At 65.6% G+C, this 55,791-nt stretch carries 52 protein-coding genes (2 of these 52 cut by a window edge); 25 read left to right on the forward strand and 27 right to left on the reverse strand.

What is annotated here, in order from left to right; all coding sequences use genetic code 11:
* On the forward strand, nt 1–727 hold the 3' end of the coding sequence (locus LK539_RS19950) for a response regulator (protein WP_227802808.1). The gene continues 977 nt to the left of window position 1, outside the view; only the last 727 of its 1,704 coding nucleotides appear in the window; its start codon lies beyond the left edge, outside the window; it ends in the stop codon at nt 725–727.
* On the opposite strand, the gene LK539_RS19955 is transcribed toward LK539_RS19950, so the two are convergent.
* Nucleotides 724–3,969 (reverse strand): patatin-like phospholipase family protein, encoded by a 3,246-nt coding sequence (locus LK539_RS19955; protein ID WP_227802809.1) that lies wholly within the window; start codon nt 3,967–3,969, stop codon nt 724–726. The genes LK539_RS19950 and LK539_RS19955 overlap by 4 nt on opposite strands.
* Before the next feature lie 149 nt (nt 3,970–4,118).
* Between LK539_RS19955 and LK539_RS19960 the strand changes: the two genes are divergently transcribed.
* A complete protein-coding gene (locus tag LK539_RS19960; protein WP_227802810.1) occupies nt 4,119–4,787 on the forward strand; it encodes an energy transducer TonB in 669 nt (222 codons plus the stop codon).
* A 2-nt stretch (nt 4,788–4,789) separates the two neighbouring features.
* Here LK539_RS19960 and LK539_RS19965 read toward each other — a convergent pair whose 3' ends face one another.
* On the reverse strand, nt 4,790–5,101 hold the full coding sequence (locus tag LK539_RS19965) for a hypothetical protein (protein WP_227802811.1): 312 nt from the start codon (nt 5,099–5,101) through the stop codon (nt 4,790–4,792).
* 105 nt (nt 5,102–5,206) lie between these two features.
* Here LK539_RS19965 and LK539_RS19970 point away from each other — a divergent pair, with 105 nt between their 5' ends.
* The gene (locus LK539_RS19970; protein WP_227802812.1) at nt 5,207–5,725 is read left to right on the forward strand and encodes a hypothetical protein; all 519 of its coding nucleotides are present in this window, start codon (nt 5,207–5,209) and stop codon (nt 5,723–5,725) included.
* Between the two features lie 8 nt (nt 5,726–5,733).
* Here LK539_RS19970 and LK539_RS19975 read toward each other — a convergent pair whose 3' ends face one another.
* Entirely contained in the window at nt 5,734–6,132 is a 399-nt protein-coding gene (locus tag LK539_RS19975; RefSeq protein WP_227802813.1) for a GFA family protein, read from the reverse strand.
* Nucleotides 6,133–6,137: 5 nt separating this feature from the next.
* Entirely contained in the window at nt 6,138–6,833 is a 696-nt protein-coding gene (locus tag LK539_RS19980) for a PhaM family polyhydroxyalkanoate granule multifunctional regulatory protein (RefSeq protein WP_227802814.1), read from the reverse strand.
* A gap of 101 nt (nt 6,834–6,934) precedes the next feature.
* Between LK539_RS19980 and LK539_RS19985 the strand changes: the two genes are divergently transcribed.
* From LK539_RS19985 to LK539_RS20005, 5 genes are all read left to right on the forward strand, one after another.
* Nucleotides 6,935–8,029, forward strand: a complete 1,095-nt coding sequence (locus LK539_RS19985) for a DUF3108 domain-containing protein (protein ID WP_227802815.1) — start codon at nt 6,935–6,937, stop codon at nt 8,027–8,029.
* A 1-nt stretch (nt 8,030) separates the two neighbouring features.
* A complete protein-coding gene (locus LK539_RS19990) occupies nt 8,031–8,780 on the forward strand; it encodes a DUF3108 domain-containing protein (RefSeq protein ID WP_227802816.1) in 750 nt (249 codons plus the stop codon).
* A gap of 166 nt (nt 8,781–8,946) precedes the next feature.
* Nucleotides 8,947–10,317, forward strand: coding sequence for a hypothetical protein (locus tag LK539_RS19995; protein WP_227802817.1), 1,371 nt, complete (start codon nt 8,947–8,949; stop codon nt 10,315–10,317).
* Nucleotides 10,310–11,032, forward strand: a complete 723-nt coding sequence (locus tag LK539_RS20000) for a hypothetical protein (protein ID WP_227802818.1) — start codon at nt 10,310–10,312, stop codon at nt 11,030–11,032. The genes LK539_RS19995 and LK539_RS20000 overlap by 8 nt, the downstream gene beginning before the upstream one ends.
* A gap of 9 nt (nt 11,033–11,041) precedes the next feature.
* Nucleotides 11,042–13,864 carry an ATP-binding protein gene (locus LK539_RS20005; RefSeq protein WP_227802819.1) on the forward strand — a complete coding sequence of 941 codons (2,823 nt, stop codon included), beginning with the start codon at nt 11,042–11,044 and terminating at the stop codon, nt 13,862–13,864.
* 32 nt (nt 13,865–13,896) lie between these two features.
* On the opposite strand, the gene LK539_RS20010 is transcribed toward LK539_RS20005, so the two are convergent.
* The gene (locus LK539_RS20010) at nt 13,897–14,925 is read right to left on the reverse strand and encodes a S41 family peptidase (protein WP_227802820.1); all 1,029 of its coding nucleotides are present in this window, start codon (nt 14,923–14,925) and stop codon (nt 13,897–13,899) included.
* Between the two features lie 198 nt (nt 14,926–15,123).
* Nucleotides 15,124–15,960 (reverse strand): alpha/beta fold hydrolase, encoded by an 837-nt coding sequence (locus tag LK539_RS20015; protein ID WP_227802821.1) that lies wholly within the window; start codon nt 15,958–15,960, stop codon nt 15,124–15,126.
* 360 nt (nt 15,961–16,320) lie between these two features.
* On the opposite strand from LK539_RS20015, the gene LK539_RS20020 reads away from it, so the two are divergent.
* Nucleotides 16,321–16,746 (forward strand): hypothetical protein, encoded by a 426-nt coding sequence (locus LK539_RS20020; RefSeq protein WP_227802822.1) that lies wholly within the window; start codon nt 16,321–16,323, stop codon nt 16,744–16,746.
* 68 nt (nt 16,747–16,814) lie between these two features.
* The gene (locus LK539_RS20025; protein ID WP_227802823.1) at nt 16,815–17,171 is read left to right on the forward strand and encodes a hypothetical protein; all 357 of its coding nucleotides are present in this window, start codon (nt 16,815–16,817) and stop codon (nt 17,169–17,171) included.
* Between the two features lie 1,497 nt (nt 17,172–18,668).
* On the opposite strand, the gene LK539_RS20030 is transcribed toward LK539_RS20025, so the two are convergent.
* A complete protein-coding gene (locus tag LK539_RS20030) occupies nt 18,669–19,190 on the reverse strand; it encodes a hypothetical protein (protein WP_227802824.1) in 522 nt (173 codons plus the stop codon).
* Between the two features lie 122 nt (nt 19,191–19,312).
* On the opposite strand from LK539_RS20030, the gene LK539_RS20035 reads away from it, so the two are divergent.
* Nucleotides 19,313–19,498: a hypothetical protein gene (locus LK539_RS20035; protein WP_227802825.1), complete on the forward strand. Its 186-nt coding sequence runs from the start codon at nt 19,313–19,315 to the stop codon at nt 19,496–19,498.
* A gap of 40 nt (nt 19,499–19,538) precedes the next feature.
* Here LK539_RS20035 and LK539_RS20040 read toward each other — a convergent pair whose 3' ends face one another.
* Nucleotides 19,539–23,981 (reverse strand): translocation/assembly module TamB domain-containing protein, encoded by a 4,443-nt coding sequence (locus LK539_RS20040; protein WP_227802826.1) that lies wholly within the window; start codon nt 23,979–23,981, stop codon nt 19,539–19,541.
* On the reverse strand, nt 23,981–25,831 hold the full coding sequence (locus LK539_RS20045) for an autotransporter assembly complex family protein (protein ID WP_227802827.1): 1,851 nt from the start codon (nt 25,829–25,831) through the stop codon (nt 23,981–23,983). Before LK539_RS20045 ends, LK539_RS20040 begins: the two co-directional genes overlap by 1 nt.
* Before the next feature lie 148 nt (nt 25,832–25,979).
* On the opposite strand from LK539_RS20045, the gene queC reads away from it, so the two are divergent.
* Nucleotides 25,980–26,690: a 7-cyano-7-deazaguanine synthase QueC gene (queC, locus tag LK539_RS20050; protein WP_227802828.1), complete on the forward strand. Its 711-nt coding sequence runs from the start codon at nt 25,980–25,982 to the stop codon at nt 26,688–26,690.
* A 4-nt stretch (nt 26,691–26,694) separates the two neighbouring features.
* Here the strand turns inward: queC and LK539_RS20055 are convergent, their stop codons facing one another.
* Entirely contained in the window at nt 26,695–27,216 is a 522-nt protein-coding gene (locus LK539_RS20055; protein WP_227802829.1) for a hypothetical protein, read from the reverse strand.
* A 154-nt stretch (nt 27,217–27,370) separates the two neighbouring features.
* On the opposite strand from LK539_RS20055, the gene LK539_RS20060 reads away from it, so the two are divergent.
* Together LK539_RS20060 and LK539_RS20065 are read left to right on the forward strand one after the other, a co-directional pair.
* Complete coding sequence (locus LK539_RS20060; protein WP_227802830.1) at nt 27,371–27,832, forward strand: hypothetical protein; 462 nt, start codon at nt 27,371–27,373, stop codon at nt 27,830–27,832.
* Nucleotides 27,829–28,125: a hypothetical protein gene (locus tag LK539_RS20065; protein ID WP_227802831.1), complete on the forward strand. Its 297-nt coding sequence runs from the start codon at nt 27,829–27,831 to the stop codon at nt 28,123–28,125. Before LK539_RS20060 ends, LK539_RS20065 begins: the two co-directional genes overlap by 4 nt.
* A 5-nt stretch (nt 28,126–28,130) precedes the next feature.
* Here LK539_RS20065 and LK539_RS20070 read toward each other — a convergent pair whose 3' ends face one another.
* Nucleotides 28,131–28,529, reverse strand: coding sequence for a RidA family protein (locus tag LK539_RS20070; RefSeq protein WP_227802832.1), 399 nt, complete (start codon nt 28,527–28,529; stop codon nt 28,131–28,133).
* A 115-nt stretch (nt 28,530–28,644) separates the two neighbouring features.
* On the opposite strand from LK539_RS20070, the gene LK539_RS20075 reads away from it, so the two are divergent.
* A complete protein-coding gene (locus tag LK539_RS20075; protein ID WP_227802833.1) occupies nt 28,645–29,553 on the forward strand; it encodes a LysR substrate-binding domain-containing protein in 909 nt (302 codons plus the stop codon).
* Here the strand turns inward: LK539_RS20075 and LK539_RS20080 are convergent.
* Nucleotides 29,550–32,192, reverse strand: coding sequence for an EAL domain-containing protein (locus tag LK539_RS20080; protein WP_227802834.1), 2,643 nt, complete (start codon nt 32,190–32,192; stop codon nt 29,550–29,552). The two genes, LK539_RS20075 and LK539_RS20080, sit on opposite strands and share 4 nt — an antisense overlap.
* Nucleotides 32,193–32,303: 111 nt before the next feature.
* Nucleotides 32,304–32,681, reverse strand: a complete 378-nt coding sequence (locus LK539_RS20085; protein ID WP_227802835.1) for a hypothetical protein — start codon at nt 32,679–32,681, stop codon at nt 32,304–32,306.
* Between the two features lie 262 nt (nt 32,682–32,943).
* Between LK539_RS20085 and LK539_RS20090 the strand changes: the two genes are divergently transcribed.
* The 3 genes from LK539_RS20090 (at nt 32,944) to LK539_RS20100 (ending at nt 35,810) form a co-directional block, all read left to right on the forward strand.
* The gene (locus LK539_RS20090; RefSeq protein WP_227802836.1) at nt 32,944–33,174 is read left to right on the forward strand and encodes a hypothetical protein; all 231 of its coding nucleotides are present in this window, start codon (nt 32,944–32,946) and stop codon (nt 33,172–33,174) included.
* A gap of 90 nt (nt 33,175–33,264) precedes the next feature.
* Complete coding sequence (locus tag LK539_RS20095) at nt 33,265–33,768, forward strand: hypothetical protein (RefSeq protein WP_227802837.1); 504 nt, start codon at nt 33,265–33,267, stop codon at nt 33,766–33,768.
* 104 nt (nt 33,769–33,872) lie between these two features.
* Nucleotides 33,873–35,810, forward strand: coding sequence for a GAF domain-containing sensor histidine kinase (locus LK539_RS20100; RefSeq protein WP_227802838.1), 1,938 nt, complete (start codon nt 33,873–33,875; stop codon nt 35,808–35,810).
* Nucleotides 35,811–35,980: 170 nt separating this feature from the next.
* On the opposite strand, the gene LK539_RS20105 is transcribed toward LK539_RS20100, so the two are convergent.
* On the reverse strand, nt 35,981–37,486 hold the full coding sequence (locus tag LK539_RS20105; RefSeq protein WP_227802839.1) for an HD domain-containing phosphohydrolase: 1,506 nt from the start codon (nt 37,484–37,486) through the stop codon (nt 35,981–35,983).
* A gap of 193 nt (nt 37,487–37,679) precedes the next feature.
* The gene (locus LK539_RS20110; RefSeq protein ID WP_227802840.1) at nt 37,680–38,420 is read right to left on the reverse strand and encodes a DNA-formamidopyrimidine glycosylase family protein; all 741 of its coding nucleotides are present in this window, start codon (nt 38,418–38,420) and stop codon (nt 37,680–37,682) included.
* Between the two features lie 160 nt (nt 38,421–38,580).
* Between LK539_RS20110 and LK539_RS20115 the strand changes: the two genes are divergently transcribed.
* Nucleotides 38,581–39,069 (forward strand): DUF3016 domain-containing protein, encoded by a 489-nt coding sequence (locus LK539_RS20115; RefSeq protein ID WP_227802841.1) that lies wholly within the window; start codon nt 38,581–38,583, stop codon nt 39,067–39,069.
* Between the two features lie 71 nt (nt 39,070–39,140).
* Here the strand turns inward: LK539_RS20115 and LK539_RS20120 are convergent, their stop codons facing one another.
* The 3 genes from LK539_RS20120 to LK539_RS20130 are packed head-to-tail and all read right to left on the reverse strand — an operon-like array spanning nt 39,141 to nt 41,413.
* Entirely contained in the window at nt 39,141–40,277 is a 1,137-nt protein-coding gene (locus LK539_RS20120; RefSeq protein ID WP_227802842.1) for a hypothetical protein, read from the reverse strand.
* 31 nt (nt 40,278–40,308) lie between these two features.
* Nucleotides 40,309–40,815: a hypothetical protein gene (locus tag LK539_RS20125; protein ID WP_227802843.1), complete on the reverse strand. Its 507-nt coding sequence runs from the start codon at nt 40,813–40,815 to the stop codon at nt 40,309–40,311.
* Between the two features lie 16 nt (nt 40,816–40,831).
* Nucleotides 40,832–41,413: an RNA polymerase sigma factor gene (locus LK539_RS20130; RefSeq protein ID WP_227802844.1), complete on the reverse strand. Its 582-nt coding sequence runs from the start codon at nt 41,411–41,413 to the stop codon at nt 40,832–40,834.
* A gap of 168 nt (nt 41,414–41,581) precedes the next feature.
* Between LK539_RS20130 and LK539_RS20135 the strand changes: the two genes are divergently transcribed.
* On the forward strand, nt 41,582–41,959 hold the full coding sequence (locus tag LK539_RS20135; RefSeq protein WP_227802845.1) for a hypothetical protein: 378 nt from the start codon (nt 41,582–41,584) through the stop codon (nt 41,957–41,959).
* Between the two features lie 9 nt (nt 41,960–41,968).
* Here the strand turns inward: LK539_RS20135 and LK539_RS20140 are convergent, their stop codons facing one another.
* Both LK539_RS20140 and LK539_RS20145 read right to left on the reverse strand, forming a co-directional pair.
* Nucleotides 41,969–42,412, reverse strand: a complete 444-nt coding sequence (locus tag LK539_RS20140) for a thioesterase family protein (protein WP_227802846.1) — start codon at nt 42,410–42,412, stop codon at nt 41,969–41,971.
* 15 nt (nt 42,413–42,427) lie between these two features.
* Nucleotides 42,428–43,894 (reverse strand): sorbosone dehydrogenase family protein, encoded by a 1,467-nt coding sequence (locus LK539_RS20145; RefSeq protein ID WP_227802847.1) that lies wholly within the window; start codon nt 43,892–43,894, stop codon nt 42,428–42,430.
* A gap of 150 nt (nt 43,895–44,044) precedes the next feature.
* Here LK539_RS20145 and LK539_RS20150 point away from each other — a divergent pair, with 150 nt between their 5' ends.
* A complete protein-coding gene (locus tag LK539_RS20150) occupies nt 44,045–44,512 on the forward strand; it encodes a CBS domain-containing protein (RefSeq protein ID WP_227802848.1) in 468 nt (155 codons plus the stop codon).
* Between the two features lie 9 nt (nt 44,513–44,521).
* Here the strand turns inward: LK539_RS20150 and LK539_RS20155 are convergent, their stop codons facing one another.
* Nucleotides 44,522–45,835: a M20/M25/M40 family metallo-hydrolase gene (locus LK539_RS20155; RefSeq protein WP_227802849.1), complete on the reverse strand. Its 1,314-nt coding sequence runs from the start codon at nt 45,833–45,835 to the stop codon at nt 44,522–44,524.
* A gap of 129 nt (nt 45,836–45,964) precedes the next feature.
* On the opposite strand from LK539_RS20155, the gene LK539_RS20160 reads away from it, so the two are divergent.
* A complete protein-coding gene (locus tag LK539_RS20160) occupies nt 45,965–46,504 on the forward strand; it encodes a hypothetical protein (protein WP_227802850.1) in 540 nt (179 codons plus the stop codon).
* 15 nt (nt 46,505–46,519) lie between these two features.
* On the opposite strand, the gene LK539_RS20165 is transcribed toward LK539_RS20160, so the two are convergent.
* From LK539_RS20165 to LK539_RS20180, 4 genes are all read right to left on the reverse strand, one after another.
* On the reverse strand, nt 46,520–46,942 hold the full coding sequence (locus LK539_RS20165; RefSeq protein ID WP_227802851.1) for a hypothetical protein: 423 nt from the start codon (nt 46,940–46,942) through the stop codon (nt 46,520–46,522).
* 70 nt (nt 46,943–47,012) lie between these two features.
* Nucleotides 47,013–47,309, reverse strand: coding sequence for a hypothetical protein (locus tag LK539_RS20170; protein WP_227802852.1), 297 nt, complete (start codon nt 47,307–47,309; stop codon nt 47,013–47,015).
* Nucleotides 47,306–48,103 carry a hypothetical protein gene (locus LK539_RS20175; protein ID WP_227802853.1) on the reverse strand — a complete coding sequence of 266 codons (798 nt, stop codon included), beginning with the start codon at nt 48,101–48,103 and terminating at the stop codon, nt 47,306–47,308. The genes LK539_RS20170 and LK539_RS20175 overlap by 4 nt, the downstream gene beginning before the upstream one ends.
* Nucleotides 48,104–48,107: 4 nt before the next feature.
* The gene (locus LK539_RS20180) at nt 48,108–48,647 is read right to left on the reverse strand and encodes a DUF882 domain-containing protein (protein ID WP_227802854.1); all 540 of its coding nucleotides are present in this window, start codon (nt 48,645–48,647) and stop codon (nt 48,108–48,110) included.
* A gap of 159 nt (nt 48,648–48,806) precedes the next feature.
* On the opposite strand from LK539_RS20180, the gene LK539_RS20185 reads away from it, so the two are divergent.
* Both LK539_RS20185 and LK539_RS20190 read left to right on the forward strand, forming a co-directional pair.
* Nucleotides 48,807–49,946, forward strand: a complete 1,140-nt coding sequence (locus LK539_RS20185; RefSeq protein WP_227802855.1) for a PQQ-dependent sugar dehydrogenase — start codon at nt 48,807–48,809, stop codon at nt 49,944–49,946.
* 299 nt (nt 49,947–50,245) lie between these two features.
* Nucleotides 50,246–53,026, forward strand: coding sequence for a pitrilysin family protein (locus tag LK539_RS20190; protein WP_227802856.1), 2,781 nt, complete (start codon nt 50,246–50,248; stop codon nt 53,024–53,026).
* A 99-nt stretch (nt 53,027–53,125) separates the two neighbouring features.
* On the opposite strand, the gene LK539_RS20195 is transcribed toward LK539_RS20190, so the two are convergent.
* Entirely contained in the window at nt 53,126–54,190 is a 1,065-nt protein-coding gene (locus tag LK539_RS20195; RefSeq protein WP_227802857.1) for a serine hydrolase, read from the reverse strand.
* An 88-nt stretch (nt 54,191–54,278) separates the two neighbouring features.
* Here LK539_RS20195 and LK539_RS20200 point away from each other — a divergent pair, with 88 nt between their 5' ends.
* Nucleotides 54,279–54,869: an isochorismatase family protein gene (locus tag LK539_RS20200; RefSeq protein WP_227802858.1), complete on the forward strand. Its 591-nt coding sequence runs from the start codon at nt 54,279–54,281 to the stop codon at nt 54,867–54,869.
* A gap of 6 nt (nt 54,870–54,875) precedes the next feature.
* On the opposite strand, the gene LK539_RS20205 is transcribed toward LK539_RS20200, so the two are convergent.
* Nucleotides 54,876–55,791 carry the 3' portion of an LLM class flavin-dependent oxidoreductase gene (locus LK539_RS20205; protein ID WP_227802859.1) on the reverse strand. It continues 71 nt past the right edge of the window, so only the last 916 of its 987 coding nucleotides appear in the window; the start codon falls outside the window, past its right edge; the stop codon is at nt 54,876–54,878.

A 55,791-nucleotide genomic window follows, 5' to 3' on the forward strand; every position in this document is an offset into this window, starting at 1 on the left:
GTGCGGCCTGAAGAACGACCCGAAGGAAGCACTGCAACTCTTGATCACGGCGCAGCGCGAGTTCGGCGCCGAGCACCCGGACCTGGAACTGCGCACTAAGATCACCGAAGGCCTGGTCTACCACGAGAGCGGCGACTACCGCCGCGCGCGCAAGGCTGGCGACGAACTGGAAGCGCTGCTGCAGGCGACGGGCGAGCGGCCGGACGTCGCCACCTGCATCGAGATGGCGACCCTGCTGTTCGCGGTCGGCGTCAAGGAAGCGCCGGTCGACCTGCTGTGCTACGTGATCCGCAACAACCACGACAACACCCTGCTGCACGACGAGGTGCAGGCGATCTTCGAGAAGGCGCGTATGGGCGAGGAGGGCGAAAAACTGATCCGCGGCGCGCGCAAGGAAGCGATCGACCTGATGAACCAGGGCGTGCTGCTGTGGAAGACCAACAAGCTGGCCGAAGCGGTCGAATGGATGCGCAATGCACGCGCGGCGCTGCCGCACAACGTGCGCATCCTGTTCAACTCGGCGCAGATCCTGATCTCGCACATGCAGCAGCGCGGCTACAGCCTGGCCCTGCACGACGAGGCGCACGGCGTGCTGTCCCATGTCGACCGCCTCCAGCCGGGCCAGCAGCGCTTCGCGCAGCTGATGGAGCAGTTGTTGCTGCTGGCGCCGAAACCGGAAGCACCTGCAGAGACGGAAGCGGAAGCGGACGCCGCGCCGGCCGGCTAGCGGCATTCCCCTCGAACGTCGGTGCATGGCGTGCCCGCCTGCAGCCCGTTTTCTTCTCCATGCCGGCGCCGCAGTTCCGCGCACAGCACGCCCACATCGAGCCCGCCGTCGCGCTTGCGGGCGGCGTCCGTGGCGCCGCCCAGCGCGCATTCACCGATGTACTGGCCGAGCGCCCGGTAGCTCTCGAACTGGGTCTCGTCGAACCACTGGTCGACCGAGCTTTCGTGCGGATAGGCGGGATGCACCTTGCGGTAGTTGAGCAGGTCAGCGTTCTCGCGTCCGACGATGGCTGGTTTGATGTACAGGAAGGTGCCGTCCACGCCGCCTTGGTCGACCTGGCTGTAGCGCACCGTGCCCACCGCGCAGCTGGCGCCGCACAGGCCTTCGCTGCCCTGCTGGGCCATCTTCGAGACGTCGAGGTCGATGCGCACGTGCAGGTCGGTGGCGCACTTGCGAATCGCATTGCCCAGGTCGGCGAATGAGAGCATGCCGTCGCTGGCCACGTCCACCGCGATGATCAGGCGGCAGCGGCGCCGCACCAGTTCGTAGATGCCGAGGTTGTCGAAGTGCCCGCCGTCGGACAGGTACACGTAGGTGGCGTCGGCATTGGTCAGCCCGAACAGCTCGGCCAGGAGGCTGAACAGCCCGACCGGCGGCGATGACTGCTGCCAGGCCGGCTTGCGCGGATTCGGGCACCAGCGCCCCAGGCGCACGTTAAACATCGTCATCAGGAAGTTCAGCGGCGGCGAGGAGTGCGCGCCCATGTTCGGGCTGGCCGCCGCGCCCGAGACCGCGATCGCCATCCCGAGCCGCACCCCGGCATCGTCGTCGGCGCCGGCGCCGGAGCGCGAGCCGTAGCTGTCGGTGGGGCGGTAGCAGCCACGCGCGGCGTCCAGGCTGGCGGCGCTGCCGACCGTGCTGCCTGTCGATCCCGGCGGCAGCTCGAAACCGCAGTAGCGCGGCGTGAAGGTGAACGAGGCGGCCTTGCGGGTGCGCCAGGCCAGCTCCTCGCCGCCGACCAGGTTGAGCGAGGTGTTGATGATGTGGCAGGGACGCTGCTGCTTCAGGTCCGCCAGCAGCGGGTCGTCGCCGGGGTCGAAGCCGGTGAAGGGATGGGGCTTGCGCGCGCGGCTGCTGGCGCCGAAGTAGGCGCGCACCAAGCGGTTCCGGTACAGCATGTAGAGCGAAAACTTGTTGATGTCCACGCGCCAGCCGAGCAGCAGGGCGGCGCCCAGGAAGAGCGCGAAGGCCCAGGCCAGATGGCGGCCCTCGGTGGCGAGGGTGGCGCCGGCGTGGGCGCCGTAGACGCAGGTGAAGCTGATGGGCGTGGGACAGGCTACCAGCGGCGGCGCCACGATCGCCTGCACCAGCGCGCTCAGGAGCGCAAACACGCCGGCCGTGAACACGTAGGGCGCCAGGCGCGCCAGCAGGTCGAGGCGCGAGTCGGTCGCGTGGATCGCGGCGCCGGTGCGGCTGCCGCTGCCGGCCTTCAGCCCGAACCACGTCATGGCCAGCCAGCCGAGGGCGGTCGTGATATGCGACCACGGGTTGTAGGTCAGCCAGGCCCAGTGCAGCAGCGGCGCCAGGAAGAAGGCGACGCCGAACATGGTGACCCAGGCCAGCGCGAAGATCCAGGCCCAGGCGCCCTGGCGGCTCCACCACTCGCGGCTGGCGTCGCTGTACATGCGGCCGATCAGGCCGATCATCAGGGTCATGGTGCCGGCGAACAGCGCCATCATCAGCGGCATGCCGAAGGTGGTAAGGGCAATCGCGTTGTTCAGCACCGGATGCTCCCTGGGATTGGGCAGCAGCGACAGGCCTCCCAGGAGCAGCACGGTGCCGATGGTGAGGGCCCCGAGGGCGCACAGCAGGTGCGACACGCCTTCGAGCAGCTCGATCCGGGTGAGGTCCGTCGACGGCGGGCGCGGCTGCAGGCGCTGCACTACCCACAGCGCGATCGCCACCAGCACCAGCACCGCGGACAGGGACAGCAGGCCGTTCACCACGTGTTCGCCGGTCTCGCGCGCCATCAGGTGCAGCATCAGCTCCGGCGCGAAGGCGCGCGCCGCCGCGCACAGGACGGCCAGCACGGCGATGAAGGCGGCGCTGCAGAGGGTGTAGCCGACGCGCCGGTAGATGCTGGTGCGGTCGTGCGCCACGTACCAGCCGCAGGCCCACACCACGAAGTAGACGAAGCCCGGCGCCAGCAGCCAGTGCGCGCGGCCCTGCAGCTGGGCCGGCAGCATGCCCAGTTCCCAGAACGGCACTTCGCCGCCGTGGCGCCACAGGCCCAGGCTGCCGAAGAAACCGGCCAGCAGCAGCGGCAGGTTGATCCACCACAGCACCGCGCCCTGCGACAGCGGGAAGCGGCGCTGCCCGCGCGAGCCGGAGGGCTTGCTGGAAACGGAGAGGGCGATGCAGAACACGGCGAACAGGAACAGCATCACGCCCGTCATCCAGGCCAGGTCGGCATACACGGCCCAGGGACCGCCGGGATCGACGATGCGGTGCACGGCCCATACGGCGGCGCGCGGCAGCAGCAGCAGGGCGCACAGCCAGGCCACCAGCATGGTGAGGTTCAGGCCCGTGTTGCGGATGTAGGTGCCGATCAGGGTCCAGGTATCGGCGCTGAACATGCCGCCGCGCGGCGACAGGTAGTTGGTGTACAGGCGCAGGAAGCGGATCGCCGGCGCTTCCGCGCTGCCGCTCGCATTGGCCCCCTTTTGCGCCAGCATGTCCTCGACCCCGCGCACGTCGCCGCCCTGTTCGTGGATGCACTTGGACAGCCAGCCGCCGATGAAGCCGCCGCCGGAGACGGTGGACAGGTAATCGAGGTGGCGCAGCAGCCCGTGCGCCGCCATCGCCTGCAGCACCCCCAGCCCGAAAGTGGCGCTGCGCACGCCGCCGCCCGACAGGGCCAGGCCCACCAGCTCGGCCTTGTGGGCGCGCGACGAGAGCTTGGCGCCGGGCGGCGCATCCGGGTCGGGGTGCAGCAGCTCGAGTTCGTCGCGAAAGACGTCATGGAAGGTGGCGCCGCTGACCTTGTCCAGGCGCGCCAGCGTGGGCTCGTCCAGCACGCCGCGGCCGGCGATGCCCTGGCTGCGACGGAATTCGACGATGGCCTCGGCCAGTTCCCCCAGGGTGCAGGCATGCGCCGGGGGGCGGCAACCGGCCGCCTCGAGTTTGCGGCGCAGGTCGGCGATGTGCGCCGGCGCCAGGCTGGCAGGGTCGAAAGTGGACACGGGCATTCCTGCTGAAAACGGGCGGGGCGGGAAGCAGCCCCGTTGAGCCAGTTCAGCACGCCAGTTGAGCGAGCGCTAGCGATTACATCAATGATCTGTGGCTGTTTTTGTCTGGTAATCTTGCTCCATCGACGTTCACGGAGGGCGATATGCTGGAATCGACGGGATGGGCGGGCCGGCGGTGTGCAAAGGCCCTGGCTGGGCTGGTGCTGGCGGGAATGTCAGGATGGGCTGCCGGCGGTGACAAGATCAAGCCTGTCACCCCGGCCGCCGGCGCACCAGGCATGATCAGGTACGAAAGCTGCGCGCGTCCGGTCTATCCGGAAGAAGAGTTCAAGCAGAATCATGAAGGTACGGTCACATTGCGCTTCCTGATCGGTGCGGACGGCCGGGTCAAGGACTCGCGGATGGTGAAGTCCTCCGGTTATCCTGCGCTGGACGAGGCGGCCAGAGCCGGCCTTGTCAAATGCCGCTTCCATCCTCCCATGGCGGATGGCAAGCCAGTGGATGCCTGGACCCATATTCAATACGTTTGGACGACAAAGGCAAACACGGAAAGGAAGCGCGAGATGAGCACGAGCGAGATGCGCTACGAGGCGATCGGCCGCTACATCTACGGGGCCGCGCGCTTCGGCGGCGATATGGACGCCGTGGAGCGCTGGATAGCGGACGATCTCGGCGTCGCACGCCCCCAGCCTGGCGACAGCGAAGCTATGAATGGCCTCTGGACCGCTTTCCTCGACAAATACCCGACGCCTGAAGCGCTGCAGGAAAACCATGCGCGCTTTATGGAGGCTCTCAAGAATCGCCCTGACTGATTTCAAGGCACGTAGATTTGCGCGGTCGCCCCCTTGAGCCCGGCCTGCGGCAGGAACTGGTCCGAAATCGTCAGGATCGCATGCAGGTTATTCCTGAGCTTGTCGAGTTCGATCGCTCCTGGCTGCAGCGCCGTCTGCAGCAAGTGGATCGCCATGTCAGCCAGTAGCAAACGCTGCTTGTCCAGCCAGGGCTCGCCGGGCCCGGCTGATTTTGTCGCAGGATGACGCCTGTAGTGCTCCTCGACTTCACGGTGCAATTCCCAGCCGGTCTTGATCAGGCGCACTCGCGTTTGCTCATCCATCGGGTTCTCCATTCTTTATTCCTAGTAATTGCAAGCTGTTAATTATCTCGTACATACGGTAGAGTGCATTCGCACGATCAGGCAAGCTTCTCTTAACGCTGTCCCTACCGGTGTTTCATGAAATTTAAACCTTCGTTCTTCTTCTGGCTTGTCCTTGTTTTCTTCATCACCAACCTCATCCATGAAAGCGCGCACTGGCTGATGGGAACCGCTTTGGGTCTCGACATGCAGTTTGGCCTGAATATCGTGCGCAGCCGCTCGCCGGCCGAGCCGTGGCAAAAGATGCTCTGCGACGTGGCAGGGCCAATCGTGACGATCGTGCAGGCCGTGATCGCCTATCTCATCGTTCAGCGCAAGGCTTCGACGCTGGCATTCGCCTTCCTGTACACGGCGGCGTTCTCGCGCGCGGTCGCAGGCCTGGTCAGCTTCCTGCATCCGAACGACGAGGCGCGCGTCAGCATGTACTTTGGTCTCGGCAAATGGACCCTGCCGATCCTGGTAGCCGGCGGGCTGATCGTCCTGGTAGTGAAAGCAAGCAGGCGCCTCCAGCTGAAATGGAAGGATCAATTGCTTTGCTATGTGGTCGCTTCACTGGCAGTGTCGGCCATCGTCGGACTGGACCGGTTCGTGCTGTAAGCGCCTGTTCATCGGCTCCGGTCGTTGCCGTCCGCCGGTTCGCGGTTGTAGCGATAATGCTTTTCAAGCGGAAACGGCGGCAGCCAGGACTCGCGCCGGATGATCCAGTTTTCGTAGCTCGGCACCAGTTGATCCGGCGCGTCGAGGGCGCCCAGGTGCACTTCGATTTCATCCTCGCTCTGTGCAAAGACCGAGGAACCGCAGCGCGGGCAGAAGTGGCGGTTGGCGTAGGAGCGGGTCTCGCCGCTGACCGTTACAGCATCCTGCGGAAAGATCGCCGCGGCATAGAACAGCGCGCCGTGGTGCTTGCGGCAATCGAGGCAGTGGCACAGGCCGACCCGGTAGGGCCGGCCGGTGGCGACGAGACGCACATCGCCGCACAGGCAGCCGCCGGTGAAATCCGCCATCTGCTTCAGCGCTTGTCCGGATTCACGCGCGGATTGCGTCCGACCCGCTTGGATGCCGGCCCGGGCTGGGCCGCGCCGCCGGACACGTCCAGCGGCGAGCCGCCGGCGACCTTCGGCTCGGCAGGCGCTTCCTTGTGCATGCCGTCGCCGGCGCCATCCGATGCTTCCGGCGCGGCGCCTGGTGCCGGCATGGCGCTGGTGACGGCTTGACGGAACTGTTCCTGCAACAAATTCCACCACGCGACCGCGGCCGGCATGGCGCTGCTGGCGCCGGCCTGGTCCGAACCCGCCTGCTCGGTCGCCGCATCAGCTGGCGCGGCCGGGGCCGGCGGTGGGGGAGGCGTGGGCGTAGCGGCCGCCTGGGCGAAGAATTGCGTGAAGGGCGCGCTCATTGCCGGGTCGGTGCCGGCGCGCTGCATTGCCTGGGTCATGCTGTCGCTCATGGCCTTCAGCGTGGCGAGCGTGCCGCGCTGCACTTCCAGGGCCTGGATGGTTCCGCGCAGCATGCCGAGGTTCAGGTTGAGCCAGGATTCCACAGCCTTGAGGTCGGTGATCTTCTTGTCGAGCTCGTCCGTGGACAGGCTGGGGCCGCTCATGCCCGGCATATTGACGCCGGGGATGTTCATGCCACCCCACAGGTTCTTGACGAATTCCAGCGTATCGGTCATTCCGGCAGCGTTCGGCATGGGAGGCTTGAGCATTGTCGATCTCCGTTGGTGAATACTTAAGACTAGCAGATAACTAACAGGGGACAAAGCCGTCCCGGCAAGCGGCGCTTTCCCGCTCCGGCTACACTAGCGGCATGAGTTCCGCTTTCTCCCCCCAGCGGCGCCGCGCGCTGGTGCTGGGCACGCTGGTCGTGCTGCTGCACTGGCTGGCGCTGAGCTGGATTACCTCGGGCACGCTGGGCGTCTCGCTGCCGGCGCGCGATGGCGGCTCGGCTGTCAGTACGGCGCTGCTGCCGCCGCTGCCGTCCGCCGCTCCCGCCCCCGAGCCAGTGCCGCCGCCCAAGCCGCAGATGGTGCAGCCGCCGCTGCCGGACTTCGTCCCGCTGCCGACCATCGCCATCGCCGAGGATGCAGTGGGCGTGCCCGTGCCGCCCGGGCCGCCCGCAGCGGCCACCCGGCCGCCGGTCGAGCCGGCGCCCGCAGTGCCGCAGCTGGCCGCCGCCGAATCGCCGCCCGCGCCCGGCGAGGCGCCGGTCGTGCATACGATCCGCCGCTACAAGGTGGACGTGCCGCCGCCCGCCGACCTGACGTACGACCTGGCGCGTACCGACGCCGACGGCACCAAATGGACCGGCCAGGCCCTGCTGTCGTGGAAGCCCGGCCAGGGGGACTACCAGATGCGCATCGAGATGGGCATCAAGATCGTGTTCGCGCGCGTGAACCTGCTCGTGCTCACCAGCGAGGGCCACGTCGGCAACACCGGCCTGGCGCCGGTGAAGATGACGGAAAAGCGCCGCGGCCGCGCGATGACGGCGACGCACTTCGACTGGCCCGGCAACAAGGTGACGTTCTCGGCCTCGCAAAACAATTACGCGCTGCTGCCCGGCGCCCAGGACAAGGCCACCGTGCCGCTGCAGCTGGCGGCCATTGCGCGCGGCGACCAGTCGCAGCTTTCCGGCGATATCGACATGTTCGTCGGCGAAGACCGCTGGGGCAGCGTTTACACCTTCAACGTGGTGGGGCCGGAAGAGATCGACACCCCTATCGGGCGTTTGAAAACCGTGCGGGTGGCGCGTCCGCCGAAGCAGGGCTCGTACAAGACCCGGCTCGACATCTGGCTCTCGCCGGCGCACGGCTGGCTGCCGGTGCAGATCCGCAGCAGCGAAGCGAACGGCGCCGTGACCACGCAAACGGTAAACAAGATCGCCATGACCCAACCAGGAATTTGACATGCAAGGTTTTACACGACACACCACTGGCGCTCTGCTGCTCGCGCTGGCGCTGGGCAAGGCAGGCGCGCAGGATGCGCCCGCCGCCGTCAAGCGCGCCGTCGAGCTGCCGCCCTCGGCCGACCTGAACTACGAACTGCAGGCGCGCCAGCGCGGCTTCGGCCTGAAGGGCGAAGCGATCGTCAGCTGGCGCGCCGGCGACGGCAAGTACAGCGTCAGCGCCGTCTCGAAGGTGCCGGTGCTGGGCACCATCACCGACGACCGCAGCCATGGCACGGTCGACGCCTACGGCCTGGCGCCGGCGGAATTCGTCGAGAAACGCATGCGCAAGGACCCAACCACGGCCAGCTTCGACCGTGATGCGAAGACGCTGAGCTTCAGCGAGAGCAAGCAGGTGTATCCGCTCAAGGGCGGCGAGCAGGACCGCGTCTCGATCACCTGGCAGCTGGCCGCCGTGGCGCGCGGCGCCGGCGACCGGTTCAAGGCGGGATCCGAATGGCCCTTCTTTGTGGCCGGCCGCCGCGATGCCGAAACCTGGGTGTTCAAGGTGGTCAAGCGCGAGAAGGTGCGCACCGGCCTGGGCGAGGTCGATGCCGTGCTGGTAGCGCGCCAGCCGCTGGCGGACAAGAAGGACCAGACCCTGGAAGTCTGGCTGGCGCCCCAGCACGAGTGGTATCCGGTCAAGCTGCGCTACACGGACGGCGACAAGGAACAGATCGAGCAGACCCTGAATACCGTGACAAAGCGCTAATCTTTCGCCTTGTTTTGGCAAAATTGTCTTGTTATCAAGGCAATGTTTTGGTGTGTCTTTCCTGCAATGAGCGGGTCTTTCGATCTGCTAATTGCCGATCCTAAACTGTTATACTGACGCCCCCGCGGACCGGTTGAGCCTGTCCGCGCCAGAGAACGGTACTTATATGATCGACCACCTTGCCGGCGCGGCGCTCGCCGACGATTCCCTTTCGATTCCCCTGGAAGACGATCCGCTGCAGGCGCACTTCCAGAGTGGCGTGTCGCCCGACGAGATCGAGCAGGTCTACCACCTCAAGCGCGCCCAGCCCATGCTGTCGGCCTTTACGGCGCTGTTCCACGGCAGCCAGGACGGCGTGCTGGTGCGCCTGCTGGTGCTGCGCGAGCTGGCCAGCGACACTGGCACGTCAAGCTTCTCGCGCGCCGACATCAATAACAAGCTGGCCTACCTGACGGCGGAAAGCCTGGAAACGGTGCTGAACCGCCTGCGCGGCCATGGCCTGCTGGCCTGGGACGGCCCGGGCGCCGTCTACCGCATCACGCCGCTGGCGCGCAATGTGCTGTCCGCCCTCGACACCCTGATCGCCCTGGCCAAGCCGGAAGAAGAAAACGATGCCGAGATGGGCTTCCTGCTGTCGCAGGTGGCCGGCGCCCAGGCCGTGGGCGGCGTCACGGTGGAGCAGCTGCGCCACCTGCTGGGCCGCCTGGTCGAGCTGACCGAGGAGTTCCGCGATGCGATCGCCTCGGGTTCCGAATTCCGCCTGCGTACCTCGCAGGCCAAGTGGCACATGGCCTGCGACTGGGTCGAGAAGGGCTCCGTGATCCTGCGCGCCATCCTGCAGGATCCGAACGCCGACTCGGCCACGCACAGGGCGGCGCAGGCGATCGGCCGCGCCCAGAGTGCGCTGCTGAACATGCAGGGCATGTTCTCGCGCGCGCTGAACCAGATCGAGCGCCAGCGCGTGCACCTGGGCCAGTCCGGCCTGTCGACCACCGACGTCAAGCGCTGGCTGCTGGCCCATGAAGACCTGGCCAGCCTGGCCGCGGACGCGATCGACCGCCCGGTGGTGCCGCTGTTCGCCACCCCGGCCGAGATGATCGACGTGGCCGAGACCGAACTGCTGCTCGAGCGCGTGACCTCGACCGGCCCGAAAGGCCTGCCGAGCGGCCAGGATGCGCCGCTGACGGTGAACGACAATCCGGCCATGATGGTCGAGCTGAACGACTGGATCACCAAGCTGGCCGACTTCGCCAACCTCGGCAACTTCCCCGAATTTTCGGAGAGCGGCCCGAAGAAGGTGGCGCTGCACGAGTCGCTGCTGCCGGCCAGCTTCGCCGTCGCGTCCTATCGCGCCTCGCTGCTGCCGCTGCTGGGCGACGCGGCCGAGGCCAGCCTGCAGGGCGCGACCGCCGAGCTGGCGCGCCTGCCGGTGAAGTTCGAGCCGACGGACACCATGATCCAGCTCGACGATCCCGAAGTGGCGGCGATGTCGATCGCCACTCTCTCACTGAATACTGAAAGCCCTTCCGATGAATGACGACGCACAAATCCTGATCGCGCGCCTGCTGACGCACCAGACCCTGCGCCGCGACGACAAGATGGTCAAGCGCGCGCTGTCGGACGAAGCCTTCCGCATCGAAGTCGACAAGCGCCTGCTGGAATCCGGCCTGAAGCTGCTCGACAACGTGTATGCCGACCACGTGACGATCGCCCTGCACCGCAATGTCGAGCCGAAGATCTTCGGCGCCAAGGACATCTGGCAGAACAATAACTTCGGCCTGACCCGCGACGGCGTGGCCCTGCTGGTAGTGCTGTGGGCGCAGATCATCCTGCCCAAGCGCGAGCGCCAGGAGACCCACGTCACGGTGGACGACGACCAGACCGACATGTTCGACAAGGATGCGCCGATCCCGCGCGCCGAGGACACCTCGATCGGCATCTCGTACACCGCGCTGCTGTCCGACTTCGGTGACAAGCTGGGCAAGAAGACCCGCATGGACATGAATCTGGGCGTGCTGTCGAAGCTCGGCTTCATCGAGCGCCGCGGCGACGTGATCCTGGAAGGCCCGCTGCTGGACCTGATGATGGACACCGACCTGCTGAAGGAACGCATCATCAACGGCGCGCTGGCCGAGGTGTTCAAGCGCGCGCCGCTGGCGGCTGCACCGCGCAAGATCGACGCGGCGAATGACGCGGTCGCTGAAGTAGCCGAAGCAGCTGCAGACGCGCCTGACGAAGAAACCCCGAATTAAGGCAAGCCCATGTTCCACATCAAATCACTCGAACTGGTCCACTGGGATTACTGGCAGCGGATCAAGAACATCCCGCTGGACGCCAAGATCATCACGATCGCCGGCCAGAACGGCTCCGGCAAGACCACGCTGCTCGACGCGCTGCGCACCCTGTTTGGCCTGGACTGCTCGATGGGCCGCACCTACAAGCACTATGCGCGCCACTCGGGCCAGCAGAGCGCCTGGCTGCGCGCCGTGGTCGACAATAAACCGGTCGGCAAACAGCTGTCGAACCGGCCGTTCCGCCATTCGGGCTTCTTCGCCGACGACGAAGTGACCCTGTTCTGCCAGGTGCAGAAGAACGGTGGCGACTGGAAGCGCCAGTACCTGATGCGACCGGGGAACGTCGAGATCGAGGAAGTCACCGAAGCCACCGACTGGCTCGGCGTCGAGAACTACAAGAAGCGCCTGGCCTCGGCTGGCCTGTCGCCGGCGATGTCGAAAGTGCTGGCGCTGGAGCAGGGCGAGACGGACAAGCTGTGCGAGTACGCGCCGCGCCAGCTGCTCGACCTGGTGTTCCAGGTCTTCGGCGACAAGGAAGTGCTGGACGCCTACGACGAAGCCAAGCGCCACCAGCGCGACACCGAGACGGAACTGAAGCGCTTCGAGGCGGAACTGGAAACTTCGCGCATCAACCTGGAAGGCCTGCGCCTGCGCGTGGCCAACTACCACCAGTGGGAAGACCTGCACAAGGAAAAGCGCGAGCTGCAGGAAGACGTGCTGCCGGCGCTCGAGTACCACGAGGCGCGCGAAAAGGCCGCATTCACTAGCCGCAACCTCAAGGAAGCGCGCAAGCCGCTGTTGCAGGCCGATTCGATCCTGGCCGAGAAGCGCCAGCAGCTGGCCGCCCAGCAGCGCGCCCTGACCGAAGCGCAGAAGCAGGAAACTCAGCTGGAGCAGGAAGCGACCGAGCTGGCGAGCCGCCTGACAGCGATCAACCAGAAACTGAAACCCCTGGAGAGCCTGGCCGAGCAGAAGGAACGCCTGCAGAAGCTGTCCGCGGACGCCGGCGCCGACCTGGCCGAGGTGGCCAACCAGCTCAACGAAAAAGAAGCGGAGCTGGCCAAGCAGAAGGCGGCGCGTGACAACATCGCCGCGAAGATCGCGGGCGAGCTGGCCACCATTTCGGCCCTGCAGGGCAAGAGCGCGATGCCGGAGCCGGAAGCGCAGCGCCAGATGCGCCGCGCCCTGCGCGACGAGGGCATTGCCCACGCCATGCTGTCGGACATCGTCGAAGTGACGGACCCGAAATGGCAGGGCGCGGTCGAGGGTGTCCTCGGCGGCTACGCCTCGGTCGTGCTGCTGGAGAAAGCCAAGGATGCCCCGGCGGCCTACCGCCTGGCCGAGAAGGAGCGCTACCGCCACTTCATCGTGCCCGACTGCGTCGAGGCGCCGGTGGTCAAGGACAGCAGCCTGCTGTCGGTGGTTCGTTTTTCGAGCAAGGCGCCGGGCTGGCTGATCGACCAGCTCGAGCGCATCGAGCGCGTGGAATCGGTGGACGCCGGCTTCAAGGCGGATTCCGACGAATGGATCACGCCGGACGCCTACCACCGCGAACGCCGCGGCGGCCGCTCGCTGTTCGTCGAGCCCTCGCGCTACCGCTTCGGCTCGGCCGGCAAGACCCAGCGTCTCGAGGCGATCCAGAAGTCGCTCCCTAGTTTGGAAGCGCAGGAAGACGCGCTGACGCTCGCGATCAGCAAGCTCGCCGCTGAAGTGGGCGCGCTCAAGGGCCGCATCGCCGGCGTCGACGCCGCCAAGGAACTGGCTGCGCGCCAGGCCGAGTTCGAGGAAGCCGCACGTGCACTGCAGCCGCTGCGCGCCGAGCGCCTGGAAGTGGGGGCGCGCCTCGGCGAGCTGTCGATGCTGACCAAGAACGCCACGGTGGCGCGCACGCGCGCCGATACCGTGTGGCAGAACGCGCGCATGGCGCTGTCGGAAGCGGAAGCGGGCATGCGCCTGAACAACCGCCGCACCATCGAGCAGCGCAGCGAGCACGCGCAGGCCCTGCTGGCCTTGCGCAAGGGCTGGCGCCATGTGCCGAAGAACTGGAAGAATGCGGGCTGGCGCGGCGCCATCGTGTCCAAGCACCAGAACGCGCACCAGGTCAACCTGCGCCTGTCGACGCTCGAGCACGCGCTGGCGCGCGACGACTGGGAACAGGACAGAACCGTGATCGACCAGTACGCACGCCTGAGCGACCAGCTGTCCGGCCGCCAGAACGAAACCGAAGAGCGCCGCTACCAGAACAACCGCGCGATCGAGGCCACGGCCAACGCACGCGGGGCCTACATCGAGCGCCTGCGCTACACCATCAAGACCTACTCGAAGAACATCAAGGAGCTGGGCGAGCTGGCCGGCATCGACGTGCAGGCCGACCCGGTGCGCCTGGAGAACGACGACGTCCAGCTGGCCCAGGCCGGCCTGCACGTGCGCTTCAAGTTCGACGGCAAGGACCAGATCGGCATGAACGACGGCGAAGCTTCGGGCGGCCAGCAGGTGATGAAGTCGCTGGTGCTGCTCATCGGTCTGCTGAAGTCCGAAGAAGGCTCGGGCGGCTTCGTGTTCATCGACGAACCGTTTGCCCACCTGGACATCCGCAACATTCAGCTGGTGGGCGAGTTCCTGAAGAACACCGACGCCCAGTACCTGATGACGACGCCGCTGACGCACAACACGGACGTGTACGATCCGTCGGAGCTGACGCTCATCACCAGCAAGAAGAAGAAGGATGTGCAGTGGGCGCAGCCGATCTTCGTGCTGCAGCGAAGGAAGGACGAGGCGAAGGCCGCGTGAGGGGAGGGGAGCCGAGTGGCTCCCCTTTTTACTTATGGCTGCTGCGAAACCAGCTCGTCGATCCGCTTCTGTAGTTCCGCCCCGGCCTTCGCATCCTGCGTGCCTGCCTGCGCCTTTTTCAGGATGAGCAGCTGGGCCCGGGCCAGTGCTTCCGCTGCGGGCACGGCAATGTCCGGCGCCACGCCGACGCCTTCCCAGTCCTTGAGCGTGACCGGATCCCGGGCCGTGGAGGTGGGCACCATCAGGCGGAAGTGCGCATTGATTTTCTTGATGCGCGCAGGATGGGCGCCGCCACGGGTCGTCTCGCCAACGATCGTGACACGCTTCTTGTTTTGCAGGGCGAAGGCCAGGCCCTCGGCAGCTGAAAACGTCGATTTGCTCGTCAACAGATAGACATCCTTTTCTGCACCGAAGCGGCTGCCCGGTACCGCCAGCGAGGTCCATTGCTGCTCGGTGAGGTTGCCCTCGCGCCGGTACAGGTCGGCGATATGGACCCGCTCATCGAACAGATAACTCGCCAGTAGCGGCACGCCATCGGTGGAGCCGCCGTCATTCTCCCGCAGGTCGATGATGAGTGCATCGGCATTGGACAGCAGCGTCATTGCGGCGCCGATGAAGGGCGCGGAGTCGCCGGCAGCAGCGAAGAAGCTCGTCTTGAGGTAGCCGATATTCCCGGGCAGGCGTTCGACGCGGTCGATCCCGTAGTTTGCCTTGCGAAGCCGCTGCTGGCGTTGGGCGACGTCAGCCGGGGAAGGCTGGCTGCTGCGCTGTTCCGGAAGCGCCTCGGCGTTGTAGAAGAGACGTAGATGGAGATCTTTCGCCTGGTCCTGCATTAGCTGCGTCACCATGTCCGCAAAGGCCTCGTCAGTCTTCGCCTTGGCGAAATCGGTCCGCTGTAGAACGCCTGCCAGCTGCCGGGCTTTCGCGGCATCGATGTACGAGGTATTCAGCTCGTTGGCGATCGCTTGCACCGTGGCTGCGCGCGCGGCGGCAGCTTGCGGCTCCGCCAAGGCCGGACCTGTCAGGAGAAGTGCGGAGAAAAAGATGACGCAACGGCGCATGGACACTCCTGGAAGATGTTGGCAATGCAGGCCTGTTCAGCCCTGCTGTTCTTCCTTCTAGAATAGCTTGTCTAGAAATACGTGTCTACAAATCCCCGGCGGTGGTCGCATTTCATGCTGGATGCGTATTGCGATGGAATTCCTCCAGGCGGATGCCCCTGGAGGATCACTCTTTCGGCTGTGACGGCCGTGCCGGGCCTAGCCTCGATCGCGGATGAACGCCAGGATATCGGCATTCAATTCGTCGGCGTGCGTGGTCGGGATGCCGTGCGGTGCGCCCTTGTAGGTCTTGAGCCTGCCGTTGCGGAGCAGCTCGGCGGAACGTGGCCCCGAGGCCTTGTAGGGAACGACCTGGTCGTCGTCGCCATGCACGACCAGCACCGGGATGTCGATGCTTTGCAGGTCAGCGGTGAAATCGGTTTGCGAGAAGGCGACGATGCCATCGTAGTGCGCCTTGGCCCCGCCCATCATGCCCTGGCGCCACCAGTTGAGGATGGTCGGTTCGGACGCCTTGGTCAGCAGGCGGTTGTAGCCATAGAAGGGGCCCGACGGGATGTCATGGTAGAACTTCGCCCGGTTCGCCGCGAGCTGCGCCTGGAAATCGTCGAACACTTCCTTTGGCGTACCGTCGGGATTGGCTTCCGTCTTCATCATCAGCGGCGGCACGGCGCTGACCAGGACTGCCTTGGGGACGGGGTCTTCGCGGTGGCGTGCGATGTAGCGCACGACTTCGCCGCCGCCGGTCGAGTGCCCCACATGGACAGCGCCCTGGGCGCCGAGGTGCTCGACGACCGCGGCGACATCGTCGGCATAATGGTCCATGTCGTGGCCGTCCGCGACCTGGGTGGAACGCCCGTGTCCGCGCCGGTCGTGCGCGATTACCCGGAATCCCTGGCCCAGGAAGAACAGCATCTGGTTATCCCAGTCGTCGGCGCTGAGGGGCCAGCCGTGGTGGAAAAAGACGGCCTGCGCATCTCGCGGGCCCCAGTCCTTATAGAAGATATCAACACCGTCTTTCGTCTTCACGTATCCCATGTTCGCTGCTCCTGTGTGGATTGGTGGGTCGAAGCTGATGGACTGCCGCATTTGCCAGCGCATGTTTTTCGGCTGCGAAGATGCGTTCTGCGTGGACAGGCTACCATCGCTCGATTTCGGTTTGATGTCCAGCTGGCACGGACGCGGCTTGCGTGCAACGTTGTAGCAGCATGCCGATTTACTTTTGGACTAGTAGCGGGCGACCTTGCTCTCGCAGAGCGTAGGGCTTAGTTGCTTGGATGGCAACGACTTGGTAGACTGAATCGTACTGAGCGTCCGCTGTCGGCCAAAAGCCGACGATGGCCGCTCAGCGTTTATGTTCTGTTCACTAGCTGTCAGGAAGGGAATTAGGAGATCCAGATGCATATAGGTTCACCTACCGATTTCGTTGAGATTGTTGAATTGGAGAGAACGCCAAAGGATGTGCCGCTGGCAGGTGACGTGCGGGTCTCCGTCCAGGTAACGCTGGGAGGGTTCAGTGGAAGATACGACCAAGTGTGGCTGGAAGAGCCTAGCCTTTGGGATTTTGTCGAGCAGCTTGCGACGATGGAAAAGACGCGTACAGGTTCCGTGACGCTTAAGAGTTCGAGCCCGGATGAGTTCCTTCTAACGATCCGGTCCCTGGGAAAGCTTGGTCATTTTGTGGGAGAGGTTTTCCTGCGCCGGTACCGCTATGTCGACAGTACGCCATGGCCGGTTACTGTGACCGGCAGTTTTGAAGTTGAGCCGACGTCCCTCCCATCCTTGTTGGACGATTTTAGAAGCTTGCATAAACCGCATGATTAAGCATTGTCCAGCTACGGCCGCTGTTGGCCAGAAGCGGCCGTTCGCCAACCTTACCTAATGGTCAACAGATGAGTGATGTCGGCTACACAATTATCGAACCGCCTTCATTAGGCGAATGGCTGGGAACAGTAAAGAATTGTGGGATGCTTGTGGCGCTGCTGACCTGGCTCCGGCACCGACTCTCTGAAGCACTAAAAGACGATTTTCCAGTGCTCAGAATTGACGTAATAAAGGTCGAATACTTAGGGACGTACCCTGCACTTGGCATCCAGTGCAGTGACGACGTTCCATCTGATATCGATGCGCGGCTCAACGACCTGACAAACCGAATCTTGTCCGACTCGTCAGTCACTGACTTCCTCAACTTTGCTCTCGATGACGGCATCGATTGGACTGCAGAAGCACAAACGCTTCTCAGTCCTTGAGGTCCGCTTTGGGTCGACACCTTCCGTGCACTTGACGGCCGGACGCGGCTAGAACTGGTCATTCCATAGGAGTCAAAATGCTTAGTGATGTGAATTGCCGCGCTCTTGCCGAGCAGTGTCTAGCTCGGATAGCACAACAATGTGGCGACGACCTTGTGCTGATGCCTCACCTGTTCGAAACCTCAGCGACGCTGGCATACACCTATCAGACGCCGGATTTCGTCGCGACGCGAGACATTATTCATGCGCTAGTAGGCAATGGGCCGATCCTAGTGAGCAAGTTGACTGGAGCAGTCGAGGTTGCAGGAACAGCACTTCCGGTTGAGGACTATATTCGAAAGTTCGAAGAGAAGAACGCAAGGCCTACTTAGGGTCGACAGCTGACGTACCTGAACGGCAGCAACCGGCCAGAAGCGGACCATGTTGCTCGCAAATCAATGGCCGACCGCAAACGGTAGGGAAATTCATGGACACATCACAGCGCTTGCAAGTTGAGGTGTACTTCACACCGACAGCATCGGGTGGGAGGAAGTCCTCAGTAGATTTAACGACGGGCAGTTACCGTCCCCATTTGATAACTGAATCCAGCGAACTCCTTGGGGTTGTATTCGTAGAGTCGAGTCGAGCCGTCGCATACCCGGGTGATACAACAGTTGCAACCGCCGTGTTGATGTATCCCGGAGTCGATTACTCAACGCTTGCGCCTGGAACAGCATTCCGTCTTGTAGAAGGGGGCCAGGTTGTAGCAACTGGCAGAGTGTTATTCTCCGACCAACGATGACCTGAACGTCCGGTGGGGCGAATTCTGACTCTCAGAAGGAAGAGTAAATTATATGCCGAAGCTTAAGCCGGGAACTTTTGTTCCCAGTATGGAAGAAGACGCTGAAATCACTGACGCTGCAATGAGCGATCCAGACGCAATTCCTTTCACCCACGAGGAGTGCGCAACTCTCGAGCCCAAGCTAAAGCGTACCAAAGATGCGACGAAGATGCAGACTAGCACCGGTGTCGACCTATAAGATCGTCGAGAGTGTATGTCTGGTCGGGTAGCAACGCCTGGACACGTCAGCATCCGGCAGAAGCGCACCTAAGATGGCCAGATTTGAGATGCCATATATTGGAACATGCAATGGATAACCAGCCGCTAGTAGCAGAGTGGCAGACGAGGATCGTCGCGTGTTGCGAGGCAAAACTTGGACGTCAGCTCTCTTTAACAGAACTTCAGTCCATCAAAAGGTTCGGTGGTTTCCAAGCGCTGGAAACGATTGAGGACACGGTAAGTCACGCTCAACCCGACGAAATCGAGCGGTATCTCGGCTCGATTTCGCGCAGTAGGTAACTGTCTGCCCGACAGGTCCGCTTTGAGTCCGTAACAGACGTGCAATCAGTATCAGACAAACGGCCGGAGCGGCAACGCGGCTGGTGACTTTTTACGGGGTGTCAGCACTCGATCGCTCGCCACATCGGTGGTATCTCGGACGGTTCGTTCCCGCGCGCTTATTCGAAGTCGATCGCCTTACGCAGCTTGCGGCGCCACTGCAGCAGTCCCATCGAATACCACTCGAAGTAGCCCGCCGTCAGCCCCACGCACAGCATGGTCAGTGGTTCGTCGGTCAGGCGCGGCACCGGGACACCCTTGCCCTGGTTGGCATAGATTTCCACACCCAGGTAGAGGATGCGCGCCACCAAGATCATCGCCATCAGGATGCCCAGCCGCGCCGGCGGCGTGAAGAAGTAACCCTGCTCGGTATCCTCGAAGCGGGTGTGCTTGAGCGCCCACATGCTCCAGCCGGTGCCGAAGGCGGCGCCGGCCAGCAGGGCAGCCATGTTGACCGGCCTGTCGAACAGCTGCACCAGCGGCACCAGGATCATGGCGCCGAACACCAGCACGCCCGTGTAGTGGCGCGAGACGATCGAACGCTGGCGCACCATGCGTGCCTTGATGCGGTTGTAGACGCGCCAGACCAGCAGCGGGGTCAGGACGAGCAGGGCGAGGGTGGTGATCGAAAGGTCTTCCATGGTGCGCTGATAGGTTCGAGCCCATCATTGTAGCCGCTTCGCACACGGGAAGGCAGCGAACGGCGGCCCCTGGGGCATTCTGGTAAGGTATTTGCTCCGCTCTTGATGAGGAGATTTCCGCCATGAACGCAGCGTTTCCTGCGGCTGTTCCCCTGAGGGCGCATCGCGCGCCGGACCCGGCCCCGATCGAGGAACCGGCGCCCGAGCCCTTCGATACGCCCCATCCGCACCACCAGCCCGGCCACACCCACACGCCTGCCGGCGACGAAGATCCGGTGCCCGATCCGAAGCCGAGCGTCCTGCATTAATCCGGCTAATCCTTTTTCAAGAAGGATTAGCCCAGCTTCATCAATCGAAGGCCCAGGAGTACAGCACGTCCAGCGCGGTGTTGGTGCCGGTCTGGAACTGCAGCGTGATCTTCGGGCTCCACTTGTAGCGCAGGCGCACCAGGCTCGAAGCCGTGGTCGCGCCCTGCTCGAAGCTGAGGTAGGCGCGCGAAGAGATGCGCTTGCCGACCGTGACCACCGTGCTTTCCAGGCCGGTTGCGGTGCCGTTGGCCTGCTTCAGGCCCAGTTCGTCCACGCCGAGCGAGGTGGCCAGCTTCTGAGTGATGCCGCCGGTGCCGCCCTTGCCGCCGAGCAGGGCGCCGGCAGCGGCCGCCAGCACGTCCTTCTCGTTGCCGCTCGTGCCTTCCATGCCGTGACCCAGCACCAGCCAGGACAGTTTCTCGCTGTCCGGCACGTTCGGGGTCGACACCAGCCGCGCCTGCGGCGACTGCGCCGTGCCGCGCACCTGCACGCCCGCTTCGACATTGGTCTCGGACAGCTGCTCGCCCTCTGGCCGGCGGCGCACCGCAAGCACGTCGAGCGCCGGGTTGTCGTAGGGGCCGCTGAAGGTGATGACGGCGCGTTCGATCGCCAGCTTCTGGCCATAGGCAGCGTAGTTGCCTTCGACCGCGCGGATGGTGCCGTTCACGCGCGGCGCGCCTGCGCCGACCTTGCGCACGCGGACGTTGCCGGCCAGCGTGGCGTCGATGCCGAGGCCGCGCAGGCGGAACTCTTCGCCCAGGTCGGCGCGCAGGTCGACGGTAAGCGGCAGTTCTTCCTTCTTGTTCGACGGGACCGGCTTGGCGCCGCCCTGGCCCAGCACGATCACGTCGTCCGACATGGTCGGGCGGCCCTGGGGCGCGAATTCGATCAGGGCGCGGTCGGCGCGCACATTGCCTTCCAGCGCAAAACGCTCGGCATCGCGCACCAGCGAGGCCTTGCCGCTCAGGACCACGGTGCGGTCGGGGCGCGACAGGGCTTCCAGTTTATCGAGGGTCAGGCGCAGGTCGGCCGCGGCCAGGCCGCTGGAAAATCGCAGCGAGCCTTCGGCGGACGCGCTGCCCTGGCGGCCCTGGAAGTACAGGCGCTGCAGCTGCAGCTGGTCGCCGGCCAGGCCCGCGCGCAGTTCGCCGTTCTGCAGGCGCACGCCTTGCTCCGGCCAGCGCACCGCGAGCCGGTCGCCCTGCACGCTGCCGTCCAGGCGCGGGTTGCCGATGGTGCCGGAACCCTGGACTGCCAGGCGCAGCGCGCCGTCCAGTTCCAGGCCCGATTGGCCGGCGAAGGACGCCAGCCAGGCGATCGAGCCCATGTTCGCATCCAGGCGCATGCGCATCGGGCTATCGCGGTCTAGGCGCCCCTGCAGCAGCTGGGCGCTGCCGTCCAGTTTTGCGCTGCCGGTACGGGTGCCGTCCAGGTTGACGGCCACGCGCAGCGCGCCGCCCTGCACATTGGCGCGCGCATCCAGGGTACGCAGGCCGAGCGGGACTGGCTGGTCGCTGCCGGCGATGACGTCGCCTTTTTCGCGGAACACGTGGACCATGCCGTCCAGCGCCGGGGCGCCGCCGGTGGCCGTCGCCGTGCGCAGGTCGAGCGCCCATTGCGCGCCCAGGGTCAGGTCGCCGCGCGCGTTGTCGCGGATCGCGGGCGAGAACTGCGCCAGGTAGGTGAGCGGTACGTTGTCCGCGTGGCCGCGGCTGTTCCAGCGCGAGCCATTCTTGACGAGGGAATCGACGGTGATGCTGCCGGCCGGCAGGCGGATCACGGCGCCGTTGAAGGCCAGGGTTTCCGGCTTGGCCAGGCCCATCACGCCGCTTCCCTTGGCACCGCTGATGCGCAGCGGGACCGGGGCCTGCAGCGACATCGCATAGCGGCCGCGGTTCTGCAGGGCAGCCAGCGTGCCGCTCCAGGTGTCGCCGGTCCAGCCTCCGCGCACCTCGACATTGGCGTCGAATGCGTCGCCGACGGCGGCCGCGCGCAGGGTGTGGGCGCCGCGCGTGCCTTCGGTTTTCAAGCTGGCCGAAGCGACGCGGGTGTCGCCGCTCACATACTCGGTGATCTGGATATCGCTCGCCAGCGCATCGCGCGCGCCGCGTCCCGAGCCGAGGTTGGCATTCGCGCGCAGCGCGCGGATGCTGTGGGTGCCGAGCAGGCGCAGGTTCTGGCCTTCCAGCGCTGCGGTGAGCGAAGGCGTGTCCATGGTGCCGGACAGGCTGCCCTGGCCGCGCAGCACGCCGGCGAAATCAGGGCCGAGGGCGGCCAGCTGCGGCGCGTCGATGCGCCAGCCCAGCCGGTCGTTGCCCGCGCCGAAGCTGCCCTTGGCGGCAACCACGTTGGCGCCGACGTGCAGGTCGACGTCGGCGTTCGACACGTGGCGGCGGTCGGCCGTCAGCTTTGCATGGCCCCACAGAGGGGAGTTCGACAAGGTCGAGTCCTGCACCCGCAGGTCGAGCGCGCCGCGCCAGTCGGCGCCGCTGCGGCCGCTGGCGTCGAAGGCGCCGTTGATCGCGCCGGCCAGGGGCGAGCCGAAGGCGGCCGGGTTGAAGCGCTGGGCGGTGCCGCTGACCTTCGCTTCGACGAAGCGCGCATTGTCGCTGCCGGCCAGCCAGGCTTCGCCGCTCGCGCGCAGGCTGCCGTTGGCATTCTTGCGCTGGGCCGCGACCCAGCCGAGGTTGTTGGCGTTGACCTCGAAGGTGGTGCGGGGCGCAGCCATGGTGCCGGTGGCGACGCCGCTGGCCGTGACGGCGCCATACAGGTCGCTGCGCACGGCCGACAGCTGGCGGCCGTCCAGGCGCCACTGCAGCTTGTCGCCCGCGCCGCCAAAGGCGCCGTTCAGGGCCACGGTATTCTGTCCCAATGCCAGGTCGGCATCGATGCCGCTGATGCGCTTGGCGTCCGCATGCAGCTTGCCTTCGCCCGACAGCGCCTGGTTCATCAAGCGGCTGCGGCGCACGGCAAAGTCGGCGTCCACGCGCCAGGCTGGCGCCAGGGCGCCGGCGACGTTCACATTGGCATTGATGTCGGCGTCCGGGAAGTCGCCGAAGTCGGCCGGGTTGAAGCGGCTCGCCATGGCGCTGGCCTTGAAGGCTTTGTCTTCCAGCAGGTTCATGTTGCCGGTGACGTCGACACGGCTGCCGCCGCTCGACAAGCGTGCTTCGCGCACCGTGACGACGTTCTTCTCCAGCGTCGCCAGCGCGGCCAGGCGCAGCGCCTTGTCCGCCAGGTTGGCCTGCAGGGTCTGGACCTCGCCGGCGTTCGTCACCTGGATATCGCCGCGGATCGCGGTCGGCTTCATGCTGCCGTAGATGCCCTTCAGGTCGAAGCGGTCGGTGTGCAGCGTGAAGCGCGCGGTGCCGAGGCCCTCCTCATCCTTGTCGCGCTGGACCCCGCCGGTACCGGTAAAGCGGCCGGCGGCGCCGAAGTCCATCAGCACGTCGGACACCTGCAGCGCATTCAGGTTGCCGCCCAGTTGCCCGCGCATGCTGCGCAGGGGCAGGCGCTGCTGGTCGATCGTGCCTTCCGGGCCGTCGTTGGTGATGTTGACGCTGCCGCTGATGTTGCGATTCGCATCGAGCTTGCCGGCGATGGCGAAGGTCAGGTCGGCGGTCGGTAGCGAGGGGTTGAAGAAGCCCGGGTCGACATTACGGCCATTGATGCGCATCTCGCGCAGCGGAATCTCGGCATAGGGCGAGAGTGCGAAGTGGGCGTCGCCCACGGCGCGGCCGGCCTGGCCGGTGGCGTCGACCAGGGTGGTCTCCAGGTCGCCGCCAACCTTCAGGCGCAGCTGGGCAGCCCTCGCGCCGGCTTTCGCCTGCGACTGGGTCAGGCTGGCTGTGGCATCCAGCTTGAACGGGCGCTGGGCGCCGATGCTGCCGTTTGCCGCTACATCGCCCCAGGGCGTCACGGCGGCGGCGTCGCGTACCTGCCAACGCTGCTTGCTGCCCTCCAGGCGCAGGCGGATGTTGTCGATGCGCGTTTCCGCGCCCTTGCTCACGAAGACCGCTTGGTTCAGGCGCGCGTCGTCGATCGAGACCGGGAAGGGCGGCGCCAGCGTGGCCGGCATCGGCGAGCGTTCCTCGGTTTCCTTGAGCGTCTCCATGCGCAGGCTGGCCGCGTGCAGGCTGTTCACCAGGATGCCGCGCGAAACGATCTGCGCCGGCGACCAGCGCAGGTCGATCTTGTTGGCGATCATGAGCTGCTCGTCGGTGCGCCAGACGATGCGCTCGATGTGCATCGTGCCGTACAGCGAACCGGAGACGCCGGTGAGCGTGAGCTTGCCGCCGGTGGAGGCGGCCACGCGCTGGGCGATCATCTGCAGCGTGGTTTCGCGGCCCAGGTACCAGAGCGTGCCGCCGACGATCACGCCGGTGGCAACCAGGCCGATGGCGACGCGGCGCGGCCAGCGCCGCGCCTTGTGCGCAGGCGCCGGGTCCGAGGTCTTGTCCGGGGAAGTGTCGTTCGTGTCCATCAGAAGGTGAATCCCAGGGAGAAGTGCAGGCGCGCTTTCTTGACGGCGTGGCCATAGGCCAGGTCGACGTTGATCGGGCCGACCGGGCTGCGCCAGCGCGCGCCGACGCCAAAGCCGGATTTCGGTTTCAGGTCGCCCACCTTGTCGGCGGCGTTGCCGGCGTCGTAGAACACGGCCACGCCCCAGGGCGGACGGAAGTAGTACTGGTATTCGGCGCTGGCGGTAATGAGGTATTTGCCGCCGACGATGGCGCCGTTCTCGCGCACGCCCAGTTCGCGGTAGCCGTAGCCGCGCACCGACTGGTCGCCGCCGGCGCGGAACAGGAAGGTGGAGGGCACGCCCAGCTTTTCCTTGGCCGCCACCGCGCCGAATTCGCCGCGCAGGACCAGGGTGCCGGCCTCGCCCAGCGGCTTGAACATCTGGGCGCGCGTGTACAGGCGCAGGAATTTTTCGTCAGTCAGGATCGGCAGCAGGGCGCCGCCCAGCTGGCCCTGCAGCACGTAGCCGTTGGTCGGCTGGATCAGGCTATCGAGCTTTCGCTTGGTGATGCTGTAGGTGAGCGGCACGCTGCGCGTGGTGGTCGGCTCCTTCGGCGGCACTTCGCGCTTCTCGACCAGGGCTTCCAGCGTCAGGCTGCGTTCCAGCAGCGGCGTGCCCCACTGGCGGCGCGCCGCGATGGTCGCCAGCGTGGTGATCTCGCCGCGCACGTCGTTGCGCTCGACGCCGGCGCCGACGCTGTCGTTGTAGCCCTTGGGCGTGGTCGGCCAGAAGAAGTCGACGCGCGCGGTCTGCCGCTTCTGTTCGTAGATCAGGTCGGACTTCATGCGCTTGCCGAGCACGTTCAGGTCGTCGTAGCTGGCCTGGGCGCGGGCGCCGGTGTCGGTCGAGAAGCCGAGGCCGACCTCGACGTTCTTGCGCAGGTTCTCGGTGACGCGCACCAGCACCGGCAGCACCGTGGGGCCGGTGGGCGGTTCCGGCGTGGCCGGGTTGCCGTCGGTGTCGTTGTCGCCGTCCTTCAGGTCCTGGATCTCGGCATTGAGCACGGCGCGCAGGTCGGCGCTCACTTCCACGCTGCTGAAGTAGCCGGTGTCCTGCAGGCGCGACTGCAGGGCCTGCAGCGCCGCCTCGCTGTATTCGTCGCCCGGATTGATCTTGTTCAGGTTGGTGATGACTTCGCGCGGATAGCGCTTCAGGCCGCGGATGCGCAGCTCGCCGAAACGCATCTCGGGTCCGCTGTCGATGACGACGTGCAGCAGGGCGCGCTGCTCTTCCGGATCGACGGTGGCGCTGGTCTCGACCAGGCGTGCGCGCGGAAAGCGCGTCTGCGCCACTTCCCGCAGCAGCTCGCGCTTGGCCGCTTCCCAGTCGGCCTGGCGGAAGCGGCTTCCTACCGGCAGCTGCCAGCGCTGGCGCAGGGCGCCGGCGTCGAAGGGCGCGCTGCCCTTGTCGATGGGCGCGAAGCCCTGCAGCACCAGGTCGACGTCGCCGACCACCGTGGCCGGGCCCGGATCGACGATGACGCGCGCCACCGGGCGCGGGCCGCTGGTGTCGAGGCCGGCGGAAATCTTGGGCGAATAATATCCTTCGGTGGCGATGAAAGTCTTGGCCTGTTCCGGCGCTTCCTTGACCAGGCGCTGCAGCTGTTCCATATCCACGCGCGGATTGCCGCGCCAGCGCATCAGGTCGAGGTTTTCCTCGAGCATGTTTTCGATCTGGCGCGGGGCGTCGATGCGCACCTGGTAATCGATCCCCTGGGCATGCAATGCCGTGGCAAATACCAGCGCGCCAAGGCCTGCGAGCAGGCGGGGCAGGGGACGCAAACGGCGCGGGATCGATCTTGCAGGAAACATGGTACTCCGACGAAAAGGTTCATTGCAATCTTAACGGATTGGCAAAAACGATGACGGACGCTAAGCCCAGCCGTGCGGGGGCGGACAGTGTACGTGTAGCCTTGTTTTATGCCAGAATTCGCCGTTTCTTCCCTAACGACTTCCGATCATGCAAACGAATGACACCGCGCTCGTCCTCTTCAGCGGCGGCCAGGATTCCACCACTTGCCTCGCGTGGGCGCTGCAGCGCTATGCGCGCGTGGAGACGATCGGCTTCGACTACGGCCAGCGCCACGCCATCGAATTGGAGGTGCGCCCGACGCTGCTGGCAAAGATGCGCGCCCTGAACCCGGAGTGGGATGCGCGCCTGGGCGAGGACCACATGATTGACCTCGGCCTGATCTCGAAGATCTCGGATACGGCCCTGACCAGCAACGTGGCCATCGCGATGCAGGAAAACGGCTTGCCGAATACTTTTGTACCGGGACGTAACCTGCTGTTCATGACGGTGGCTGCCACCGTGGCCTACCGCCGCGGCCTGAACGTGCTGGTGGGCGGCATGTGCGAGACCGATTTCTCCGGTTATCCGGACTGCCGCGACGACACCATGAAGGCGCTGCAGGTGGCGCTGAACCTGGGCATGGCGACGCGCCTGAAGGTCGAGACGCCGCTGATGTGGATCGATAAGTCCCAGACCTGGCAGCTGGCCGAGGATTGCGGCGGCGCTGCGCTGGTGGACCTGATCCGCTTCGACACCCACACCTGCTACCTGGGCGAACGCGGCGCCGCCCATCCCTGGGGCCACGGTTGCGGCACTTGCCCGGCCTGCGCGCTGCGGGCGCGTGGCTACGAGCAGTACGTGGCGAACAAGGGCACCTGAAACTTTACTGGGCGGTGCGCAGGAAGTCGGCTTCCTGCTGGCCGTCCATCAGGCCGACCGGGGCATGGGGCAGGAGGCTGGTCCTGAGGATCTTGCCGTCCTTGGCGTAGACGAGAAAGGTTTCGCCGGCGCCGTGATCGCCTGGGTTGCTGTCGCGGATGTCCCGGTAGCCGCAACCGACCACGATCCTGGTCTGGCTAGTGACGAATTCGAGCGGCTGGTCGTCCTTGTACGCTCCCTTGATCTGCTGCACGTTGCGGAAGTGGGCCTGGTTCACGTGCACGATATTGGGAAAGCGCGCCTCCGGCTCGCGGGTTTCCACACGATAGGTGAGCTTGCCCAGGTAGCCGATGAACACCTGGTCGGCCTCGTCCATCAGCGCGCGCACGTCCTTCTTCATCGTTTCCAGCCCTTCCTTGCGCTTCTGGGCGACCTGTTCGGGCGACAGGACGGCGCAGGCCAAGGCCGGGGCCGCGGCAGTGAAGACAAAAAGGGATAGCAGCAGGGAACGTGCGAAGCATTTCATGACGTGGCACCTTGAACCGTTGGGGTAGCTCCCATGATGCCAAAGAAAGCCTGCTGAAAGTGCGCCAATCCTCACCTTCCTGAATATGCGGGATGTATTGCCGTGTGGATATTTACGTTCTAAACTGCCTCGGATCTTGGCGATAAAGGCGGGCATGAGCAATGTGAGTACGGGCGAGCCGGACGGTCAATGGAAGGGCTGGATCAAGTGGCTGCGTTTGCTCGGCGTCCTGGTCGCCGGCATCTGGCTGCAGAAACTGTGGAACCAGGACATCGTCGTCCTGCTCATGATGACCGTCGTCCTTGTCGTCATGCTCGCGCGCTTGCGGCTGACCGAACAGCGCCTGGACTTGCTCATCGACCGTCATCCCGTCCAGCTGAACCTGTACACCGACCCGTCCCGGCGCGTGTGGCTCGAGTCGCGAAGCGACGGGGTCTTTGAACGTTGCCGCATAACAGATCCCTATTACCAGGGATGGCTCGACCACACACTCACCCTGCGTGGCAGGCCTTACCGGCTGCGTATCTTCGTCAAGACCTACGGCTGCGGCTACATGGTGTCGAACTACGAACGCGGATTCGAGATGCGTGTGCTGCGTAACACCTGTGTCTGGTGAGTGCGATGTCGGTCCTGCTCGCTCTCTGCGCCGCGGTGCTGCTGCTCGACGCCTGGGCTGCGTGGAAGCTGTTCAGATCGCCGTTCTACGACGCCGGCCAGCGCTGGATCCAGCTGGCGCTGGTCGTGCTGCTTCCCGTCGCCGGCGCCTGGGTGGTGCTGTACATGGCGCGCGAGGACCTGCCCCCGGCCAGGTCGTCTCCGGTCGACCATGTCCAGGATCTCGGCTTCGGCAGCAACGACCTGCGCGAGGATGACCGCGCCGCCAGTGATGATCTATCGCCGGATGACTAAGGGCGTCAGGCCGTGGCCGGCAGCTTCGCCACCACCTTGATCTCGAACTGGAAGCCGTACAGCCAGGTCACGCCGACCGCCGTCACGTTGGGGTAGGGCGCCTCGCCCCAGTATTCCTGCGCCACGCTCCAGATGCGTTCGAACTTCGACTCGGGATCGACGATGAAGACCGTCACGTCGACCACGTCGGCGAAACTGCAGTCGGCCGCCGCCAGCACTGCATTCAGGTTCGCGAAGGCGCGCCGCACTTGTGCTTCGAGTTCGGGCTCGGGCGAGCCGTCCTCCCGGCTGCCGACCTGGCCGGACACGAACAGGAAGCCGCCGGAGCGCACGGCTGGCGAATAGCGGTTCTTTTCATACAGGGCCTGGCGGCCCGCGGGAAACACGACGTCACGAACTTGCATGCTCAACTCCTTGGTGGTGAATGCACTTACTCTAGCGCGGCGCTTTGTTGCGATAAACAGGAGAATCGTTACAGCACTATTTGTATAATCCGGATAATTCAGGAGGGAGCAGATAGTGGACAGGTTCGACGGCATGCGGGCGTTCGTGCGGGTGGTGGAGGCGGGCAGCTTTACCAGGGCAGCCGAGACCCTGGGCATGAGCCGCACCAGCATCACCCAGCTGGTGCAGCAGCTGGAAGCCCACCTGCGCCTGCGGCTGCTCAACCGCACCACGCGCAAGGTCAGCGTCACGGTCGATGGCGCCGCCTATTACGAGCGCGTGGTGCGCCTGCTGGCCGACCTCGACGACATCGAAAACAACCTGCCCGGTTCCTCGCCGGCGCCGCGCGGCCTGCTGCGCGTGGACGTGCCCAGTCCCTTCGCCAACATGATCCTGGTGCCGGCCCTGCCTGATTTCCACGCACGCTATCCGGACATCGCGTTCGACCTGGGCGCCAGCGACCGCAAGGTCGACCTGATCGGCGACCGGGTCGACTGCGTCGTACGCGGCGGCGAGATCACGGACGGCTCGCTGGTCGCGCGCCACGTCGGCGACCTGCAATTGGGCGTGTATGCGGCGCCTGCCTACCTGGCGCAGGCCGGCCTGCCCGCGCATCCGCTGGAACTGCAGGACCCGCGCCACCGCATCGTGCGCTACCGCTGGACCAACGGGCTGCCCTATGCCATGCACCGGGGAGGGGAGAGCGTCAAGATCGCAGGACGCTCGATTCTAACCATCGACGACGGCAATGCCTACCTGACGGCGGGCCTGTCCGGCCTGGGCGCGCTTTGGCTGCCGGACTACATGGCGCGCGAGCACGTGGCCAGCGGCGCTCTGGTGCGCCTGTTCGCGGATTGGGCGATCGACCCGATGCCGCTCTACGTGGCTTATGCGCCGAACCGCTACCTGAGCAAGGGGCTGCGCGTGTTCATCGACTGGGTGATTGAGCTGATGGCTGTGCACGCACCACGCACAAAGGCCTAGCCACTCTTGGCAAACAGCGCAGGCACCGCATCTGCTTCCAGCGGCTCGCTGAACAGGAACCCCTGGTACTCGTCGCATGCCATCTCGCGCAGCACGGCCAGCTGGCTTTCCGTCTCGACGCCCTCGGCTACCACCTTCAGCTTCAGGCCGCGCGCCAGGTTGACGATCGAGAGCGCGATGGCGGCGCTGTCCTCTTCGCGGCCGAGGTCGCGCACGAACGCCCGGTCCACTTTCAGGCGCGACACCGGGAAGCGCTTCAGGTAAGCCAGGCTGGAGTAACCAGTGCCGAAATCGTCGATCGCGAGATCCACCCCGAGCGCGCGGATTTCGTGCAGCAGGCGGTCGACCTCCTTTTCGCGGCTCATCAGGGCGGTCTCGGTGATCTCGAGTTCCAGGGAGCCTGGCGGGACCCGGTACTGCGCCAGGCAGCGCCGCACCGTCTCCAGCAGCGACTTCTGGTACAGCTGGCGCGGCGACAGGTTGACCGCCACCTTCACCGGCCGCCCGAGCTGCCCGGCCCACTCTCCCATCTGGCGGCAGGCCTGTTCCAGCACCCAGGCGCCGATCGGGATGATCAGCCCGGTGCGCTCGGCGATCGGGATGAACTGCGTCGGCGACACCGCGCCCAGTTGCGGGCTGTTCCAGCGCAGCAGGGCTTCGAAGCCGACCACCTGCTCACCAAACACCGTGACCTTGGGCTGGTACACCAGGCGCATCTCGCCGCGTTCGAGAGCGCGGCGCAGCTGGGCTTCGAGCGTCAGGCGCTGACCGAGCTCGGTATGGCGGCTGGCCGAAAAGAAGTGCACCGCGTCCTCGACTTCGATCCCGGCGCCGCTGGCCGCGCCCTGGGCGCTGCGATACAGTTCGTCCGCATTGCGCCCATCGTGCGGGAACAGGGCCACGCCCAGTACGGGACCGAGGAAGAAGTCGTGCCCGTCCACCGGCAGCGGGGCGGACATCAGCGCGTGCAGCTGCAGGGCGAAGCGCTCCACGTCCGGGCGCCCGCCGCCGGCGTCGAGCACGAAGGCGAATTCGGCGCCGCGGATGCGCGCCGCCACCGCGCCGTCGCCCGCGGCGCCGCGCAGCAGGTCCGCCACCTGGCGCAGTGCGCGGTCGCCGGCATCGTGGCCGAGCAGGTCGACGATCTCGTGCAGGCGTTCGAGCACCAGCGCGACCGCCGCCAATTCGCGCCCGCCGCCGGCGCAGGCAGCGATGCGTGCTTCCAGCAGGCGCCAGAACTGGGCCTGGTTCGGCAGGCCGGTAATGGCGTCGAACTCGGCCAGCCAGGCCAGACGCGCCTCGGCGCGCTCGCGCTCGGTGATATCGGTCAGCACGTTGACCAGGTGGGCCTGGCCGTCCTCTCCCGCCAGGCGCGAAGTGAGCTGGATCACGGTGCGGCTCTCGCCGCTGCCGTCCCGCATGGTGCCAGTCGCATCCAGGGTGCCGCCGTGCGCCAGCACCGCCTCGTAGCGGCGCTCGCGTTCCTCGGCGCCGGGCAGCACGGCGCGCTCGTCCAGCCCGGGCAGGCTCTCGCGCGCTCGCCCGACCAGGCGCGCGAAGGCCTCGTTGGCCAGCACGATGCGGCGCGCGCCGTCCAGCACCCAGATCGGCGCGCCGACCGCGTTCACGATTGACGCCAGGTAGTCGAAGCTCTTGCCGAGGCGCGCCTCGCTGGCGGACACCATGTCGATCAGCCCGAACTGACGGCGGGTGTCGCGCGCCACGCGCCAGGCCAGCAGCGACAGCACCGCCGCCAGCAGCAGATAAAAGGCGAGCGCGGTCCACAGGCGCCCGTACCAGCCGGCCAGCGCCACGTGGCGCGCCATGCCGGTGATGATCACCAGATCGGCGCCTTCCACCGTGTCATAACCGTACAGGCCGGGAACGCCGTTGATCGGGCTGATCGCCGTAAAGCTGCCGCGGGCAGCGCGCGGCAGCTGCTCGCGGAACAGGGGTGTGTCGGCAAAGGAGCGGCCGATCCCATCCGGGAATGCCGGGCCGCGCACCAGCATGGTACCGTCGCGGTGCAGAAGGGTGACCGAGCCGCCGGTGCCGAGTTCGACCAGGTTGTACAGGCGTTCGAAGCCTTGCGAGTCCACCTGCGCCACCAGGGTGCCGATGCGGCGGCCGTCGCGTTCGCGCGCCGGCATGATGAAATTCAGGATGCCGTGGCCGCTGGCGCGGTCGATGTTCGAGATGGTGATGTGGCGCCGCGCGTCCGGCGCGGGCGCTGCGGGCAGGGGCGGCAGGGCGCGGTGTTCGCCGGCTGGCAGCAGGCTGCCCAACTGGCGCCCGGCGTTGTCGAACAGCAGCACGCGCAACAGGTAACGGTGGGTCAGGCCGTCCCGGCCGTCGGCCAGGCCCGGCACCGGCCCGCCGTCGCGCCGCAGCAGGATGTGGGCGGACTGGCGGGCGGCGCTGTCGATTGCCTGCACCACGCTTGCGGTCTGGGCGGCAAACGCGATCGCCACGTTGCGCAGCGTAATCTGTTCCTCGCGCAGCGCGTCCCGGTAGCTGTCGTACAGCATGGCGCCGGTGACCATGCCGAGCGCCGCGATCAGTCCCGCCGTGACGATTACCAGCCGCGACAGCGGAGTCGGCCGGATGCTGCGCACGGTGGGTTGGGACGGGACTTGCATGCTGCGGAGCCTGCCGGGGATGGTCGTGTGCCGATTTTACCTGTTGCGCATGGCCACACATGTGAAAACGGCCGGGGAAGTCCCGGCCGTTCTGGAAGAAGTGTTGCGGGATCAGGCGGCAGGCGCTGCGACGCGGCTCTTGCGGCTGCGGGCCACCAGGTACCAGATGATCGCGACCGGCACCAGCAGCGGCAGCAGCAGCGGCGAGATCGCCAGGGCGACGGCGACCGCCGCCACGCCCAGGGTGCCGAGCAGGATCACGCCGACGCCGGCAAACACCACGGCCAGCACCACGCTCACGACCAGCACCACGACACCCGCGATGATCACGCCGCCGCCTGCGAACAGCAGTCCCAGCACGGCGCCCAGCGGGCCGCCGACTTCCTCGCCGTCGATGCTGAAGTTCATGAAGTCCGAGCTGTCGACAGCCAGGTCCCACAGCAGCAGGGCAATCAGGAACAGGATGACGATCTTGGCAAAGTTTTTCATGGCAGGCCTCTCTTCTAGGGGGTGTGTTATGCGCGTTTCGTTGCGCGCATTTGTTTCGGTATGGTTGAACTGTAAGCGCAGGCCGCCAGACCAGCCATCGCTTTGCGACAGACTGCATGTTTGGCGCGCCGGGCCGCGTGCAGATGCGATAAGTGGCATTCCGCAACCTGCAACCAGGAGGCAACAAAGGTGGTCGATTTGCCCTTGCATTGGGCATATCCTTTCCTATACTGACAGCCTGTTCTGAAAGCAGGGGGATCCTATGCACGCTGTCAACCAACCATTGGGGGACCACCTGGCCGTTCTGCATCCTGCATTGGCCAACAGCGGCCCCAAAGGCCCACCCTCGGCGCCGCCGACCATTCCGCCGATCATCATCAATCCCTTCAACCGGGAGGCGCCGCCTCCCGCCGTGGACCCGCGCCCGACTCCGGTACGCCCACCTGTGCGCCCGCCGCGCGGGCCGGACTGGCGCTGTCCGCGCTACGCCTGAAAAAACCTCGCGCGCCCGTGCCGAATCGGGCTTCTTGATGCGGCCGGTTTCCTCTATGATCTCTGCTTTGAGGCATAAGGAAACACGACCATGAACGAGCACGACGAACACGAGCACGACGGCGCCGAGGATGCTCCCGTCCAGGAAGCCCGCCTGTGGCAGGGCAACGGCTGGACCGCGCGCGTGATCAAGAACGAGGACGACGAAGGCTGGGCCGTCGCCATGTACAAGGACGGCGAGCCGGAACCGGCCCTGGTCGGTCCCTGGACCATGGGCCGCGACAAGAAAAACCCGAAGCCGCTCGACGTCAACGCCTTCAATACTCTGATCAAGACGGCTTCGGAAGTGATCCGCCGCCATGAGCAGCACCTGCATTCCATCCTGCACAAGAACACGACCGTGTCGACCGAGAATGGCGAACTGAAGGTGACGCTGGACGTCGTGCCGGACGACGACGAACCCTACGCGATCCTGGCCGCGACCGACGAGATGGGCGAGCAGGTAGCCAAGGTGCGGGTGTCGGCCAGTTTCAAGCTGACCCCGGCGTCGGCCCATGCCTGGATCGAGAACGATTTTCGCGCCCCCCGCGGGTAAATGCAGAGTGAGAACTTGACGCCACAGCCTGCAAGATAAGGCTTCGGCCGCCAAGGATGAGCTGTTAATATTTCCCCTATGCATTTAATTACTTTGGGGAAGTAATGGATCGTCTGGCAAGGCTGGAAGCGGTGCAGTCGATGCTGCTCGAAATCGGGCAGCTCTCGACCACCTGCAGCGACATCACCGAATTTATCGGCGCGGTGCATCGCGCCCTGGGCCGCATCATGTATGCGGCCAACTTTTATGTGGCCCTGTCGGACCAGGAAGACGGTTCGGTGCGTTTCGTCTACTTCGTCGACGAGGAAGACGAGACGCCGGGCGCCGCCACCCGCATTACCCTGGGGGCGCCGGAAGAATCGCCCACTGCCTGGGTGCTGGTGAACCGCCAGAGCCTGATGATCACCGCCGACGATTTCCACGCGCGCGAGCGCGAAGGCATGAAGTGGGGCCAGGGCAGCGCCGCCGAGCACTGGATGGGCGTGCCCCTGCTCGACCAGCACCATCAGGCCCTGGGCGCGATGGTCATCCAGAGTTATACGAAGGGTGTGACCTACAGCGAGGAAGACCAGGCGCTGTTCACGCAGATCGCCCACCACGTGTCGTTCGCCCTGCAAGGCCTGCAGAGCATGGACCGGCTGGAGCGCGCGGTGCAGGAACGTACCGCGGCGCTGGCGGTGGAAGTCAACGAGCGCCGCCGCGCCGAACAGGTGCAGCACGCGCTGTACCAGATCGCCAGCCTGTCGGCCCAGGCACTGGACACCGAGGCGCTGACAACCAGCCTGCACCGCATCATCGGCGAGCTGATGGTGGCCAGGAACTTCCTGATCGCCCTCTACCATCCCGAGACGCAGGAAATTAGCATTCCGTATTTCGTGGACGAGAAGGACGCCGAGGTGCCGGTCAAGCGCTTCCCACTGGGGCAGGGCATGTGTTCCTATGTCTTGACCAGCAAGCAGGCCCAGCTCCACGACGCCACCAGCTTCCGCCACCTGGCCGCCAATGGCCTGGTCAAGCAGCAGATCGGCAACCAGGAAATCGCCAGCTGGATGGGCGCGCCGATGCTGGTGCACGAGCAGCCCTACGGCGTGCTGGTGGTGCAGAGCTACGATCCGGCGGTGGTCTACACCAAGGCCGACCTCGACCTGCTGGCCTTCATGGCCAGCCACGTGGCGGTGGCGATCGCACGCATGCAGGCCGACCGCAAGATCCGCAAGACCAAGGAAACCCTGGAAGCGCAGAACGCGGCGCTGAACGAAGCCCTGCACCAGCTGCAGGAAGCGCAGTCGGAACTGGTGCGCCAGGAGAAGCTGGCGTCGCTGGGCGGCCTGGTGGCGGGCGTGGCCCACGAGATCAATACTCCGCTCGGCATCTGCGTGACCGCGACCAGCCACCTGGTGCAGGAATTGAAACTCACGCGTGAGGAGCTGGCGGCGGGCGAGATGACCGAGGACAGCCTGAACTCTTTCCTCGACATCGTCGACCAGTCGCTGCGCATCATGACCACCAACACCCAGCGTGCGGCCAGCCTGGTGCGCAGCTTCAAGCAGGTGGCGGTGGACCAGTCCTCAGGCGACATCCGCAACTTCAATCTGTGCAGCTACCTGAACGAAGTGCTGCTGTCGCTGCAGCCGAAGTTCAAGGGCCGCAAGGTGAAGGTCGAAGTGGACTGCCCGAAGGATTTGGTGCTGGACAGCTCGCCGGGCGCGGTGTCGCAGATCGTCACCAACATGATCATGAATTCGCTCCTGCACGGCTTCGAGCGCGAGCAGGCGGGCAGCATCACGATCCGCGCGCGGCTGGAGGGCGAACAGGTGGTGTTCGACTATGCGGACAACGGCGTGGGGATGGACCGGGAGACGCTGGGCAAGCTGTTCGATCCGTTCTTTACCACCAAGCGTGGGGCCGGCGGCAGCGGGCTGGGGGCGCACATCCTGCACAACCTGGTGACGGGGGCGTTAAGTGGGACGGTGAAGGCGGAGAGTGAGCCGGGGAAGGGCTTGCAGTATCAGCTGCGGTTTCCGCGGTCGTTGAAGAAGTGATAACGCCTCCATCCACCACGTACGTGTAAACGTCATCCCGGCGCAGGCCGGGATCCAAGTTTGCCTGCCTACCGACTGCGGTTGCGCTAGTGGCGCGCGACGGAATTGGATCCCGGCCTGCGCCGGGATGACGGATCAACCGTTAGTGGTTCAAGCAGGCGTACGGACCATCAATCCGGCCAGGCCTCGTTGATCTCCAGCGCCTTGTCCATATTCTTGATGAGCAGATCCACGTAATACGGATCCAGGTGATGCCCCGCCACCTCGCGCAGGTGGGCGGTGACCTGCTCGGCCGGCCAGGCGTCCTTGTAGCAGCGCTTGTGGCTCAGGGCGTCGAACACGTCGGCCACCGCCACGATGCGGGCGTAGGGGTGGATGTTCTCGCCTTTCAGGCCCTGCGGATAGCCGGTGCCATCGAACTTCTCGTGGTGCTGGTGGGCGATCACGGCGGCGGCCTTCAGGATCGGACGCTGGGAGCCGTCGAGGATCTGCAGGCCCACGGTCGGGTGCTGCTTCATGATTTCCCACTCTTCCTCGGTCAGGCGTCCCGGCTTGAGCAGCACCGCGTCCGGCGTGGCGATCTTGCCCACGTCGTGCATCGGCGCCGCGTGCATCAGGGTCGCGACCTCGTCTTCCGGCATGCCGGAGGCCTGGGCCAGCAGGTGGCAGACCTGGGCCATGCGGCGCACGTGGTTGCCGGCTTCGTTGGAACGCGATTCCACCACGTCGCCCAGGCGCAGGATCAGTTCCGCCTGGGTGTCCGTGATTTCCTGGGTCAGCAGGATGTTGTCGAAGGCGATCGCCACGCCCGAGCAGAACACTTCGAGCAGCTGGGCGTCGATCTCCGCGATTTCTTCCACGCCTTTCAGCACCAGCAGCGACGCCTTGCCGCTGCTGTTCGGGAAGTAGCCGACATAGGTGTCGCCGTGCAGGCGCGAGATGCGGTTGTGGCGGGCGTCGTCGAGCTGGGCCACCAGTTCCGGGCCGATCTCGTGGCCTTCGATTTCGCCGATCTGGGCCAGCACTTCGTACTGGCTTTCGCCCGTGATCACGCTCGCGCCCTTCAGGCGCAGCAGCATGCTCTGCTCCAGGCGCAGCAGCGCCACCACCTGCTGCAGCAGGCCGTTGGCGAAGTCCTTCAGGTTCCGCTGCTGGAAGATGTGGGTGGAGGCTGCGATCACGCGCTCCAGGCCTTCGCGGTAGGTCTGCTGCGCGCGGCGCGCTTCCTCGACCTTCATGATGTCGCGGTAGGCGCGCAGGGCGGCGAAGGTAGTGGTGAACAGCTTGGTGCGATCGAGCTCGGTCTTTTCCTTGTAATCGTTGATGTCGTAGTCGACGATCACGCGTTCTTCCGGCGCCTGGCCCGGCTGGCCGGTGCGCAGCACGATGCGGGTGAACTGGTTGTCCAGGTCCTGGCGCATCCAGCGCGCCACTTCCAGGCCGCTGTCCTCGCTTTCCATCACCACGTCCAGGAACACCAGCGCGATGTCCTTCTCGCGCGCCAATACCTGCTTGGCTTCTTCGCCGCTGTAGGCGTGCACGAAGCTCAGCGCACGGCCGTCGAGGCGGAAACGGGACAGGGTCAGCTTGGTGATGTCATGGATATCCGGCTCGTCGTCGACCAGCAAGACTTTCCATGGAGCCAGCTTGGGCGCCGCGTTGGAGAGGAAGGACATAGGGGTACCGTTACCGTGGGTTGATTAGTCGCACAATCAAGCGGCAGGAATCGAGCAAAAAGTAGCCGCAAGTCAAATCGATTGTAGTACGACCATCATGCCTTAACAACAGGCAACATTAAAAGTGTTGGTTAACGATGTCACATCGCCCCAAGCTATGTGAGATAGATAAGAAAAATGGAGAAAAACGCCCTCAAATGTAGCGTTTTTGGCAGTTTTCACAGTAAAAGCTGCGGCGGTTGCTGTGGCCTAGATGCGCCTTCTTGAAGGGAATGTCGCAGCGCGGGCAGATGCGCTTTGCATGGGCCAGCCAGTGCTGCTTGAGCACATATTGACGTTTCCATTCCAGGAAATCGAAGCTGTATTGACGCGCTTCGTCGACCAGCGCGCGCAGCTTGGGAGCGGGCAGGGCGCCCACGGTCGAAAGCGGATGCACGCGGATGCGGAACAGCACTTCGTTCTTGATGATGTTGCCGACCCCGGAAAAGATGTCCTGGTCGAGCAGGGCGTCGCAGGCCAGCATCTCGGGATTGGCGCGCAGCTTCTTGCGCGCCTTCTTCGGATCCCAGGCGTCCGACATGACGTCGGCGCTGAAATCGTAGGCTTCATAGGTAGCGCGGTCGATTTCCTTGACCTGGCAGGCGTACAGGTTGAGCACATCGCCATTCGCGGTCTCGAGCGACAGGCGCGGCGTCTTTCCTTCGCGCCCTTCGTTGATACGGTAGGTGCCGAACAACAGGAAGTGCACCCGCACCACCATCTCCTCGGTGTCGATCAGCAGGTGCTTGCCCCAGGTGTGGATCGCATCGATGCGCTGGCCGACCAGGCGTGCCGGATCGATGGCGCGGACGTTGCCGTCGGCGCGGACGATTTCCTGGCCCGTGAAGTCGGTAACCAGTTCCTTCAAGATATATAGCGATGGTCCTTCGGGCACAATGCGACCTCCTCCGTGCCATTGTCGGCTGAGCCAGCGAAAACCGGTGTGCGGGGCCTAACATTTGGATACAAAACTTCGACAAAGGAGCACTGGAAAGACGGCGCAAAGGGCGTATATTCGGAACATGAACCAGTACGAAACGACGAAAGGGAAAGCAATGAAATCGGTGATTGGCAAGGTGGCCCTTGCAGGCCTGCTCGCGCTGGGTCCCGGCGCCGCCTCGGCGGGCGTGACCGTCAATTATGTGGATTCCGACAAGTTCTCGGACCTGCCGTTCGCGCCGTGGGAACGCAAGGAAGTGCTGGACGACCTGGCGGCCTTCTTCGCCGAAATCGGCAAGCAGCTGCCGCCGGGGCAGGACCTGACGGTGGAGGTAACCGACATCGACCTGGCGGGCCGTGAATATCCGGGCACCCGCAGCGGCCGCGACCTGCGCGTGCTGAAGGGCGGCGCCGACTGGCCGATCATGAACCTGCGCTACACCCTGACCAGCAATGGCCAGGTGATCTCCAGCGGCCAGGAAAGGCTGACGGACATGAACTACATGAACCGCATCAACCGCCTGACCGACGGCGACCGCCTGCGCTACGAGAAGCGCATGGTCGAGGATTGGTTCAACAAGGCCATCCTGCACAAGAAGTCCTGATGCCTCTGCACTTGTTGCACGCGTAAAAAAACGGCGCCGATGGCGCCGTTTCTCGTTTCCGCAGGGGCGAGTCAGCCCTTGCTATCCATCCCAGCGCGCGCCGCCGCCGCTTTATCGGCTGCTTCCTCGGCTGCTTCCTTCGCCACCGCCCGCGGGTCCTTGACGGTGTAGCCCGAGGGCACGGTGAACAGGGCAGCGGCCGGTTCCTCGCGCTTGAGGTCTTCCAGGCGGAACACCGACTCGCCGCTGCGCGGATCGCTGCGCTTCTGGTAAACCACGGCCTGCAGCTCCGGCGAGATCCAGGTTTCGGTGCTGACCACGATGGCATTGCGGTTGCCGATCTCGCCGGCCGGGATCTCGTAGCTGCGCAGGGTGCCGTTGGCCTTTACGCCGTTGAACTCGCGGGTGCCGAGGTCCTTCGACTCCGCCTTCGCGGCCCATTTGTGCTCGCCGATGGCGCCGGCGATCATCGGCGCCACGCGCGCCGCGGCCTGCGCTCCCGCCACCTGCGCGATGCGGATCTGAACGTCCTTGTGCTCGCCACTGATGCCGCCCGGGCGCTCCACCTGCTTGATGATCACGCGCTCGCCATCGGGCAGCTTGCCTTCGCGGCGCAGCTCCTCGATGCGGGCACGCGCCTGCTCGGCGGCGACGCGTGCCTGGGCGCCGGCGACCCGTGCCTCGGCGCTCGCGGCGCGGGCTGCGGCAGCAGCGGCGCGGGACTGCTCACGGGCTGCGATGGCAGTGGTGTTTGGCGCCACAATCTTGATTGCGCTCTTGTCGCGCGGACGCAGGACGTAGCGCACGCCTTCCACCGGATCGGCGATGGTGACGCTGACCACCTCGCCGTCGGGGCCGAGCACTTCGGTGCGGCTGCGGCCGGCGCTGTCGCGGTAGCTCCTCGAGCTGTTCTTCTTGACGATCTGGTTGCCGTCGCCCAGCGTCTGGACCTTCTCGGACACCATCTCGGCGCGGTAGGGCGCGTTCTTGACCATCCTGGCGTGGTGTACCAGCAGGGCGTGGCTGTCGATCCCGTTCAACACCGTGAGCGGCTCCAGGTTGCCGAGCCTGACCTGGCCGTTGTCCGGCGTGCGGATGACGATGCGGCGGCTGCTAGCCGGTTCGTCCTCGAAGCCCATGTCCTCGGCCAGGGCCGGCGCCAGGACACTGGCCAGCAGTGCAGCAATCAAGATCTTCTTCGTCGTCATCGCATCCTCTTGTGGTGAGTTGTATCGTTTTTTAGTTGACGGAACTGAGCCGCACGGCCAGCGGGTGGCCGTCAGCGGCGACAAGCATCTCGGCCCGCACGGTGTCGGCCGCGTTTTCCGGGCTGACCGGCACGCCGAGCGGCGCCAGCGCGGTGCGTGGCACCTCGGCCTCGACCAGCTGGGCGTCGGGCTCGGCTTCGATGCGCTCGAGCGTGTCGAGGGCCACGAAGGCGGCGCCGTTGTCGAAGCTGACCAGCGGCTGGCTGCTCACGCGCACCGCTTCGTGCGGCGCCTGCGCCAGCAGCAGGACCACCACGGTCAGCGAGCACAGCGCGCCGGCGGTGCCCCATTGCGGCAGGCTCAGGACCTGGTACCAGCGGCGTTTCGGCTTGTGCTGGCGCTTGAAGGCCTGCATCAACTCCTTTTCGACACAGGGCGGGGCGTCGAGGCCGGCCAGCTCGCCGCGCAGCGCGGCAAAGGCAGCGCTCAGCTTTGCATCTGGGCCGTCGTTTATTCCATTCCTGTTCATGTCCATCATTGACTCCATCCATTCGCTAGGCAGGCGCATGCGCCCGGAGGCGCTTCGCCAGGGCCGCCCGGCCACGCGACAGGCGTGAGCGCACGGTGCCGATGTCGACCTGGCAGACCGTGGCGATCTCCTGGTACGACAGTTCATGCAGTTCATACAGGATGACCACGTCGCGGTAGTGCGCCGGCAGCAGGGCCAATGCCCGCCGCACTTCCTCGGCCGCCTCATTGCCCAGCAGGCGGGCGAGGGGCTCGGCACCTTCACCGGCGGCGTCCAGCTCCAGCTCCCCATCCTCGTCGGCCTCCGGCAGCGCCACCTGGCGATGGCGCGCTTCCTCCAGCTTCAGCACCAGATTGCGCGCCACCCCGAACAGGAAGTGCTGCAGCTGGCCTCGCAGCGGGTCGAAGCCGAAGCGCTGGGTCAGCAAGCCCATGAAGGCTTCCTGCACCACGTCCGCCGCCATCTCCGGCGCGCCGCAGCGCATCAGGCAATAGCGGTACAGCGGACCCTGGTGGCGCCGGTACAGCGCCGTAAAGGCGTCGGCGCGGCCCGCATGCATCAGGCGCAGCAGTTCGTGGTCGGCGGTCTCGAGGGGCAAGGTCGTCATGGTTGTCATCTTTACCCGTATTCCGGCGGCGGTGACGAAAAGTTCCAGCTTTTTTGGAAACTGCCGAGCCGGCCGGTGGCGAGTGACAAAGCGCGTGTTTTCTGGGCCAGGCTTTTGCTATCGTTGGGGGAGAATGCCTGATACCCCAGCAGGAGAATGGAGCTCCCCATGAAACGCTGCTTCGCCGCCCTCGCCGCATGGCTGCTCTGCGCACCGGCGAGCGCCTGTCCGGAACTGGACGCGCTGGCCAAGCGCTACGGCATCACCTTCGGCGGCTTTCTTGCGCCGATATCGGCCGTGAAGCTGCCGGCATTCTCGAAGACAGGCGACTTGCTGCACCTGCGCCTGCCGTCACCGGAATTCGTCAGCGACGGATTCCGGCACAAGGTGGTGTACGACACGTCGACGGCGAAAGCCTGGATCCTGCGCACCGGCGGTTTTCTCGGCGTGCGCCAATGGTATGGCCCGGTGGATGCGGGTGATGCGAAGCTCGAGAACTGCCGGGCCGAAGCGGAAAAGGTCGTTCCGCCTATCCACAAGAGCTGAGCTGCGCTCTCAGTCGACCCAGTTGACCCGGTCAAACTTGCCGCGGAACTCCTCCGGCATCATCACGACCTGGCTGGTCTTGTAGTTGAAGAAGACGAAGCCGGACTTGGCCATGGCGATCAGCTTGCGGTCGCGCGGGCGGGTGATGCGGAAGATGATGTCGCCGCCGTATTTGTTGAAGTCCATCACCCCTACCTCGAACAGCAGCTGGTCGCGCGCATGCGCTTCGGCGCGGTAGGTGGTCGCCAGGTCGGTGACGATGATGCCGGTGCCGTCGCGCTCGGTCTCGGCCACGCCGAACTCGAACAGGAAACGCGCCCGCGCCTCGGAGATCATCGAGATCATCGAGTCGTTGCCGAGGTGGTTGCCGGCATTGATGTCGGTGACGCGCACCGACATCGGGGTGGAATAGTAGAACTGGTCTTCGGGGAAGGTAAGTTGTAAGCGTGCCATCTCTCTATTCTAAACTCATGGAGTAGTCGATCGTCCAATTCTATAGAGGATGCCGCGCGACGTCATGAGGTACAACTCGCCCTGACCATCCTTGCCGAAGGAGACGACGTTGCCGATGCTGCCCACGTTCCATTCGCGCTGCTCGCTGACACTGCTGCCGCTGGCCAGGAAGCTTTTCAGGAAGCCGCGGCAGTAATCCGAGTAGAAGTAGCGCCCGGCCAGTTCGGGCATCGCGCTGCCGCGGTAGACGAAGCCGCCCGTGATCGAGCAGCCGTTCGCATCGTTCGTGCCGTGGTCGTATTCGAAGGCGGGCAAGGTCAGGCCGGTACGGTCGCAGGTGGCGGCGTTGTAGCACAGCGTGCCTTCCATCGTGTTCCAGCCGTAATTGAGCCCGGCCGCGTCAAGCGCGCCGATATTGACCTCTTCGCGCCGGTCCTGGCCGACATCGCTGAGGTAGAGCTGGCTTGCATCGAACGCAAAGCGCCAGGGATTGCGCAATCCGGAAGCCCAGATCTCGGCGCGCCGGTTGGCCTGGTTCGCGTACGGGTTGCCGGCCGGGATCGCGTAGGGCTGGCCGGGCGCGGCGGCGCGCACGTCGATGCGCAGCAGCTTGCCGAGCAGGGAGTTCAGGTTCTGGCCGTTGCCTAGCGGGTCGCCGGCGCCGCCGCCATCGCCGGTGCCGATGTACAGGTTGCCGTCCGGGCCGAAGGCGAGCTGGCCACCGAAATGGTTGGTGTAGGTCGGGTGGGGGACGCGCAGGATGGGCAGGCTGGAAGTCGGGTCGGCCAGGTTCGGGTTGCTGCCCACGCTCAGGCGCTCGATGACGATGTTCTGCTGCGGATCGGTGTAGTAGATGTAGAAGTAACCGTTGCGCGCGTATTGCGGATCGAAGGCCATCGACAGCAGCCCGCCTTCGCCGCCGGTAAACACGCGGCCGCTGATGTCGAGGAAGGGCGTGCCGAGCGTGATGCCGTTCTCGACGATGCGGATGCGTCCCGGCCGTTCGACCACGAACAGGCGCGTGTCCCCGGTGGGGGCGGTGAGATAGGTCGGGTTGTCGAGGTTGACCGCCACCTGGCTCAGCGCGATGTTCACGGCCGCGCCCGCATAGGTGACGGTGGCGCTGGCCGTGGCGCCGGCGCTGACCACCGCGCTCTGCGTGGCGGGCGAGGGCGTGTAGGTGATGCCGCCGGCCGTGACCGGGTTGGCGGCGATGTTGTAGCTGCCGGGCGCGAGGTTTGACAGGGTCTGGGTAGCGGTGAGGTCTTGCTGGTAGCTGGCCGGACCGTTGACGCGCACCGAGGCGTTCACGCCCGCGGGCAGGCCGCCGGTGGTGACGGCCAGCGAGCCGGTCATGGCCGCCGGGGGCTGTGGGGCCGGCGGGACGCCGGGCGTACCGGGATTGCCGCCGCCCCCGCCGCAGGCGCTCAAACAGGCGACAAGGATCAGCACAAGGACCTGCAGGTGAGTCCACGCACGCATGACAGTCTCCCGGAGTTCAAGGTTTGCCGGCACATCGGTAGCGTTCATTTTGCCAGTAATTACCTGCTTTGCCATTGAAATTCCTGCCAACGGTGCATGGTCTAACCCTCCCCAAGGGGAATTCACTCACCGTTTCAAAGGGAGAACATCATGCAAGCAATTTCCGAGATCATGACGCGCGACGTGCGCGCCATCCCGCCCGACGCCAGGCTGCAGGAAGCGGCGCAACTGATGCGCGACCTCGACGTGGGTGCGCTGCCCGTGTGCGAGGGCCGGCGCCTGATGGGCATGGTCACCGACCGCGATATTGCCGTGCGCGCGGTGGCGCGCGGCGTGGGGCCGGGCGACGCGACCATCGCCGAGGTGATGAGCAAGGACGTGTCCTGGTGCTTCGCCGACCAGTCGGTGGGCGAGGTGCTGCAGCAGATGGGCGACCAGCAAGTGCGCCGCATTCCGGTGCTCGAGCGCGACAGCATGGAGCTGGCCGGCATGGTCTCGCTGGGCGACCTGGCGACCCGGCAGGGGGCGCCGGTCGAGAGCACGCTGGACGACATTTCGCGCGCCGCGCCGCCCCAGCGTCCGGCCACCGGGAAGCAGCCGACCACGTCCAAGAATTAAGGCAGCAGCTTAGCGCGTCAGGCGGTACATCAGGAGCGCGGCGCGGATCGCGGAACGCTCCAGCGAAGTCAGGTCGACGCGCTCGTTCGGCGAGTGCGCCGCGCCGCCGCTCGCCCCCAGGCCGTCGAGACTGTCGATCAGCGGCGCCACGAACTGGACGTCGCCGGCCCCACGCGCCGTCGGCGGCACCGTGCCCACCGGGCCGAGCCCGGCGTCGCTGCTGGCCTGCGAATACAGCGCCAGCAGCTTCAGGTTGCCCGGCGTGACCGCCATCGGCGGATAGGAATCGCGGAAAGCGATGCTCGCGCCGGCGCCCGGCAGGCTCTGCGCGACGATCTCGCGCATGCGGGCCTGGGCGCGGTCGCGCTGGGCATAGTCGAGGTAGCGCAGGTCGCCGCGCACGACCACCTTGTTGGCGATGACGTTGGTCTTGCCGGCGGCCGTTCCTTTGGCGTTGGCTTCGTCGTAGGCGACGTCGGTGCCGCCCAGGATCACACCCGGGTTGAAGGTCAGGCCCGGCTCGACCACGTGCTGGCGGAAGCCGTCGAGGATGCGCGCCGCCTCGTACACGGCGCCATAGCCGGCATTGCCGAACACGCCCTGCGAGTGGCCCTGGCGACCGGTGACGTCGAGGTCGAAGCTGGCGGTGGCGCGCCGTCCGACGGTGGCCATCGCCTGGCCGTCCGGTCCCGTGACTGCGCCCTCGAAGCTGAGCGCGACGTCGCTGCGTTTGGCCAGCTCGATCATGTCGCGGCGCGAGATTTCGCGCGGATGGCCGGCTTCTTCCTCGTCGCCGGTGAGAACGACGGTGATGCTGGTGTTGTCGAGCGCGCCGGCGCGGTGCAGGGCGCGCAGGGCGGCAATGACCACCACGTTCCCACCCTTCATGTCGCCCACGCCCTGGCCGCGCGCCGTGGTGGCGCTGTCGCGTTCCCATAGCGGGCCCGGCGCATCGGCTTCGAACACGGTGTCGAGGTGGCCGAGCAGCAGCAGGCGCTTGCCTTTGACTTTACCCTGTGGGCCCCTGCGGTTCGCGATCAGGTGCCCGGCGCGGTTCATCTCGCGCGGCATGTCGATCCAGACTGTCTTGAAGCCGAGCGCTTCCAGCTCCTTGCGGAACACGTCGCCGGTGGCCCGCACGCCGGCCAGGTTCAGGGTGCCGCTGTTGATGCGCGCGCTGCGTTCCAGCAGGTTGATTGCCTCCGGCTGCCAGGCCCTGACCTCGTCCGCGATGCGCTGCTCGACCGCGGACAGGCCCTGCGCCTGTGCGCCTGCGGAGAGAAGCGCTGTCAATACGAGGGAAAGGGCGAGCTTGCGCGGCATGTCGGCATCCTGTGTGATCGAGATGCACAACTTTACTACGGCCAAGAGCACGCAACAAAACACGCTTGCGAGCTGAGCAACAACTCCCCTACACTGGACCGCGAACACATCCTCATTGAAAGGAAACGCATGAAGTTTGCTGTCCAAGTTGTGCTGGGTCTTTCCCTGGTCGCCGGCAACGCCGCGTTTGCCGCACCCGCGGCAGCGCCATCGCAGGCTGCGGCGACGAATCCCGCCCACGTGAAATCCGTGCAGGACCTGCTGGCCGCGATGCAGGTCGAAAAAGTCCTGCGGGGCGTTGCCGGACGCAGCCGCTATCCGAGCGAAGCCCAGCGCAAGGAAGTCTTCGCCAAGCTCGACAGGACGCCGCCCGCCGAGGTGCACCGTCGTCTCGCGGCGCCGCTGGCGTCCGTCATTTCGGCCGACACCGCGGCCGAAATGACACGCTTCTATAACACTCCGTACGGCAAGAAAGTCATCCACGACAAGTACAACAGCGGCCCGCAGATCATGTTTCCGGGCTCCAAGCCGGTCGTGCCGCCGGAAGAGAAGAAGGAGCGCAAGCGCGCGGCCTACGTCAAGGCCAGCAAGGAACTGGCGGACGCTCAGCCGGCGATCGAGAGCGAAGCCTTCAAGCTGCTCCAGGCCCTCAACAAGGAAAAACGCTAAGACAGGTTTTCTTCTTCAGCGCAGTGCGGCGGTGGGCGTATGCCCGCCGCCGGCCTGGACGGAGCTCCGGATTCCCGCCAACTCCAGGCCGGCGAACACGAGCACCGTCAAGGCCTGGACCGCCAGGTAGGCAAGGCCCAGCACATTGGGTCCTTCCATGGCGGCCACCAGCGCGCAGCCAAGCGCCCAGCCGACATTACCGATCACCAGGATCCAGAGCAGCAGCGCCGGCACCGGCTTGCCACGTGCAAGCCAGGCCAGCAGCAGGGCATAGCCAGCCAGGAACGCGCCGGTTTCGAACAGCAATTCCTGGGAAAGGCCCAGCAGGTTCGCCAGCGAGCGCGTCAGCGCCAGCTGCAGGGCGGCAACGAGAATGCTGGTGAGGGCGTCCGCAAGCAGCACGCGTTGCAGGAAGGTGGAAGGAAGAAGGGTTTTCATGTCGGCTCCTTGGATGTGGAGCCCTCAGTGTCCTGCCGCCGCCAGCGTGCGGCAATTACCCGTCAGGTAATCAGGGCTGCGCTGCTTCGCGCGTACGCGCCTTGGTGACGATCCCGGCAGGATTGATGAGCACGACGAATTCCGTAAAGCGTCCGCCACCGGCCGGCGACTGGTAGACCCAGGCCTCGTAGCCACTGTCGAACACCACGTTCTTCGTAGGCCCGAAGGCGGTCAGCAGCTGGGCCTTCGTGGTTACCCCCGGAACGACAGTCTGCTGCAGGCGCGCGGCCGCCACCTGGGCGCCGGACGGCGCGGGCGAGCTGGCGCAGCCGGCTAGAAGGAGCAGGGCGAGCAGCGCGCGCTTCATGGCCTGTCCTCCATGTACTCGAACTCGACCAGGGTATCGTCCGGCCAGGATTGGTCCCAGATCGGCGCGTAGAAGGTGCGGTCGAGCATGACCTGGCAGTCGCAGTATTGCAGGTCGGCCCTGGTCTGTTCGCCGCCCGCGTACAGCATGTTGAAAGGCAGGGTCTCGACGCGCTCGCCGGCACGCAGGCGCACCGCGAACACGGGACGCTCGGCGAAGAACAGGTAGTTGCCGTTGGGGCTGCCGCACACCTGCTCGGGCGAGATAAGGGCCTCCGAGATCCACTGGAACAGCGGGGAACTGTTGGAAACCAGGCCGGCTTCGACGCCGACCCGGCACTCCAGGCGCATGTCGCCCAGGCGCCGCGTGCCGGGCGGCAGGCCGGGCGTGATGACCTGGGCGCGCCAGGTCATGCTGGTGGTTTTGCGGTTGGCCACCACAGCGGCGTCCTCGCGCAGCGCAACATCATTACGCGGGAGGACGAAGCTGTTGTCGGGCGCGACCGGGACCGGCACGCTGACGCTGTCGCCGGCGATGCGCAGCGTAATGCCCGTCATGTCGACGGTCGGCAGGCGCGGCAGCAGCTGGAAGCGCAGCGGCGCGTTGGGCGCCAGGGCATGTTCGCGCGCGAAGCGTTCCATACCCTTGATCATTTTCCGGTAGGATTTGTCGACCGGGTCGCGGGTAGATTGCACCTTGACGGTCGCGGGCTGCCCGGCAGCTTGTGCCTGGGCAGCCGCAGGCCCGGCCAGAGCGGCCAGGCCGAGAATGACGCGGACCAGAAGCCGCGTCATGGGATCACCAGTAACGGACGCGGCCGGTGTCCATGTGGACGAACTGCGAGCTGTCGTAATAGCCGACGCCGCCGCCCTTGAGGGACATGGCCGCCTTGTGCAGCATCTTCAGGTCCTTGCCCGGCAGGCGGATGTCGATTGCCTTGGCATCCATGTGCAGGCTGCGCTTGGCCACGCCATTGCTGGCGGCGTGCAGCTTGGCGTTCGACTCCGGCGAGCGGTAGCCGGAAATGATGTGCAGTTCACGGTTGTTGTCCAGCTTGTCGTTCAGCTGGGTGAGCAGCAGCAGGAGCTCAGGGTCGATCTGCGCCACCTTGTTGTTGCGGTGGTCGCGCAGCACCTTGTTGAGGTCCTTCAGCCCATCCTCGACGAACTGGCCTTCAGCCCAGAACACGGTATTCACCTTTTCGCCGGTGTGCGTGTTGTACAGGCGCAGGGTACGCTCGCCGGGTACGGCCTGTGCTGTTTTGGCAATTGCGGGGATGCTGAGGGTGGGTGCTGCGAGAAGGAGGGAGGACTTCAGAAACGCTCGGCGTTGCATCATCGGATGGAATCCTTATGGCTGGTTCGCTGAAATGTCAATTCTACGCCTCTTGTGTTAAACGTGCAGAGAAAATGCAGCAAAATGCGGTAAAAAGTCGACTTTATTAATTATTTGACCAATCCCAGGAGATATTTCATGCCAAGTTATCAAGGAATTGCCGTGTCCGTTGTCAGCCTGCTTACGTTGGCGTGCTCGAGTGCCTTGGCGCAGGGCATCGAAGTGAGCGGCGATCCGCCGGCAGCCAAGGGCTGGAAGATGGAGACGGTCGCGTCGAATCTGCCCCAGCCCTGGGGCATGGCCTGGCTGGCCGACGGCCGCCTGCTCGTCACCGGCAAGAAGGGCACGCTGCATCTGGTGAACGGCAACAAGGTCGAGAACATCCCGGTCGAAGGCTTGCCGAACCTGTTCACGGAAGGGCAGGGCGGCCTGCTCGACATCGCCGTGCATCCATCCGACAAGGGACCGAATCCGCGCGTGTACATGACGATGGCCAGCGGCACCCAGGATGCCAACCGTACGGTGCTGGTGCAGGGCGTGTTCGACGGCAAGCGCGTACACGGCATCAAGACCCTGTTCACGGCCTCGCCGTCGAAGAGCGGCGGCCAGCACTTCGGCTCGCGCATCGTGTTCCTGAAAGACGGCACGCTCCTGATGAGCATTGGCGACGGCGGCAATCCGCCGGCGCGCGTGGGCGACATGCTGGCGCGCGACCAGGCCCAGAACGTGGGCAGCCACAACGGCGCCATCCTGCGCCTCACTGCCGAAGGCCAGGCCGCGCCGGGCAACCCGCTGGCGGCGCAGAAGGGCGCGCTGCCCGAACTGTGGAGCATCGGCCACCGCAACATCCAGGGCATGGTGGTCGATGCGCAGGGCCGGGTGTGGGCCAGCGAGCACGGACCGCGCGGCGGCGACGAGATCAACCTGATCGAAGGGGGCAAGAACTACGGCTGGCCGCTGCAGAGCTATGGTCTGGACTATAAAACCCGCGAGCCGGTCGGCAAGCGCGTGGTGCCCGGCATGGTGCAGCCGGTCGTGGCGTGGTCGCCGTCGCCCGGCGCCTCGGGCCTGGCCTGGTACACGGGTCAAGCCTTCCCGGCCTGGCGCAACAGCCTGTTCTCCGGCAGCCTCGCGACCGAAGACATCCGCCGTGTCGTCTTCGATGCCCAGGGCAAGGTCGTGAAGCAGGAGCGTTTGGAAATCGGCAAGCGCGTGCGCGATGTGCGCCAGGGGCCGGACGGTCACCTGTATGCGATCACGGATGAGCCGAAGGGCAGCCTGCTGCGGATCGTTCCGCAGTAGGGTGTTCGGCTTTGCCGAACGCGCGTCCAGCCAGTGCATGCATTGCCATGACACATGCCTGAGCCGAACGCGCGGTCGGCAGAGCGTGGTCCAGTCCACTGGACTGGACCACCCCTACGAAAATCCCACGATTCAATGCCGGCTGCATGGAATCTTTGTTTATATAAAATTTATTCTTTGTTGCAATAACAAAAGCTGCCTAGAATGAAAGGATCGGCCGTTCCGCTCGCACGGAACGGCCGGCATACGGCAATCCGCCGTTTTCCATCCCGACCCGGATGATCCTTTGGAGGAGCAGCATGGCAGTATTCGTTCGTCGCACTCTCCAGATGGCTGTAGCGCTCGCGCTCGCCACTGGTGTCTCCGCCGCTAGCGCGGCCCCGGCCAAATCCTCGGCCAGCACGCCCGACATTCCCATCCCTGACGTCAAGTACACCAAGTTCACCCTGAAGAACGGGCTGACGGTGCTGGTCCATGAAGACCACAAGACGCCGGTGGTGGCGGTCAACACCTGGTACCACGTCGGGTCCAAGAATGAAAAGGTCGGCAAGACCGGCTTCGCGCACCTGTTCGAACACCTGATGTTCGGCGGCAGCGACAACTTCAAGAAAACCTACCTGAGCGCGCTGCAGGGCATCGGCGCGACCGACCTGAACGGCACCACCAACCAGGACCGCACCAACTACTTCCAGAACGTGCCGACTTCGATGCTGGACTATGCGCTGTTCGCCGAGAGCGACCGCATGGGCCACCTGCTCGGCACCGTCGACAAGAAGACGCTCGACCTGCAGCGCGGCGTGGTGCAGAACGAGAAGCGCCAGGGCGAGAACCAGCCCTACGGCGTCGCCTACGAACTGCTGGTGACCAATACCTACCCGGTCGGCCACCCGTACTCCTGGACCGTGATCGGCAAGATGGAAGACCTGGACGCGGCCTCGATGACCGACGTGCAGGACTGGTTCAAGACCAACTACGGCCCGAACAACACTGTGCTGGTGCTGTCCGGCGACATCACGCCGGAAGTGGCGCGCCAGAAGGTCGAGCAGTACTACGGCCACATTCCTCCGGGCCCGCCGCTGGCCAAGCATGAAGCCTGGATCGCCAAGCGCACCGGCACCCACCGCACCACGGTGCAGGACCGCGTGCCGCAATCGCGCATCTACCGCACCTGGAACGTGCCGGGCCTGAACACGCCGGAAGAAGCGCTGCTCGACCTGGCCGGCCAGGTGCTGGGCGGCGGCAAGACCTCGCGCCTGTACAAGCGCCTGGTGTACAAGGACCAGATCGCGACCAGCGCGGTCGGCAGCAACGACAGCTCGGAAATCGGCGGCCAGTTCGACATGACCCTGACCGCGCGTCCGGGCGGCGACGTGGCGAAGATGGAACGCGCCGCGGACGAAGAGCTGCAGGCCCTGATGAAGAACGGCCCGACCGAGGCCGAACTGCGCCTGGCCAAGACCACCATCCTGGCGCGCTATACCCGCATGATCGAGCGCGTGGGCGGCTTCGGCGGCAAGAGCGACCTGCTGGCCTCGTGCCAGACCTACACCGGCAATCCGGACTGCTACAAGGTCTACCTGCAGCGCATCAAGGACGCCACCCCGGCATCGGTGAAGAAGGCCATGAACGACTGGCTGAGCGACGGCGACTTCGTGCTGCAGGTCGACCCGTACCCGACTGGCCTGGTGGCCGGCAAACCGGGCGTGGACCGCAGCAAGGAACCGGCGCTGGGTAAACCAATGGCGCTCAAGCTGCCGGAAATGCAGAAGACGACCCTGTCGAACGGCCTGAAGGTGGTGCTGGCCGAGCGCCATGACGCGCCGGTGGTCAACTTCCAGCTGCTGCTCGACAGCGGCTATGCCTCGGATACCCAGGACAAGCCGGGCGTGGCCAGCTTCGCCATGCGCATGCTGGAAGAAGGCACCAAGACCCGCAAGTCGCTGGAAATCGGCGAAGCCTTCGAGAGCATGGGCGCGCAGTTCGGCGCGAGCTCCAACCTGGACAGCGGCCTGGTGTACCTGAACACCCTGAAGGCCACCATGCCGCAGGCCTTGAGCCTGTACTCGGACCTGATCCTGAACCCGTCCTTCCCGCAGAACGAGTTCGAGCGCCTGCAGAAGGACCGCCTGGCCGCGATCGCGCGCGAGAAGACCGTACCGCAGACGATGGCCCTGCGCGTGCTGCCGAGCATTCTGTACGGCCAGGACCACGCCTACGCCAAGCCCTTCACCGGCACCGGCACCGAGGCGTCGGTGCAGCGCATGACCCGCGAGGACCTGGTGAAGCACCACGCCACCTGGTTCAAGCCGAACAACGCCACCCTGCTGGTGGTGGGCGACACCACCCTGGCTGAAGTCAAGCCGATGCTGGAAAAGGCCTTTGCAGGTTGGAAGGCGGGCGAGGTGCCGAAGAAGGTCCTGGGCAAGGTCGCTGCGCCGGAGAAGAGCGTGGTCTACCTGGTCGACCGTCCGGGCGCGCTGCAGAGCGTGATCGTGGGCGCCCAGCTGGCCACGCCGCGCAACGATCCGGATGCGCTGCCGCTGGAAATCGTCAACCACCTGTTCGGCGGCTCCTTCAATTCGCGCATCAACATGAACCTGCGCGAAGACAAGCACTGGTCCTATGGCGTGCGCAGCATGCTGCAGCCGGCCGTGGGCCAGCGTCCGTTCATGAGCGTCTCGCCGGTGCAGACCGACAAGACCCGTGAGTCGATGCAGGAACTGGTGCGCGAGTACCGCGACATCGCGGGCGGCAAGCTGATCACGGCGGAAGAGTTGAAGGCTGCGGTCGACAACAACACGCTAGGCCTGCCGGGCGGCTTCGAGACGGCCGGCCAGCTGACCAATGCCTACACCAACATCGTGCAGTTCGGCCTGCCGGACGACTACTACAACACCTACACCCAGAAGGTGACGGCGTTGACCCCGGCGCAGGCCAACACGCTGGCGGCCCGCAGCTTCACGCCGGACCGCCTGGTGTGGATCGTGGTCGGCGACATGAGCAAGGTCGAAGCGGGCATCCGCTCGCTGAACATCGGCGAAGTGCGCAAGATCGACGCCGACGGCAAGCCGGTGCAGTAATCCGTAGGGTGGGCGGCTCGTGAATCGTGCCACTGGCACGATTCACCCCACGCGGTAAACTAATGCCGGTTGACTGCGTGGGCGGGAGACCCGCCCACCCTACAGATCTTCAATCAGTGCAAGTGCGATTTTCGCCTGTTCCGACTGCGGTATGTCGGTGTTGTTCAGCAGGACGACGGCCCGGCCATCCGCCGGGTCGTAGGCGAGCAGGGTCTTGTAGGCCCCGATGGCGCCCGCTTCCCAGGCCAGGGAGCGGGCGCCTTTTTTCGTGGCGACGGTTTTCACCTTGCCGCCCAGCGCGTACTCTTCCGAGGCCACCACCACGGTGGACAGCTCCTTGCGCGCCTTGTCCGACAGTAGCTTGGTGAAGTAAACCGTATCGGCGATGGCCACCAGGTCGCGTGCGGTGCTGTACAGGGTGCCGCTGGCCGCCACCATCGGCGGCACGGCCGCGGTCTTGCGCTGGCCTGCGGCGTTGTAGGCGACCGCCATGCCCACTTCGTCCTCGTAGCCCGTCGCGGCGAAACTCGTATCGCGCACGCCTGCTGGCGCCAGCACCAGCTCTTCCACCACTTCCGTGAATGTTTTCTTCGTGGCGCGTTCGACCACGGCCGCAACCAGGATCCAGTTGGTGTACGAATAATCCCATTGCTCGCCCGGGCTTGATGTCGGCGTGCCCGTGCCGAAGCGCAGGGCCGCCTCGACCGGCCCGATCTCGAGCTTCTCGACCGCGCGGTCCTTGCGCAAGGCTTCCGCCAGGCCGTTCGGAATGCCGCTGCGGTTCGACATCAGCTGGCGCAGGGTAACCGCGCCGTTGGCAGCCGGCAGTTCCGGCAGGTGGCGCGCGATCGGCGCATCCAGGTCGAGCTTGCCCATGTCGGCCAGGCGCAGCACGGTGACGGCGCTGATCCATTTGGTGATCGAGCCGACCAGGAAGCGCGTTTCCTTCGTCATGGGCTGCTTTTCTTCGCGCAGGGCCAGGCCGCCGGCTTGGGTGACCAGGGTCGAGCGCGCATCCTTGCGCACGGCGACCACGCCGCTGTAGTCCTTCGGGACGTGGCGCTCGATCAGCGGCCCGGTGGTGAGATTGGCGACCGCGGCGCAGCCGGACAGCAGGCCGAGGGCCGCGAGCGAGGAAAGGTGGATGAACTGGCGACGTTGCATGCGTGCTCCAGAAGGAAGTAGTCGGCGCATTGTAGCCGTGTGCGCCGTGACAGGTGTGAATTCGGGATACTGCGCGCAGGAGGACGCGATGAACGGACAATCCCTGGACTGGGCGCGCACTGCGCTCGTGCTGATCGATTTACAGAACAGTAACGTCAAGCGTGAACTCGCGCCCTACAGCGCCGAACAGACGGTCGGCAGCTGCGTGCTGCTGGCGCAGGAAATGCGCAGCCGCGGAGCGATGGTGGTGTACGTGCGGGTGCTGCTGAATGAACTGCCGACCCCACTGGCCGACGCCCCGATGCGCCCGCCCGGCGCCGCCGCGCCGCCGTATGACGCTTCCGAACTGGCCGAGATGGCCGGTGTGGAAGCGACCGACATCGTGGTCACCAAGCGCCAGTGGGGCGCCTTCTACGGTACCGAACTGGACCAGTTGCTGCGCCGGCGCCGCATCGATACCCTGGTGCTGGGTGGCATCGCCACCAACTTCGGAGTGGAATCGACGGCACGCGCGGCGTTCGACCGCAACTACACGCTGGTGTTCGCGGAAGATGCGATGACGAGCATGGAGGCCGAGGCGCACCACTTTACCTGCAAGCACATCTTCCCGAAGATGGGCCGGGTGCGCTCGACCCGCGCCATCATCGACATGTTGCAGGCGGGCACAGGCGACGCGTAGAGGGACTCAGCCCTTGCGATTGATCTCGGCCGTGATCTCGTAGGCGCGCAGGCGCGCCGCGTGGTCGAACACCTGGGAGGTGATCATCAACTCGTCCGGCTTGGTGCGGGCGATGAAGCTGCGCAGCTGGCTTTCCACCGTGGCCGGCGAGCCGATCGCGGTGCAGGACAGCACGCTGTCCAGCATCATGCGCTCGGCCGTGCCCAGGCTTTCCAGGTAGCCGGGTTTAGGCGGCTGCAGCTTGGTCGGGCGGCCGGTGCGCAGGTTGACGAAGGCCTGCTGCATCGACGTTGCCAGCAGCTGCGCTTCCTCGTCCGACTCGGCGGCAAACACGTTAAAGCCGAGCATCACGTAGGGCTTGTCGAGCTGCTTCGAGGGGCGGAAGGTCGAGCGGTAGATCTCGATCGCCTGCATCATCATCTGCGGCGCGAAGTGCGAGGCGAAGGCATAGGGCAGGCCGAGCGCCGCCGCCAGCTGGGCGCCGAACAGGCTGGAGCCGAGGATCCACACCGGCACGTCCAGGCCCGCGCCGGGCACTGCGCGCACCTGGCGGCGCGGCGAGTCGGCGAAATAATCCATCAGCTCGACGACGTCCTGCGGGAATTCATCGGCATCCGAGGCCAGGTTGCGGCGCAGGGCGCGCGCGGTGGTGTGGTCCGAGCCCGGCGCGCGGCCGAGGCCGAGGTCGATCCGTCCCGGGAACAGCGAGGCGAGGGTGCCGAACTGTTCCGCAATCACCAAGGGGGAATGGTTCGGCAGCATGATGCCGCCGGCGCCGACCCGGATGGTCGAGGTGCCGGCCGCCACGTGGCCGATCAGCACGCTGGTTGCCGCGCTGGCGATGCCCGGCATGCCGTGGTGCTCGGCCAGCCAGAAACGCTGGTAGCCCCAGCGCTCGCCGTGCTGGGCGAGGTCGAGTGAA

The sequence above is a fragment of the Massilia sp. IC2-476 genome, from assembly GCF_020707295.1.
Classification (GTDB): Bacteria; Pseudomonadota; Gammaproteobacteria; order Burkholderiales; family Burkholderiaceae_D; genus Telluria.

What these genes read in the sequence shown, in the direction of transcription:
- LK539_RS20085 (WP_227802835.1), bottom strand. Translation starts at nt 32,681, where the DNA reads ATGAAAAACTTTGCCAAGATCGTCATCCTGTTCCTGATTGCCCTGCTG.
- LK539_RS20095 (WP_227802837.1), top strand. Translation starts at nt 33,265, where the DNA reads ATGAACGAGCACGACGAACACGAGCACGACGGCGCCGAGGATGCTCCC.
- LK539_RS20005 (WP_227802819.1), top strand. Translation starts at nt 11,042, where the DNA reads ATGTTCCACATCAAATCACTCGAACTGGTCCACTGGGATTACTGGCAG.
- LK539_RS20070 (WP_227802832.1), bottom strand. Translation starts at nt 28,529, where the DNA reads ATGCAAGTTCGTGACGTCGTGTTTCCCGCGGGCCGCCAGGCCCTGTAT.
- LK539_RS20180 (WP_227802854.1), bottom strand. Translation starts at nt 48,647, where the DNA reads ATGATGCAACGCCGAGCGTTTCTGAAGTCCTCCCTCCTTCTCGCAGCA.
- LK539_RS20135 (WP_227802845.1), top strand. Translation starts at nt 41,582, where the DNA reads ATGAAACGCTGCTTCGCCGCCCTCGCCGCATGGCTGCTCTGCGCACCG.
- LK539_RS20140 (WP_227802846.1), bottom strand. Translation starts at nt 42,412, where the DNA reads ATGGCACGCTTACAACTTACCTTCCCCGAAGACCAGTTCTACTATTCC.
- LK539_RS20060 (WP_227802830.1), top strand. Translation starts at nt 27,371, where the DNA reads ATGAGCAATGTGAGTACGGGCGAGCCGGACGGTCAATGGAAGGGCTGG.
- queC (WP_227802828.1), top strand. Translation starts at nt 25,980, where the DNA reads ATGCAAACGAATGACACCGCGCTCGTCCTCTTCAGCGGCGGCCAGGAT.
- LK539_RS19985 (WP_227802815.1), top strand. Translation starts at nt 6,935, where the DNA reads ATGAGTTCCGCTTTCTCCCCCCAGCGGCGCCGCGCGCTGGTGCTGGGC.
- LK539_RS20160 (WP_227802850.1), top strand. Translation starts at nt 45,965, where the DNA reads ATGAAGTTTGCTGTCCAAGTTGTGCTGGGTCTTTCCCTGGTCGCCGGC.
- LK539_RS20190 (WP_227802856.1), top strand. Translation starts at nt 50,246, where the DNA reads ATGGCAGTATTCGTTCGTCGCACTCTCCAGATGGCTGTAGCGCTCGCG.
- LK539_RS20045 (WP_227802827.1), bottom strand. Translation starts at nt 25,831, where the DNA reads ATGTTTCCTGCAAGATCGATCCCGCGCCGTTTGCGTCCCCTGCCCCGC.
- LK539_RS20010 (WP_227802820.1), bottom strand. Translation starts at nt 14,925, where the DNA reads ATGCGCCGTTGCGTCATCTTTTTCTCCGCACTTCTCCTGACAGGTCCG.
- LK539_RS20025 (WP_227802823.1), top strand. Translation starts at nt 16,815, where the DNA reads ATGAGTGATGTCGGCTACACAATTATCGAACCGCCTTCATTAGGCGAA.
- LK539_RS20030 (WP_227802824.1), bottom strand. Translation starts at nt 19,190, where the DNA reads ATGGAAGACCTTTCGATCACCACCCTCGCCCTGCTCGTCCTGACCCCG.
- LK539_RS19995 (WP_227802817.1), top strand. Translation starts at nt 8,947, where the DNA reads ATGATCGACCACCTTGCCGGCGCGGCGCTCGCCGACGATTCCCTTTCG.
- LK539_RS20105 (WP_227802839.1), bottom strand. Translation starts at nt 37,486, where the DNA reads ATGTCCTTCCTCTCCAACGCGGCGCCCAAGCTGGCTCCATGGAAAGTC.
- LK539_RS20115 (WP_227802841.1), top strand. Translation starts at nt 38,581, where the DNA reads ATGAAATCGGTGATTGGCAAGGTGGCCCTTGCAGGCCTGCTCGCGCTG.
- LK539_RS20130 (WP_227802844.1), bottom strand. Translation starts at nt 41,413, where the DNA reads ATGACGACCTTGCCCCTCGAGACCGCCGACCACGAACTGCTGCGCCTG.
- LK539_RS20090 (WP_227802836.1), top strand. Translation starts at nt 32,944, where the DNA reads ATGCACGCTGTCAACCAACCATTGGGGGACCACCTGGCCGTTCTGCAT.
- LK539_RS20100 (WP_227802838.1), top strand. Translation starts at nt 33,873, where the DNA reads ATGGATCGTCTGGCAAGGCTGGAAGCGGTGCAGTCGATGCTGCTCGAA.
- LK539_RS19975 (WP_227802813.1), bottom strand. Translation starts at nt 6,132, where the DNA reads ATGGCGGATTTCACCGGCGGCTGCCTGTGCGGCGATGTGCGTCTCGTC.
- LK539_RS20155 (WP_227802849.1), bottom strand. Translation starts at nt 45,835, where the DNA reads ATGCCGCGCAAGCTCGCCCTTTCCCTCGTATTGACAGCGCTTCTCTCC.
- LK539_RS20080 (WP_227802834.1), bottom strand. Translation starts at nt 32,192, where the DNA reads ATGCAAGTCCCGTCCCAACCCACCGTGCGCAGCATCCGGCCGACTCCG.
- LK539_RS20040 (WP_227802826.1), bottom strand. Translation starts at nt 23,981, where the DNA reads ATGGACACGAACGACACTTCCCCGGACAAGACCTCGGACCCGGCGCCT.
- LK539_RS20200 (WP_227802858.1), top strand. Translation starts at nt 54,279, where the DNA reads ATGAACGGACAATCCCTGGACTGGGCGCGCACTGCGCTCGTGCTGATC.
- LK539_RS19980 (WP_227802814.1), bottom strand. Translation starts at nt 6,833, where the DNA reads ATGCTCAAGCCTCCCATGCCGAACGCTGCCGGAATGACCGATACGCTG.
- LK539_RS20000 (WP_227802818.1), top strand. Translation starts at nt 10,310, where the DNA reads ATGAATGACGACGCACAAATCCTGATCGCGCGCCTGCTGACGCACCAG.
- LK539_RS19990 (WP_227802816.1), top strand. Translation starts at nt 8,031, where the DNA reads ATGCAAGGTTTTACACGACACACCACTGGCGCTCTGCTGCTCGCGCTG.
- LK539_RS19965 (WP_227802811.1), bottom strand. Translation starts at nt 5,101, where the DNA reads ATGGAGAACCCGATGGATGAGCAAACGCGAGTGCGCCTGATCAAGACC.
- LK539_RS20120 (WP_227802842.1), bottom strand. Translation starts at nt 40,277, where the DNA reads ATGACGACGAAGAAGATCTTGATTGCTGCACTGCTGGCCAGTGTCCTG.
- LK539_RS19960 (WP_227802810.1), top strand. Translation starts at nt 4,119, where the DNA reads ATGCTGGAATCGACGGGATGGGCGGGCCGGCGGTGTGCAAAGGCCCTG.
- LK539_RS19970 (WP_227802812.1), top strand. Translation starts at nt 5,207, where the DNA reads ATGAAATTTAAACCTTCGTTCTTCTTCTGGCTTGTCCTTGTTTTCTTC.
- LK539_RS20170 (WP_227802852.1), bottom strand. Translation starts at nt 47,309, where the DNA reads ATGAAGCGCGCGCTGCTCGCCCTGCTCCTTCTAGCCGGCTGCGCCAGC.
- LK539_RS20125 (WP_227802843.1), bottom strand. Translation starts at nt 40,815, where the DNA reads ATGATGGACATGAACAGGAATGGAATAAACGACGGCCCAGATGCAAAG.
- LK539_RS20175 (WP_227802853.1), bottom strand. Translation starts at nt 48,103, where the DNA reads ATGACGCGGCTTCTGGTCCGCGTCATTCTCGGCCTGGCCGCTCTGGCC.
- LK539_RS20035 (WP_227802825.1), top strand. Translation starts at nt 19,313, where the DNA reads ATGAACGCAGCGTTTCCTGCGGCTGTTCCCCTGAGGGCGCATCGCGCG.
- LK539_RS20195 (WP_227802857.1), bottom strand. Translation starts at nt 54,190, where the DNA reads ATGCAACGTCGCCAGTTCATCCACCTTTCCTCGCTCGCGGCCCTCGGC.
- LK539_RS20020 (WP_227802822.1), top strand. Translation starts at nt 16,321, where the DNA reads ATGCATATAGGTTCACCTACCGATTTCGTTGAGATTGTTGAATTGGAG.
- LK539_RS20165 (WP_227802851.1), bottom strand. Translation starts at nt 46,942, where the DNA reads ATGAAAACCCTTCTTCCTTCCACCTTCCTGCAACGCGTGCTGCTTGCG.
- LK539_RS20055 (WP_227802829.1), bottom strand. Translation starts at nt 27,216, where the DNA reads ATGAAATGCTTCGCACGTTCCCTGCTGCTATCCCTTTTTGTCTTCACT.
- LK539_RS20145 (WP_227802847.1), bottom strand. Translation starts at nt 43,894, where the DNA reads ATGCGTGCGTGGACTCACCTGCAGGTCCTTGTGCTGATCCTTGTCGCC.
- LK539_RS20015 (WP_227802821.1), bottom strand. Translation starts at nt 15,960, where the DNA reads ATGGGATACGTGAAGACGAAAGACGGTGTTGATATCTTCTATAAGGAC.
- LK539_RS20150 (WP_227802848.1), top strand. Translation starts at nt 44,045, where the DNA reads ATGCAAGCAATTTCCGAGATCATGACGCGCGACGTGCGCGCCATCCCG.